A 55,859-nucleotide genomic window follows, 5' to 3' on the forward strand; every position below is an offset into this window, starting at 1 on the left:
TACGACGGCCGCGGAACGTGGTCGGTGTCGGCCGAGCGGGGCTACGCACGCGAGACCGGAAACCTCGTCTTCCACGCGTCGCTCGTCGGCGTGCTGCTCGCGGTCGGGATCGGCGGCGGGTTCACGTACACGGGCCAGACCGTGATCCAAGAGGGCAAGAGCTTCGTGAACTCGCTGGGGCTCGGCTACACGTCGTTCAACCCCGGTCGCTTCGTCGACACCGACGCCCTCACCCCCTACACGGTGACCCTCGACCGTTTCGACGTCACCTACACGCCGTTCGGCGAGTCCGGTGCGGGTCAGGCGGGCGACTTCGCAGCGCACGTGACCGTGCAAGAGGCAGGGCAGGAGGCGCGCGACGAGGTCGTGCGGGTCAACCATCCCGTCGACATCGCGGGCGACCGCGTATACCTGATGGGCAACGGGTACGCGCCGAAGATCACGGTGCGGGGCGCTGACGGCGAGATCGTCTTCAGCGAGGCGGTCGAGTTCTTGCCGCAGGGTGGCAACACGATGACGTCGCTCGGTGTGGTCAAGATCGCAGACGGGCTCGACGAGCAGCTCGGCATGGTCGGCTTCTTCTACCCGACCGCGGCGACCCTCGAGACCGGCGCGATCGCGTCGGCTTATCCCGACCTGCTCAACCCGCTGCTCACACTCGAGGTGTACGTCGGCGACCTCGGCATCGACGACGGCACGCCCCGCTCGGTCTACACCCTCGACACGAGCGACATGACGCAGATCGCCGGGCGGCAGAGCGAGGCCGAGACCCTCGAACTCGCGCCCGGCCAGACCGCTGACCTGCCCGATGGCCGCGGATCAGTCACCTTCGAAGACGCGACGGCGTCGGGCGCTCCCGAGTCGGTGGCCCGATACGTGTCCTTGTCGATCCACCGCGACGTCGGGGCGCCGTGGGTGCTCGCGTTCGCAGTGCTCGCCACGCTGGGCCTCATGATCGCGCTGTTCGTGCCGCGCCGGCGCCTGTGGGTCAAGGCGACGGTCGGTCCGGACGACGACCTGCACCTGGAGTACGCGGGCCTCGCCCGCGGCGAAGACCCCGCGATCGCTGCGGCGGTCGACGACCTCCGCACCCGTCACCTCGCGTCGCTGGCGACCATCGTGAGCCCCGCGACCGCCGCGACCCCCGGAAAGTAGAATCAAAGCCATGCCTGAAGAGGGTCTCTCGCTGGATGCCATCTCCGTCCTGACGGTGTGGACCGCCGTCGCGATCTACACGCTCGCATTCGTCGCGTACGCGATCGACCTGGCGCGGCGCTCCGACCAGTCGATCAAGGCGAAGGATGCCGCGCTCGAGCGTGAACTCGTCGCCGTGGGCGGTTCGCCGATCGACGCCGTGCGGGCCGAGGAGGCCCTCGCTGCCGACGCGATCTCCGCCTCCCCGAAGGAACGCCCCCGCTTCGTGTGGGCCCGTATCGGCACGTCCCTGACCGTGCTCGGCTTCCTGTTCCACCTCGCCGGCACCGTGCTGCGCGGCATCGCCGCCGAGCGCGTGCCGTGGTCGAACATGTACGAGTTCGCGCTCACCGGCATGCTGCTGGTCGTCGCCGTCTACCTCGTGACGCTGTTCCGCTACGACCTGCGCTTCTTGGGCGCGTTCATCACGGGGCTCACCGTCGTGCTGCTCGGTGGCGCGACGCTCGCGTTCTACGTCGAGGTCGTGCCGCTGGCCGACCCGCTGAAGAGCATCTGGCTCGTCATCCACGTCTTCGTCGCGACGCTGTCCTCGGCGCTGTTCGCCCTCGCGTTCGGCCTGTCGGTGATGCAGCTGCTGCAGGCGCGTCGCGAGCGGCTCGCGGTCGCGGCATCCGCCACCGCATCCGATGGCGGTGTCGTGAAGACCGGTCCCGGCTTCTTGCGGACGCTGCCGAGCGCCGACGCGCTGGAGTCCCTCGCCTATCGCTTCGCAATCATCGGCTTCATCTTCTGGACGTTCACCCTCATCGCCGGCTCCATCTGGGCCAACGACGCGTGGGGCCGCTACTGGGGCTTCGACACGAAAGAAGTGTGGACCTTCGTCATCTGGGTGCTCTACGCCGGCTACATCCACGCCCGCGCGACCCGCGGCTGGCGCGGCGCGCGCTCGGCCTGGCTGTCGATCATCGGCTTCAGTGCAGTGCTGTTCAACTTCATCATCGTCAACCAATTCTTCAAGGGCCTGCACGTCTACAGCGGCCTGAGCTGACGCGGTCCTCTCGCCGTGGCGACCGGCGTAGGGCTCAGGCGGATGCCGGTGTCAGGACGGCGCGGGCGGTCGTGGAGCGACGGCGGGCGACGGCGAGCATCGTGACTGCCAGGGCGAGGACGCTCCAGATGATGATGCCGGCGATCGCCGAGCCCAGGCCCCCGGCCGAGGTGAGCACCGCGAGCAGCGCCTGGTAGACGGGCGTCGTCGGCATGAGCACCGCGATCGACGACAGCACACCGGGCACCGTCGAGACGATGCCGGTCGCGACGGCCAGCGCGCCGACGAGCGCGCCGATCCAGCGACCCGCGCCGCCGAAGACGGCCACGAGCGCCTGGTTGACTGCGGCGAATGCGATCCCCGCGAGTGCGGCGAGCGACGCGAAGCCGAGCCATGTGCTCGCGTCATAGCCTGCGGCGAACTGCACGACGGCAGCCACCAGCACGCCCTGCAGTGCACCGATCCCCGCCGCCGGCGCCAGCGAGCGCAATGCGAGCAGCGCCGACGGGCGGCGTGAGCTGAGCGCGTTGCGCGGCACGGCCTGCAGGGCGACGAAGGTTGCGAGCGATCCGAACCACAGGGCGACCGCCGCGAGCAGCGGCACGGCCGAGGCGCCGAACAGATCGGTGCCGATGCCGTCGGCCCCGACCGGGTCGGAGACGACCGATGCGAGGCTGCTCGCTTCGGCATCCGTGTACGAGGGGAGCTCGTCGGCGGCCTGCGCGAGCCCGTCGGCGAGGGTCGTGGTGCCGTCGGCGAGTTCGTCGACACCGTCGGCGAGCGATCCGGCGCCGTCGGCGAGCTGCCCGACACCCGACGCGAGTTCGTCGGCCCCGGTCGCGGCCGAGGCGGCGCCCGAGGCGAGCGCGTCGCCGCCGTCGGCGAGTTGCCCGGCACCGTCGGCGAGCTGCCCGGCGCCCGACGCGAGGCCGTTCATGCCGGATGCCAGCTGGCGTGAGCCGCCGGCGAGGTCAGTCGCCCCGGCAGCGAGCCCCGACATGCCGCCGGCGAGCGAGGCCGCACCGTCGGCCGACTGCTGCAGGCCCGCGGTCAGCTGCGGGCCGAACTGTGCGAGCTGCTCGACCTGGCCCGCGACGGCGCCGGACTGGTCGATGACGCCCGTGATCGTCGGGAGGGCGGAGTTCGCCTCTGCGGATGCCTGCGCGAGCGCCTCGCACAGCTCGGCTGACCCGCCCTCGTCGACACAGGTGGCCGAGAGGCGTTCGAGTTCGGAGACGGCACCGGTGACGGTCGACTTGATCTGTTCGCTGTTCGCGGCGATCTCGTTGGCGCCGTCGACGATCTCCTGCGGCACCTCCGGCAGCTGCGAGACCTGATCGGCCATCTGCTGCAGTCCGCCGGCGAGTTCACTCGTGCCCGCCGAGAGGTCGTTCGCGCCCGCGGCCCAGCTGTCGAGGCCGTCGGCCGTGGCGCTCGTGCCGTCGGCGAGCTTGGTGGCGCCCGAGGCGATGCCGTCGGCGCCGGTCGCGATGCCGTCGGTGCCGTCTGCCAGTTCGGAGGCGCCAGACGAGAGCTTGCGGATGCCGTCGGCCAGCGACACGGCACCTGAAGCCGCAGCATCCGCGCCGTCGGCCCACTCGCGAGCACCGTCGGCGGCTTGCGCGGCGCCGTCGGCGAGCTGTGCGCCGCCGTCTGCCGCTTGGCCGAGCTGGTCGCCGAGGGTCGTGAATCCGAGGAAGACGTTCTCGAGGTAGACACTCGACAGTTCGTCACCCATGAGGGCGGCGGCGGTCTGGGTGACCTGGGAGGTGATGGCGTCGTCGACGATGAGGCTGTCGGGCGAGGTGGTGACCTCGATCGTGGCCTGTTCCGGGTCGCCGCCGGGGGCGGTCGAGGTGGCGGCGGCCGAGAAGTTCTCGGGGATCGTGATGACGGCGTCGTACGTGCCGTCGACGAGGCCCGCAGCCGCGTCGTCCGCGTTCGAGATGGTCCAGTCGAGGTTGCTCTCGAGGTCGTCGGAGCCTTCGACCAGGCCCGCGGTCAACTGCCGACCGAGTGGCACCATCTGGCCGTCGATCGTGACCGGCTCGTCGTTGTTGACGATGGCGGTGCTCATGCCGTCGAGTCGCTCGGTGGGGTTGTAGAGCGCCGCGACGAGGATGCCGCCGATCACGACGGGCAGCAGCAGGACGCCGACGAGCGTGAGCCACGTGACGGGGCGGCGGGAGCGCGCGCGTTCGATGGGGAGGGTCATGAGATCACCTGCGTGGGAAGGTCGGAGTCGGAGGGTCGGGTCGTGAGGGCCAGCGCGGTCACGCTCGGCCGGTGCGCGTCGGCGAGCACGTCGAGTGCGGGGCCGTCGCGTCTGGCGGTGGCGACGAGCGTGAGCGGACTCGCCTCAACGTCGGCCGAGGAGGCGGATGCCGCGGCGTCGCGCAGCAGGGCGCTCGCCTGGTCGCGTTGCGGCCCCGAGAGGGTGTCGATGCCGTCGATGACGACGAGGCGGGTGCCGCCGGCAAGCGCGCCGCGCAACGCGGCGATCGGATCGGTCGAGCTGTCGAGCAGCGCCACGCCGACGTGGGCGCGCACCCATGCGGAGCGGCCGGGCAGCAGGTGTCCGGCGACGCGGAGCAGTCCCTCGTCGGCGGGGATGCGGCCCGCGACCATGAGCGCGAACGCCCGACCTGCACGTGCATCGGGGCTCGTGACGAGCAGGGTGCCGCCCTGCTCAAGGCGGAAGTCGGCGCCCGAGAACAGGGTCACTTCGCCGACGCCTCGACCGCCGTCGGCGCGCACCGTGACGCCCTGACCGGCCAGGGGCGCGGTCGACCCGGGCTCGGGCCAATCGGCGTGCTGCAGTTCGTGTTCGACCGCTTCACCCTCGATGTCGAAGTGGGGGAGGATGCGGTCGAGCCAGCGTGGCATCCACCACGCCTTCTCGCCGAGCAGCGCCATGACCGCCGGCACGAGCGTCATCCGCACGACGAACGCGTCGACGGCGATGCCCACGGCCAGGCCCAGCGCGATCGGCTTGATCGACGCGTCGCCTTCGGGGACGAAAGCCGCGAAGACGGCGAACATGATGACGGCGGCGGCGGTGACGACGCGCGCCGACGCCGTGAAGCCGCTGCGCACGGCGCCGACCGCGGTCTGCCGGTCGGCGCGGCCACCGCGGGCGCGGCGGGCGTGCACGTAGTCCTCGCGCATGCGAGAGACGAGAAACACCTGGTAGTCCATGGCGAGCCCGAACAGCACGCCCATGAGGATGATCGGCATGAAGCTGATGACGGGCCCGGTGCGCGTCACGTGCAGCAGGTCGGCGAGCCAGCCCCATTCGAAGACGGCGGCGACGACGCCGAAGGCGGCGAGCACCGACAGCAGGTAGCCGGCGGCGGCCTTCAGCGGCACCCAGATCGAGCGGAACACGATCGTGAGAAGGATCAGCGAGAGCCCGACGACGAAGATGCCGAACGGTACGAGTGCTGCGCCGAGGCGATCGGAGATGTCGATGCCGACCGCGGTGAAACCGGTGACGACGAGGTCGACGCCGTACTCGTCGAGCAGTCGGTCGTGCTGGGCGCGCAGTTCACGGACGAGGTCGGCGGTGGCGGGGTCGTCGGGGGCGGTCTCGGGCACGATCTGGATGAGTCCGGTGTCGGCGGTCTCGTTCGGCGTCGCGAGGGCGACCTCCTTCACGCCGGGGATCTGCTCGATCTCGGCCTTCAGGTCCTCCATGAGCCCCAGGGGGTCGTTCGAGGTGACGATCGTGCCGGCCATGATGAGCGGGCCGTTCGCGCCTGCGCCGAAGTGCGTCGCGGTGAGGTCGTAGGCCTGGCGTGCCTCGCTCTCGGGGGATTGCACGCCGGCGTTCGGCAGCGCGAGGGTGAGGCTCGCTGCCGGGATGGCGAGGATGCCGAGGCCGACGACGACCGCGACCGTGGCGACGATGGGATGCCGGGTGACGCCGGTCACCCAGCGGTCGGCGAATCCGCGCCGGGCTGCGCGAGCGGGCTTCGGGGTCTTCGCGGCGCGCCGAGCGCGACGCTTCCAACCGATGACACGCCCCTTCGCGAATCCGAGGAGCGCGGGGGTCAGCGTGACGGCGACGACGACGGCGATCGCGACGGCCACCGCGGCCGCGATACCCATCGTCGTGAGGAAGGGGATGTTCGCGAAGCTCAGGCCGACGAGGGCGATGAGCACGGTGACGCCCGCGAAGACGACGGCCGAACCCGCGGTGCCGGTCGCACGCGCGGCCGACTCCTCCGGGTCGACGCCGTCGCGCACTTGATCTTGATGTCGAGCGACGATGAACAGGGCGTAGTCCATCCCGACCGCCAGCCCGAGCATGACGGCGAGCATCGGTGTCGTCGACGAGACCGATGCGAAGGCGGTGGAGACGAAGATCAGTGCGATCGCGAGGGCGACGCCGATGAGCGCGCTCACGAGCGGGAACCACGCGACGGCGAACGACCGGAACGTGATGATCAGCACGAACAGTGCGATCAGCACGCCGACGACCTCGGTGATCGTCAGCGCCGGCACAGAGGTGGAGAACAGGTCGCCGCCCATTGCGACCTGCGACCCGTCGGGCATGTCGGTGCGCAGGTCGGCGGCGACCTCGGTGAGGGCTTCGAGGGTGGCGTCCGAGACGTCGGTCGCCTGGCCGTCGAACTGCAGGCGGACGATGGCCGCTTCGCCGTCTTCCGAGACCATGCCCGAGACCATGTCGTCGAACGGATCGGTCACGGCGAGGACGCCGTCGAGGTCACTGAGGTCTTCGACGGTCTCGGTGATGAGCCCGTCGATGGGGGAGGTGTCGACCCGCTCGCCCTCGGGGGCAACGATCACGAGCTGCGCACTGGTGCCGCTGGCCTGGGGAAAGGTGCGGTCGAGCATCTCGATACCCTCCTGCGCCTCGGTGCCCGGAATCGTGAAGGAGTTGTCGGTGCCCTTCATGAAGACGGCGGTCGCGCCGCCGACGACGGCGAGCAGCAGCAGCCACGACACGAGCACGCGCCACGGGTGACGGAACGACCAGCGGCCGAGGGAGTAGAGCAGAGTGGACACGAGCTCTCCGGGATCGAATGGTCAGGAGGATTCGATACAACGCTGTATCCAATACATAGATGTATCCTAAGTCTGGTCCTCGACGCAATCCTGGGGACTCGGTGTGAAGATCGGCCCGCAGTGATCGACGGGCAGAGAGGAGCCGCGCGCATGACCGACGTGACCGCCAAACCGGCCCCCCGGCGTCGCGAGCAGACGCGCGCGAGGCTGCTCGACGCGGCACATGAGGTGTTCGCCGAAGTCGGTATGGATGCCGCGTCGGTCGAGATGGTGTGCGAGCGTGCCGGGTTCACGCGCGGTGCATTCTACTCGAACTTCGAATCGAAGGATGAGCTGTTCCTCGCGCTCATCATGCAGCTGGCCGAACAGAAGATGGCCGAAGTCGCCGACCGTGTGCGCGAGATACCCGACGAGGCTGCGGGTGACCCGGTGCGCATGGTGCGGCACATCGTCGGTGCCTCGTTCGGTGAGCAGCTCAAGTCCGATCTCGTCAGCGAGATCCAGGCGCAGGCCATGCGCGACGGCCGCATGGCCGAGGCGTTCCTGACGTGGCAGCGTGCCGTGTGCGGACGGATCGAGCAGATCATCGCCCAAGTGGTCGAAACGCACGGCATCCGCCTGCGCATCTCGGTCGCCGAGGCCGCAGAGCTCCTCCACGACGTGACGACCGCGACCTGCACGAACGCGACCCTCGAAGGGTGCACACAGGCCGAGATCGGCGAGCGGCTCAACACGCGCCTCGAGATGCTCGTCGGCGCGCTCGTCGAACCGCGCTGACTCAGCCCGCCAGCAGCGCGTGGCAGCGCCGCAGGCGCTGCGTCCACCATTCGCGTCGCTCGTCGGAGGCGGCATGGCGCTCGAGCAGGGTGGCATCCACCTCCACGCGAGCGACCGGCAACCCCCCGCCGCGCGGGGTGAGGGGCGAAGCGGTGACGTCGGCCGCCAGGAGCGACGCGGTGCCCAGGCCGCAGTCGAATTCGAGGTCGGGAAGCGATGCGGCCAGCGCGACGCCCATCGACAGGCCGACGCTCGTGTCGAGCGCGCTCGAGACCACAGCGGGCAGGCCCGCATCCGCGACGATCTCGAGCGCGCGCGCGATGCCGCCGAGCGGCTGCGCCTTGACGACGATGAGGTCGGCGGCCCCTGCCCGAGCAACTGCGAGCGGGTCGTCGGCCTTGCGGACCGACTCGTCGGCGGCGACCGGAATGCCCATGTAGCGGATGCGGGTGCGCAGTTGGGCGAGTTCATCGACGCTCGCGCACGGCTGTTCGACGTATTCCAGGTCGAACTCGGCGAGTGCGTGCACCGCGTGCTCGGCTTCGTCGAGGTTCCAGCCGCCGTTCGCGTCGACGCGGATACGCCCCTCGGGCCCCATCGCCTCGCGCACGGCCCGCACCCGCGCGACATCGTCGGCCAGGCGCTGGCCGCGCTCGGCCACCTTGACCTTCGCAGTGCGGCATCCGTCGAACCGGGCCAGCACGCCGGGCACCGCGTCTGCTGTCACCGCCGGCACCGTCGCATTGACCGGGATGCGGTCGCGCACCGGCGCGGGCTGCTCACGCCAGCCGAAGTCGATCGCCGCAGCGAGCCACGTCGCCGCCTCGGTGTCGTCGTACTCGACGAAGGGGGAGAACTCGCTCCACCCCTCAGGTCCCCGGAGCAGGAGCGCCTCGCGAGTCTCGACGCCGCGGAATCGCGTCACGAGCGGCAGTGCGACGACGTGGAACTCGGTCGTCAGGTCAGACAGGGCTGGAATGCTCACGGCATCCATCCTGGCTTGATCAGAACATGAAGGTCTGGTTCTGGACCGACGATCCGCGCTCAGCGCTGCTGCCCTGTGCGGCGCGACGGTAGTTCTCGTTCTGCACCTGCGCCTGCTCACGGGTGAGCGGCTTGCCGAAGATCGCCTGCTTGATGCGAGTGAAGGTCGAACGGATGCCCATGATGGAACCCCCTTTTCTCGATTCTTCCAGACCCCGACGTCCGCGTCAGACTGTGTCATTGACGATAGTGTGTGTCACACAGTATCGTGTGAGGCGTGAGCGAGACGGAAGCACTTGAGACGCACCTGCAAGAGCTGCGGCGGGGCACGGTGGTGCTCGCCGTGCTCCGACTGCTCGCCGAGCCCGGCTACGGCTACGGGCTGCTCGAGCAGTTGAACGCGCGCGGGTTCGACACCGACGCCAACACGCTCTATCCGCTGCTTCGGCGCCTCGAGAAGCAGGGGCACCTCACGAGCGAGTGGAACACCGAGGAGGCGCGACCCCGCAAGTTCTACCGCACCAGCGCGCAGGGTGCTCGCCTTGCGGGCGTCCTCGCCACCGATTTCCGCACGGTCGCCGCCGCGATCGCCGACCTTCCTGAAGCCTGAACCGGAGGACCACCATGGATGCCACCCTCACCGACCGCTATCTCCTCGCCGTCACCCGGGCCGTCCCCGAAGCGCAGCGCGACGACGTCGAGCGCGAACTGTCGGCCCTGCTCGCCGATCAGATCGACGACCGCGTCGCCGCCGGCGAAACACCCGCCGCCGCAGAGCGCGCCGTCATCGAGGCGCTCGGCGACCCCGATGTGCTGGCCGCCGGCTACGCCGACCGGCCGTTGCAGCTGATCGGCCCCCGGTACTTCTTGGAGTGGAAGCGGCTGCTGATCCTGCTGCTGTGGATCGTGCCGACCTGCGCCGCCTTCGGGGTCGCGCTGGGCAAGATGCTCTCGGGTGCCGAGGTCGGCGATGTCATCGGCACGACCGTCGTCACCGTCATCACGGTGATCATGCACGTGTGCTTCTGGGTGACGCTCGTGTTCGCGATCATCGAGCGCACCGGTGCCCGCTCCGGAGCGCCGGTGCTCGAGTGGACGCCCGACCGGTTGCCGCTGCCGCGCGAGACGGGCGCCCGCCTGTCGGACCTCGTCGCATCGGTCATCTTCATGGTGTTCCTGGCGGGACTCATCCTGTGGGACCTCGGCGTCGGCTTCGTCCCCACAGACGACGGACTCGTCTCGGTGCTCAACAGCTCGCTGTGGCCGGTCGAGATCGTGCTGCTGTTCGTCGTGATGGCCCTCGAGATCGCGCTCGCCGCCTGGGTGTACCGGATGGGTCGCTGGACGGTCGCGGCCGCGGTCGTGAACACCGTGCTCGCGCTCGCGGCCGCCGGCATCCTGTTCTACAACCTCGGTGTGCTGTTCAACCCGGCTGCCGTCCAAGCCGGCCTCGACGCAGGGGCGGGCGAAGACCTCCTGTTCATCCTCCGCACGATCACCGGGTTCACGATCGCCGGCGTCGCCGTCTGGGACATCATCGACGGGTTCCTCAAGGCGCGTCGCGCGCCGCGGCGGTGAGCACAACGTCGCCAATTCGCCACGTGCAGGCTGAGAATGGCCGGCTCAAGGCCGTTCGGGATCGGAATTGCGACGTTGTGCACGCGACGATGCGGCGACCGCGGCGGTGAGTGGCCCGACGATCCACGCGTCGACCTGCCGCTGGGATCGCAGTCGGACGACGGGCAGTGCGGGATGGGTCTCCGCGAGCGCCGGGATGCGCGCGCGGTAATTGTTGCGGGTGGAGATCGACCAGCGGACGATGTGCTCGCGGTCGGTGAAGAACGTACGCAGCGACGGCTCGACGTTGCCGTTCCACAGCTCCTCACGACGGATGCGGCGGCGAAGGGTCCGCGAGACCACCCGCGGCAGCGTCACGGTGGCGAAGGGCAGGTCGAGCCAGACGAGCAGGTCGGCCCGATCGCTCAGCACCGGCCGGGCGGTGCGGTACTGCCACTCGGTGACCCACGCCGGCTCCGCCGTGAACGCATCGACGTCGTCGAGAAACGTCGGTCTCGGCGTCCAGTCGGCGCCGTGGAACAGGCCATCGATCTCGACGTGCGGCACCGCGGCGACGGCGGCGATGCGACCCGCGAGGGTCGTCTTGCCTGAACCTGAGACGCCCGCGACGACGATCTTCTGCGGCCGCACGGGCAGCGGATCGTCGAATCGCAGCATCCGCCGATGCTACTTGCTGCCGCGCCCGGTTCAACATTCAGGCTCTGCGTGGCCCAAGTGCTGCGATGCCCGCGGAACTCTGCGGCTCACGTCGCCGGAGACCTCGCGAAGCCTGAATGTTGAACGCGCGATCCTCGGCAGCGGCTGGGACGCTGCGGCGCTGCTCAGATGCGCTGGCCGCACATGCCGCATTCGCCGGTGGCGGAGACCTCGACGAAGCAGTCGGGGCACATGGCCCGCACGATATCGGTCGGCGCTTGACGCTTCGGGATCGTCTCGCGGCGGGCCGGTTCGCGGCGGGGCGCACGCGATGCGCGCGCGGGCGCTGCGGCCGCCACGGGGCGGGCGGGGGCCTTCGGGGTGTGTGCGGCGCAATAGAAGCGCACGAAGCCGGCCGGGTTCGTGGGATGCCGATGCTTCACCGCCCACAGGTCGGTGCGCGGCAGCGCATCGGCGTCGCCGGGACACGCAGCGCAACGAGCAGGTTCGCCGGGGGCGACATCTGCGGCGCGGAACGGCATGTCGAACGACAGGGCGTCCCGCCAGTCGGAGCTTCGGGTGATTCGCATGGCGCGACCTCCGGGGGAGAGGGTGGTCCCTACCAGGATCGCATGCTCGCCCGGCTCCTGCGACCGGGTCACCGGACGCTCACCGGAGGTTCATTCCGTGCGCTGAGCCTCGGGTGCGCCGAGCGGAATCTCGGTGAAGTGCTCGACGACCGGGAACGGGTCGTAGAAGTCGTGCAGCAGGTGCCGCCACTGCTCGTATTCGGCCGACCGTCGGAAGCCCTCGGTGTGCGCTTCGACGCTTTCCCACGAGACCAGCAGCAGGTATTCGTTCGGGGTCTCGGCCGACCGGTGCAGGGCGAGGTCGATGAAGCCGGGCTGGCACGCGATCAGCGGGCGGGCACGCGCGAACGCGGCTTCGAAGTCCGCTTCGCGACCGGCGCGTACGGGCAGGACGGCGTGTTCGAGGATCACGGGCTCATTCTGGCGGAGACCACCGCACGTCGGTGCCGCAGAAGACCGTGTCCGCCGCGTCCGTGTGCAGACACGGCCAGGATCGCGACGACGAGCAATGCCGGCAGCGCGAGCGCTGCGCGACTCACGGCGTCAGCATCCAGACGGACCTCAGGCGTTCGCCCTCGCGGCTGTTCCACGCGGTGCCACCGAAGGCGAGGAGTCGGTCACCCATCCAGGCGGTCGTCCGCACAACGTCGGGGATGTCGTCGACCGGTGGCAGCGGCTCCCACGTGCGCGCATCGTCGTCGTAGAGGTACCCGGAGGCGACCGAGAGGTGAGTGCCGACCGCATCGGCGAGCCCCGGCTGATGGTTGCCGGTAGGCAGGTTCGGCAACGGCTCCCACGCACCGTCGGGCAGGGTAATGACCCCGCCGTTCGGATACACGCGTCCCCAGTTGCCTATCTCCCCGCCGTCCGCGCCGCCGAGCGACGGTGCGATCAGGCGGTCGCCGTTGACGGCCCACGGCCAATCGGCGATCTGCTCGGTATCGGGCAGCCGCGTCCAGGTCTGGGTCTCGCGGTCGAACAGTGCCGCGAGTGTAAGCGAGGGGCCGTCGGCGCCGGGATTGTCGACGAGATCGTGGGCCGTCAGCACGAGGCCGTGCGTCGTGGGCGTCAGCATCCGGTTGAACGCATCGCCGATCGGGTCGGCGGGGAGCTCTGTCCATTCGCCGGTCGCACCGTCGAGCACGAGGTCAGGCACGCCGCCGTATTCGTCGGAGGCCGAGACCAGGAGCAGATCGTCGCCGTCGGCGACGAGGAGGTGTCCAACCTCGAGTGGGGCATCCACGGTCGCCCACGTGTCTGCAGCGGGATCGTAGGAGAGCAGCGTTTGTTCGTCGGCGATGAGCGTGCTCGTCACGTACACGAGGTCACCGACCGTGACAGCCGTCGGGGACGGCAGCCCCATCGGGGCGTCGGCGATCGCCCGCCAGGTGCCAGTCTCGGGGTCGAGCGCTGCGCCGTCGGCAACCGGGTCGCCTGCGATGCAGTACGCATTCGGTGGGCACGGTGGTCCGGTCGAACCGCCGAGCACGAGGAGCTCGCTGCCGGTCCACGCAGCGGCGGGCTGGTCCCGCGGCTCGAGAGGGAAGTCGTCGAACTGCACCCACGCTCGGGCATCGGGTGACGCGGTCTCCGAGGGGGGAGCTGTCGTGCCGGGCGTCGTCGCGCACGCGCTCAGTGAGAGCGCTGCTGCGATGACCAGTGCCCCGGCGTGCAGTCCGCGTCGACGGTCCATGCTCCGACAGTGTCGCGACATCGGCATCCGTCTCACCGCGCGGGCGACGAAGGTGTCCATGTCGCCACTGTAGGCGCCGCGGCATCGGTGGGTGTGGTGGCCCGCGGCCGTAGGCTGGACGTGTGACCGTCTCCGAGCTGTTCGACCCTGCGGAGTGGGTGCTCGCGCCCGGCGCTGAGGCCTACACCGACATCACCGCCCACGTGTCCGTCGACGGGCGCATCGCGCGCATCGCGTTCGACCGCCCCGAGGTGCGAAACGCGTTCCGTCCGCACACGGTCGACGAGCTGTACCGTGCGCTCGACATCGCCCGGCAGGACCCGAGGGTCGGCGTCGTGCTGCTCACCGGCAACGGTCCGAGCGCCAAGGACGGCGGCTGGGCGTTCTGCTCGGGCGGCGACCAGCGCATCCGCGGCCGCGACGGCTACACGTACGCCGCAGACGATGCCACCGCGCCCGACCCCGCCCGCGCCGGGCGGTTGCACATCCTGGAGGTGCAGCGGCTCATCCGCTTCATGCCGAAGGTCGTCATCGCCGTCATCCCCGGGTGGGCGGCGGGCGGCGGCCACTCGCTGCACATCGTGTGCGACCTGTCGATCGCGTCGGCTGAGCACGCCCGGTTCAAGCAGACGGATGCCGATGTCGGCTCGTTCGACGCCGGTTACGGCTCCGCCTATATGGCGCGGCAGGTGGGGCAGAAGCTCGCGCGCGAGGTGTTCTTCCTCGCCGAGGAGTATTCGGCCAAGCGTGCGTACGAGATGGGCGCCGTGAACCGGGTCGTGCCGCACGCCGACCTCGAGCGCGAGGCGATCGCGATGGCGCGCACGATCCTCGGCAAGTCGCCGACCGCGATCCGCATGCTGAAGTTCGCCTTCAACGCGATCGACGACGGCATGGTGGGTCAGCAGGTGTTCGCCGGTGAGGCGACCCGCCTCGCCTACGGCACCGACGAGGCCGTCGAAGGCCGCGACGCGTTCCTGCAGAAGCGCGACCCGGACTGGTCGCCCTACCCGTACCACTACTGATGCTGCTGAGCCCACTGGTCTCCGCCAACCCGCGCGACGTGCTGCGCGCGTTGCGGGCGGCGGTGCTGGGTGCGGGGCCGGCGGTCGCGCTCGGCGGCGACCCCGCGTGCTTGCCTGCTGAGGTGCCCGCCGGCACCGCCGTCGTCCTCACGACGTCGGGGTCGACCGGCATCCCCAAGTCCGTCGTCCTCGGCCGTCACGCCCTCACCGCGAGCGCGCTGGCCACGAGCGCGCGGATCGGCGACGGTGCGTGGCTGCTGGCGTTGCCGGCCACCTACATCGCCGGTGTCCAGGTGCTCGTGCGCGCCCTCATCGCCGGGCACGAGCCAGCCCTGCTGAGCGGCTCGTTCACGGCGCAGACGTTCGCCGCGGCGACGCACGGGCTTGCATCGAGCCGCGGGGGTACCCCGGTGCCGCGGTACACGTCGCTCGTGCCGGCGCAGCTGGCGACCCTGCTCGACGTCGACGACCCGCAGGTGGATGCCGCCCTCGCCGCCTACGAGGCGATCCTCGTCGGCGGTCAGGCCATCTCGCCGGCGCTGCTGGAGCGTGCGGCCGAGCGCGGTGCGCGCATCGTGCGCACGTATGGGTCGACCGAGACAAGCGGCGGGTGCGTCTACGACGGCGTGCCGCTCGATGGTGTCGGCCTGCGCGTCGTCGACGGCGAGGTGCAGGTATCGGGCCCGACCCTCGCCGAAGGGTACCTCGACGAGGCGCTCACGGCATCCGCGTTCACCGTCGACGATGGCATCCGCTGGTATCGCACCGGTGATGCCGGCGCGGTCGAAGGCGACGTTTTGCGGATCACCGGCCGACTCGACAACGTCATCGTCTCGGGCGGGGTCAACGTCTCGCTCGACCGGGTCGAACGTGTCGTGCACACCGTGCCGGGGCTCGAGCAGGCCGTCGTCGTGCCGATCGCCGACGAGCGGTGGGGGCAGGCCTCCGCCATCGTCGCCGCCGGCGTCACCGACCCGGACGCCGCGCTCACCGCCGCGCGCACCGCAGTCGCCGCCGAACTCGGCGCCCCGGCCCGACCCGCCCGCATCATTCCCGTCGCCGAGATCCCGCGCCTGCCGTCAGGCAAACCCGACCGCCGCGCCGCCCGCGCCCTCGCCTGACGTCAGGACAGCGGCTCAGGATGCCGGGAACGGGCCCGTTTTAGTGCTGCGGGTACCCGGTGACCGACAACGCGATGCTCGCCTGCTCCGGTGAGCGTGCACGCAGAAGGGCGCTGACTAGAATCTCCCCTCGTGGCAGCATCCTCGCGCGGCAAGCGCGCCTCCAAGAAGCAACATACGAAGAAGCAGCAGCCCTCGCGCGGCAATCCCCAGAAGGTGCGCACCGCCGGCCCACGCCGCGTGACGCCGGCGACCGCCAAGGACTGGATCGGCGCGGCACGGCTGCGCACGCTCCCGCTGGCGATCACGCCCGTCGCGATCGGCACCGGCGCGGCGCTGCTCGTCGACAACCGCTTCCATTGGGTGCTCGCGCTCGCGTGTCTGACCGTCGCCGTCGCACTCCAGATCGGCGTGAACTACGCGAACGACTACAGCGACGGCATCCGCGGCACCGACGCCCACCGCGTCGGGCCGGCGCGGCTGACCGCATCCGGCAAGGCGAAGCCTCGCGCCGTGCTCACCGTTGCACTCGTCTTCTTCGCGATCGCTGCGATCGCCGGTGTCGCGATCGTCGTGCGCACGCAGCACTGGTGGATGCTGGCGATCGGCGCCGCCTGCATCCTGGCCGCCTGGTTCTACACCGGCGGCAAGCGCCCCTACGGCTACGCCGGGCTCGGCGAACTGTTCGTCTTCGTCTTCTTCGGGCTGGTCGCCACCGTCGGCACTGCATTCGTGCAGTCGGGTGGCGTGCCGCAGGAAGCGTGGCTCGGCGGTATCGCCGCCGGTGCGCTCGCGTGCGCCGTGCTGCTGGCGAACAACCTGCGCGACATCGATCAGGACCGGCTCGCCGGCAAACGCACCCTCAGCGTGCTGATCGGGCGGCGTGCGACGCAGGGGCTGTTCACGGTGCTCATGGTCGTGCCGTTCGCCATCGCGATCCTGTTCACGCAGGTCTACCCGATCGCCTGGCTCACGCTCCTGGCACTCATGCCCGCCGCAGCCGCGACGCTCATCGTCTGGACCTACCGCGCACCGCGCGAACTGGTCGTCGCACTCGGTGTGACGTCGCTGACGAGCGTCCTGTACGGCGCGCTGCTCACCTGGGCCCTCGTCGGCTGAGAACCGGTCGGCTGTGCGGCAGCACCGTCACTCGAGGCGGTCTTCGACCTCTTCGTCGGTCGGCTGCGCGGGGCGCTTGGCGTCGACATCGCGGGCGGCTCTGGCATCGGCCATACCGGCCGTCATGTCGTTGAGGGGCTTTCGCAGGAACAGCATCGACAGGCTCAGCCCGATGAGCGCGGCGAAGATCGCGGCCAGCCAGTAGTACTCCCGCAGCACCGGGATGAGCATCATCAGTCCGAAGGGGACGAGGAACGCCAACAGGCGCAGCACGCTGTAGATGATCACGGAGCGGGCACGCATACCTCGATCCTACGTCGCATGACCGCGGGCGTCAGGCCGCCGCCGGAGCACGCACTGCCCGCCTAGGATGGTGATGTGGCGCGTGTTCTCATCCCGTTGGGCCTGCTGCTGGTCGCGTTCTGGATCTACAGCATCGTCGACTGCGCCCTGCAGGCACCCACGCGGCACCGCGGCGTGAGCAAGCCGGTCTGGATCCTCATCATCATCCTGCTGCCGGTGTTCGGCGGCATCCTGTGGTTCGTCGTCGGACGTGCCCGAAAGCGCACCATGCCGGTGTTCCGGGCTCCCGACGACAACCCCGAGTTCCTCGGCTCGATCGGCTCGATCGCCGACCAGGACGAGCGCATCCGCCGGCTCGAAGAAGAGCTCGCCGCATTGGATGCAGAAGACGACGACCCGCGCTGGCACGCCGCCGACGGTGCCGTCGAGCCGGGTGAAGATCCTGCAACCGATTCCCCGACACCGTCCGATAGCGGCACGTCCGACGACGACGGCGACGGCCGCGACACCCGCGCCTGAGATGACCGACCGACTCGACCGGGCGCCGGCGACGGACGCGGCCGCTGCCCTCCTCGGCCGGTTGGTCGATGCGGGCGTGGCGCACGTGGTCGTCAGCCCCGGGTCCCGCTCGCAGGCGCTCGCGCTCGCCGCGGCAGAACTCGAAGCCCGCGGGCGCGTGCAGGTGCATGTGCGCATCGATGAGCGCGTTGCGGGGTTCACGGCGCTCGGCATCGGCCGCGAGACCGGTGTGCCGGCCGCGGTCATCTGCACGTCCGGCACTGCCGTCGCGAATCTGCTGCCCGCCGCACTCGAGGCCCATCACGCCGGTGTGCCGCTGCTGCTGCTGACAGCTGACCGGCCGCCCGAACTGCGCGGTGTTGGCGCGAACCAGACCACCCGCCAACCCGGCATCTTCTCGCCGAACATGCGGTTCGAGGCCGATGTGCCAGTCCCCGAAGCGATCGACGATGACGGCACGGCGGAGCAGACCGTCATGCTCCGCACGCTCGCCGATGACGCGTTCGCTGCGGCACTCGGCGTCGGAGCCCGCGCCGCCGGGCCCGTGCACCTGAACCTTCCCGTGCGGGAACCGCTCGCCGGTGCCCTGCCGACGTGGTTCGGCGTCGAGGTGCCACCCACGGAGGCGTCCGCAGAGGACGCGATCGTCGATGTCGCCGACGAGCCGCAGCCGTGGGGTGCGCTGTATCAGGGCGGCGGGGGCGTGGGCGAGTCCGACCTGCCCGCCGATGCCGATGACGCGCCGACGATGCTCGATCGCGGACCGCGCACCGTGGTCGTCGCCGGCGCCGACGCCGGTCCGTCCGCCGAGTCGCTCGCGCACGCCGGCGCGTGGCCGCTGATCGCCGAGATCGTCAGCGGCTCGCGGTTCGGGCGCCACGTCGTGCACGGGTATCGCGCACTGCTGACGGACGGCGATCTCGGCGGGCGCATCGAGCGCGTCGTCGTCTTCGGGCACCCGACCCTCAGCCGCGAGGTCACCGCCGTGCTCTCGCGAGACGACGTCGAGGTGATCGCCGTGCGCGGGCCCGGTGAACCACTCAATCTCAACGGTGCGACGGTGGCTGCGGATGCCGTCGCCGTGGCGCCGGGAGACCCCGACAAGGAGTGGCTCGGTGCGTGGATGCGGGCATCACGTGACGCCGCCGTCGACCTGAGCCCTGCGGCCCCGGACGCAGACGCGCTTGCGTCGGCTGAACCCGAGACGCGACTCGGTGCGATCTCTGCCGAACTCAGCATCATCCGGGCCCGGATCGACCGCGCGGCGCTCGTCGATGCGGTGTGGCGCGCGACGTGGCCGCACGACCGGCTGCTGTTCGCCTCGTCGCGTCTCGTGCGGGTCGCCGACCAGCTGCTGGGTGGCAAGAAGGTGCCGGTGCACGCCAATCGCGGACTCGCCGGCATCGACGGCACGGTCGCGACGGGCCTCGGCATCGCACTGGCCAGTCAGTCCGGCGGCGCCTCCGGGGTCACGCGGGTGCTCTCGGGCGATCTCGCCCTCCTGCACGACGTCGGGGCGCTGCTGCTGCCTCCAGGGGAGGTCGAGCCCCGCATTCAGGTCATCGTCGGCAACGACGGCGGCGGCACGATCTTCGACGGGCTCGAAGTGGCGACGGTGGCCGGCGCGGATGCCATGGATCGCGTGCTGTACACCCCGCACACGGTCCGGCTGGAGCAACTCGCAACCGCGTACGGCTGGGAGTATCAACGGGTCGCGACCCGGTCGGCGCTGGATCAGGCGCTCACCTCGCCGGTCGGTGGCCGGCAGCTCATCGAGGTCGCTCTGGAACGTTGAGGTGGGCTTCCGCCATGATGGCGGAATGAGCGCGAACGTGTGGAGTACCGAACCGACCGAACTGCTGCGGGTCGGTGACGGGTTCCGACTGGCCGATGTCGACCCGGCATCCACGCCCGGCTACACCGGTGGCAAGAAGCAGGGCGAGAGGGATCTCGCGGCCGCCGAGGGGCGCTTCGACGAACTGCAGGAACGCCTGTTCGCCCAGAGCCGGGCGAACCCGCGCTCGCCGTCGCTGCTGCTGGTGCTGCAGGCGATGGACTCTGCCGGCAAGGGCGGTATCGTGCGGCACGTGATCGGCGCCACCGACCCGCAAGGCGTGCATCTGAAGGCCTTCAAGAAGCCGACCGAGGAAGAGCTCGCACACGACTTCCTGTGGCGCATCGAGAAGGAGGTGCCGGCGGCCGGGTACATCGGTGTGTTCGACCGATCGCACTACGAAGACGTGCTCATCGGCAAGGTGCGCGAACTGGCGTCGCCAGATGAGATCGAACGCCGGTACGACGCGATCAACGCGTTCGAGACGCATCTCGACATCAGCGGCGTGCACGTCGTCAAGGTCATGCTGCACATCTCGCCCGACGAGCAGAAGTCCCGATTGATGGAGCGGCTCGACCGACCGGACAAGCACTGGAAGTACAACCCGGGCGATGTCGATGAGCGCAAGCTGTGGCCCGACTACATGGCCGCGTATCAGACGGTTTTCGAGCGAACCTCGAGCGAAGTGGCGCCCTGGCACGTCGTCCCAGCCGACCGCAAGTGGTACGCCCGGCTCGCCGTGCAACAGCTCGTCATCGATGCGCTGGAGCGCATCGATCCGCAGTGGCCCGCGGCGTCGTTCGACGTTGCGGCCGAGCGCGCGAGACTCGCCGCCACCTGAGCGGTGGCGGGCGTTTCGTCTCGCTGAACGGTCTGAGCCAATCGTCGGCTCGGACCCGCGGGTGCGGGTCTTGACCGTTGCACGTAAGAGGACTACTACTCATTGTGAGTGGCGCCGACCCGGGCGCCGATGGGGACTGGGGAGTTCACGATGCCGTTAGTCGGTGCAAAAGACGCGATCAGTGTGTTCGAGGACGCGATCGAGGTGCTCGACTCGCACGTCGTCCTCCCCGACGAGTCGACGAAGGGACCGAAGCCCTCACCAATCCGGCCGGGTCGACCGCTCAGCATCCGAATCGTCAGCGTGTTTCCAGGTGACGACGCGCACAAACGCGGACGGGATGCGATCTTGACGTCGGCGGTTCGCAGCCCATTGCTGCAGAACGCCAAGCCACTCGCGATGCACTACATGTACCAACGTCTCGAGTACGGGCGGCTCCTCAGTTCTCGGGCGGATGAACCCGGATCCGACGTCGTCTACTATTCGCCCGCGGAACTCAGCCAAGAGCTCGACGTGACAATTCGCTTCGCGTTCGACCGATTCAACAAGAAGACGTTCGAGTCCTGGGTGGACGCCGCGGCGACAGCCGCCGCGCTACCGGTGTTTGCGGTGTCCGGGCCCGCAGGCGCGGCTTGGGTCACGGTTGCGAAGACAGCCACGAAACTCATCGGACGCACTGTCGACAAGCTCATCGACGGCGACAACGACCGGGTGATGACGTGGCGTGTGAATCTCAGCTCGCCGGGCAAGCCGCTCACGAAGGCCGGCTACGTGCTCCTCTACCCGGACGGGAACACCCTCATCCCTGCGCACATCGATGCGGACAGCGGCGAGATCGTCTCCGAGGATGGCACGTTCGAGCGCAACGGTGAGCAGTTCGTGGTCGTCGACGGCAAGCTCTGCTGGAGCGAGACGAAAGCGCCGGTGGTGGAAGGCGATTCGTATGTGCTGGTGTACATCAACGGTGCCAAGATCAGCGAGTTGGACGGTTGGGGACCAGCCGCCGTGGCAGCGGGGCTGTCCGAGCGGTTCTTGAACGCAGACCGAGTCGGCGCGGAGGATGCGTTGGAAGCGTTCCGGTTGTTCAATGACATCTGGTGGCTACGCCAGCTCGACGAGATCGAGGGAGAACTGGCGGAGGCGCAGGATCTGCCGGACGGTGCCGACAAGACGAAGGCGATCAAGGCGTTGATCGCACGTCGGACGGCTGCACACAAGAACATCCAGGACACTGCACTGCGTCAGCTATCGAAGAAGTGAGCCTGACCCTCACGCCAGGGCGTCGACGATCGGGCGGAACTTCACCCTCGTCTCGAGCATCTCGGTCTCGGGGTCGCTGCCGGCGACGATGCCCGCACCGGCATGAGCAGTGAACGGGATGTCGTCGCGACCGCCCGGCGGGATCGCCGACAGGTCGAACTGCGCGCAGCGCAGCGCGATTGCCCACTCGCCATCACCGGCGGCGTCGATCCAGCCGACCGGTCCCGCGTACAGCCCCCGATCGAACGGCTCGAGCCGGCGGATGACGTCCATGGCGACCTGGGTCGGAGTGCCGGCGACGGCGGCGGTGGGATGCAGTGCCCCGAGCAGGTCGAGCGCCGACGCCGCGTCGCTCAGCGTCCCCTCCACGTCGGTGGCGAGGTGCCAGACATTCGGCAGCTTGAGGGTGAACGGCTCCTCCGCGGCGACGAGCGCCGACGTGTGCGGGCGCAGCGAACGCAGCACCGACTGCACCGCGTACTCGTGCTCGTCGAGGTCCTTCACGCTGGTCGCGAGGGCGAGGGATGCCGCCGTGTCGGCGTCGGCATCCGCACCGCGCGCGGTGGTGCCCGCCAGGACCCGGGCCGTGACCGTGCCGCCCGCGACGGTCACGAGCGTCTCGGGGCTCGCGCCGATGAGTCCGTCGACGGCGTACGTCCACGTGTCGGGGTAAGCGGTCGAAAGCGCGCGCACCAGCCGGCGCAGGTCTGCGCCGGGCGGCACGGTGCCCGCGATGTCTCGGGCAAGCACCACCTTCTCGACCTCCCCGGCGGCGATCGCGTCGAGGCCTGCGCGCACGGCTGCCTGGTAGCCCTCCGGGGTGAGGGTGCCGGGGCCGAGCGTCGGCGCCCAATGCGCGCCGAACGGCGTGGGCCGCGGTGCATCGGCCGTCGGGGCGGACCCGAGCCCGACGTGCGTGATCCAGGCGTGACCGCCGCGACGGCCGATGAGCACCTCGGGCACGCGCAGCGTGCCGCTGCGGCCCGACCGGGCGTCGAACGGGAGCGCGCCGAAGGCGACGAGTCCGGTGCCGGGCAGTCCGACGGGGTCGTCGACCTCGGCGTTGTCACAGACCCCGCGCCACCAGCGTGCCGCCTCGGCCGCGGTCGAGGCCGTCATCTCCGCCACAGCGGAACCGCCGACCATGACATCGCCCCGTCGCGACCACACGAGCGGATCACGCGGCGATGTCAGCTCAAGCAGTTCCTCGACCGTGCCCGGATCGACCTCGCGGGTCACGACGCACAGCTTGACGGGCGGCAGAGCGGAACTCACCTGTCCAGCCTACGACCGGTGGCCGCGGCGACCGCGCCGCGCCGCGTGCCACACTCGGGGGATGGACGAGCGACCCGCACCCGGAACGCGTCTGCGGTTCGTCTGGCGCAAGTGGGACGGGTCGCCGCACTGGGTGCACGACTGCCGGTATCTCGGTGCCGACGCGCATGGTGACTGGTTCGGGCAGCATCCGGGGTGGGGGAGTGCTCGCCCCGGCCGGGAGTTCGTCGCGGAGTTCGGCAACGTCACCCTGCTCCCACCCGGTGGCACCTGGGCGCTCACGATGAACGCGCCGCCGCATCCCACCCGCGTCTACATCGACCTCGCCTGGGATGCCGGATGGCGCGACGGCGTACCCGGCGGCATCGACATGGACCTGGATGTCGTCGACCACGCCGGCCGCGGCATTTGGATCGACGACGTCGACGAATGGGAGGAGCACAGTGTCGCGTACGGATACCCGCCATCGGTGATGGCGCGGCTCGAAGCGACCGCCGATGAACTGCTTCGCGCGGTCACCGCGCACGAGCCGCCCTTCGATGCGCGCACCGCCCGCCATTGGCTCTCGGTGCTCGACCGACCCGCCGAGTACCCGGGTCCCTCGGTGACCTAGGCTCGAACCGTGACTGCAGAGCCGAACCGCGCCGATCTCGGCAAGGACCCCTCCCGCGTGAGCGGCATGTTCGATGAGGTCGCCGCAGGCTACGACCGCACCAACACGGTGCTCAGTCTCGGCAACGACAAGCTGTGGCGCATCGCGACCACGAGGGCGATCGACCCGAGGCCGGGGCAGCGCATCCTCGATCTCGCGGCAGGCACGGGCGCCAGTTCGGTCTCGCTCGCCCGCGGCGGCGCCGACGTCGTCGCGGCCGACTTCTCGCGGGGCATGATCGCCGAGGGGCGTCGTCGGCACGGCGGCATCCCGAATCTCTCGTTCGAGCAGGCCGACGCGACGGCCCTTCCGTTCGACGACGACGAGTTCGACGCGGTGACCATCTCGTTCGGGTTGCGGAATGTCATCGAGCCCAAGGTCGCGCTGGCAGAGATGCTGCGGGTGACCGCGCCCGGTGGGCGGGTCGTCATCTGCGAGTTCTCACACCCGCCGTCGCGTGCGTTCGCCGCGCTCTACGGCTTCTACAACAACCGCGTCCTGCCCGTCGTGGCGCGCGCCTTCAGCTCGAACGCCGTGGCGTACGACTACCTGAACGAGTCGATCCGGGACTGGCCCGACCAGCGCACGTTGGCAGGGTGGATGCGCGAGGCAGGATGGTCGGATGTCGCACACCGCAACCTGTCGGGCGGCATCGTCGCACTGCACCGGGGAACCAAGCCCGGCGCAGTGACCGGCCGCTGACCGTCGTCGGCGCGGCCCGGTAGGCTGGAAGGGTGACTCCGAGCCCTTCCGCGCCCGGCTCGCAGCTTGCGGGCCGCATCGGCATGACCGAGCGCATCCTCGCGGGCCCGAAGCAGCGCAAGCTCCTGCGAACCGTCGAAGACGGACTCGAACGCGTCGAAGCGGCGCTCGCGGTGGAGCTCAGGGTGACCGATGCCCTCGCCGACGCAACCACCCGCTACCTGTACGAGGCCGGCGGCAAGCGACTGCGACCCATGCTCGCGATCCTCACGGCACAACTCGGCAACGGCACCACCGATCACGTCATCTCGGGCGCCGCGGCCTTGGAGATCACTCATCTCGGCTCGCTGTACCACGACGACGTCATGGACGGTGCCGACACCCGCCGCGGCGTGCCCAGCGCACACGCCGTCTGGGGCAACAACGTCGCGATCCTCACGGGCGACCTGCTCTTCTCCCGCGCCAGCCAGCTCATGGCCCAGATCGGGGAGCGCGCGATCCGTCTGCAGGCCGACACCTTCGAGCGGCTCGTGCTCGGCCAGATGCACGAGACGCTCGGCGCGCAGGCCGGCGATGACCCGGTCGACTTCTACATCCAGGTGCTCGCCGATAAGACCGGCTCGCTGATCGCGGCCGCAGCGCAGGTCGGCGTCCTCTTCTCGGACGCGCCGGCTGCGTACGAGCAGGCGGTGCTGGACTTCGGCGAGAAGGTGGGTGTCGCCTTCCAACTGCTCGATGACGTCATCGACCTGTCAGCCGACGCCGAAGAGACCGGCAAAGTGCCCGGCACCGATCTGCGTGCCGGTGTGCCGACCATGCCGTACCTGCTGCTCGGCCGCGCCGATGACCCCGCGTCACGCTCGCTGAAGGCGACGATCGACGACGGTGTCGCCCGCATCGCCGACGGTGCGGATCCGGCGATCCTCGACGAGCCGCTCGGGCGCCTGCGAGAGCACGGTGCCACGGAGGCGACACGGCGACTGGCCGTCGAGTGGTCGGAAGCGGCCGTTGCCGCGCTCGAGGCACTGCCCGACGGGCCGGTCCGCGAGGCGCTCACCCGGTTCGCCCAGGTCGTCGTCGACCGTTCCCACTGACCCGCGCGACGCTCGTCCCGCGCCCTTCGGAAGGACTCCAATGACCAAGCTCAGGCTGGCCATCGTCGGCGCGGGACCCGCCGGCATCTACGCGGCCGACATCCTGTTGAAGGCGGAGCGCAAGTTCGATGTGTCGATCGACCTGTTCGACCACCTTCCGGCGCCCTACGGGCTGGTACGGTACGGTGTCGCCCCAGACCACCCGCGCATCAAGGGCATCATCAACGCGCTGCGCGAAGTGCTGGACCGGGGTGATATCCGCATCTTCGGCAACGTGCACTTCGGAACCGACATCACGCTCGACGACCTCAAGCGGCACTACAACGCCGTCATCTTCGCCACCGGGGCGGTCCGCGACGCCGACCTCGACATTCCGGGCATCGAGGCGAACGGTTCGTACGGTGCGGCCGACTTCGTGAGTTGGTACGACGGGCACCCCGACTACCCTCGCGAATGGCCGCTCGATGCCGAGTCGGTCGCCGTCATCGGCAACGGCAATGTCGCGCTCGATGTGGCGCGCGTGCTCGCCAAGCACGCCGATGACCTGCTGCCCACCGAGATCCCCGCGAACGTGTACGAAGGTCTGAAGGCGTCGCCGGTCACCGATGTGCACGTGTTCGGCCGCCGCGGCCCCGCCCAGGTTAAGTTCACCCCCCTCGAGCTGCGAGAACTCGGCGAACTGCGCGACGTCGACATGGTCGTCTACGACGAGGACTTCGACTACGACGAGGCCTCGAAGGCGGCGATCGCCTCGAACAAGCAGGTCATGGTGATCGACCGCGTGCTGCAGTCCTGGCGGCAGCGCCCCAGCGTGAACAACGCGGGTGGTGAGGCCTCACGCCGACTCCACCTGCACTTCTACGCCAAGCCTGTCGAAGTGCAGAAGGATGCCGAGGGCAACGTCTCGTCGTTCGTCTATGAGCGCACGCGACCCGACGGCGAGGGTGGTGTGGAGGGCACCGGTGAGCTGCGGACGGTCCAGATCGGTCAGCTCTACCGGGCCGTGGGGTACTTCGGCTCACCGTTGGAAGGTGTGCCATTCGACAAGAAGCACGGCGTCATCCCGAACCACGAGGGTCAGGTGCTGCGCAAGAGTTCGAACGAGCGTGTGCCCGGCGTGTACGCGACCGGGTGGATCAAGCGCGGTCCCGTGGGGCTGATCGGCCACACGAAGTCTGATGCGATGGAGACGGTCCGGCACCTGATCAACGATCAGGGGTCGTGGTGGAGCCCGGAGGATCCCTCCGAGGCGGCAGTCGTCGAACTGCTCGCCAGCCGGGGTGTCGCGTGGACTGACCTCGAAGGCTGGCACCGACTCGACGAGCACGAGATCGCGCTCGGTGCACCGCACGATCGTGCCCGAGTCAAGGTCGTCGAACGCGACGAGATGGTCTCGATCTCGCGCGGCGAGTAGCTCCGGAGCGCCGCGTCCGCCCCACCGCGTACGCTGACGGCATGGTCTGGTCGCCCGACATCCTGGGAGCCGGGTTCGAGCAGGTGACGCTCGAACTCGACGGCGCCAAGCCCGCGGGGGCGGTCGCGACCCTCGTGCGCCGGATGCCGTCGTTCACCGCCGCGCTCACCGGAGCGTTGCGTGATGTCGACGTGCTGTACGTGCACGGCTGGTCGGACTACTTCTTCCAAACCGAACTGGCCCGCTTCTGGACCCGTCTTGGTGCGCGCTTCCATGCGGTCGATCTGCGCGGGTACGGTCGGAGCCTGCGCGACGGGCAGACACCGGGGTACGTCGCCGACCTCGACGAGTACGACCTCGACATCGGTGCAGCACTCGTCGCGATGGGTCACGATCCTGCGGTGCGCGGCGGTCGTCGGCGCAAGCTCGTGCTGATGGGTCATTCGACCGGCGGTCTGACGCTCACGCTCTGGACGTCACGGCATCCGGGCGTCGCCGACGCGCTGGTGCTCAACAGTCCGTGGCTCGAACTGCAGGTGGGTGGCCTCGCGCGCCAAGCGCTCGCGCCGCTCGTCCAATGGCGGGCCGCGGTTGATCCGTTGGGGACGCACCCCGAGGTCGACCTCGGGTTCTACACCCGGGCGCAGACCGAGATCGGCGCACTGCCAGTGCCCGAGTACCGTGCGGCGTGGCGGCCCGAGCGTGGCTTTCCGACGCATCCCGGCTGGCTGGCGGCGATCGTGCGCGGCCACGCCCGGATCGCTGCGGGTGTGGATGTCGGGTGCCCGACGCTCGTCATGCTGTCGACCCGCACCACGACGCCCGTGCAGTGGAACGAGGCCATGACGCGTTCTGACTCCGTGCTCGTCGTCGACGACATCGCGAAGGCGGCGACCCGCATCGGACGGGCCGTGACGATCGTGCGGATCACCGACGGCATCCACGACCTGTTCCTGTCGCGCCCGGAGCCGCGTGCGGACGCGTACGCGCAGCTCGAGCGCTGGCTGCGCCGCGGCGCGCTGCGCTGACCCGTCGGGTCCGCTGCTTGTTCGCGGGGAGGGTTGCGTCACCGGGCTGCGCGATCAGGGGTTCATGGACATCAGCGAAGGACGCCGACATGGCAGCCAGATGGATCGAGCTGTTGACCGGACCGCTCGAACAGCAGAAGCAGAAGCAGCCGGCGCTCGAAGAGGTCTTCCTGGCGCGCGTCGAGCGGGGGTGCCGCGGGCTCCCCGCGCTGAGGAGCCCGCGTCGTTCGTCAACCGGACGCGCCCTTGCGCGGCTTGATGAACGCTCGGGATTGCGCGCTCGCGCGCTTCTCGGCGCGCTTCTGCTTCGGCGACGACTGCGCCACTTTTTTGGCGTCGCGCGCACGCGGTGACCTGCCTGACATGATGCCTCACTTCCCCTGATTGGCTGGCGGGTGAACCCCCGACCATAGCCGCCTTCCAGAGAATGTCAACTCGCGACCCCCTTGCACAAAAAAATCCGCTGACTTGCCTTTTTTTGCAACCGGGCTATGGTGATGACCATGACCACGAACACCTGTCGCCACCGTACGGAGCGTCTCATCGACGCCTCCGTCGTGACGGCAGTGGCCGACGTCGCTGGCGCACGCCACGAGGTGCTCCCGCCCCGGCAGAGCGTCGCGGGTGGCTTGTCCACGCCGCTCGCCTGGGGCGCCGCGCCTCCGTGAGACTGGTTCCGTCGAACCGGTCGAACCGGACACCCCATCGCGTCGCACCTGCGGCGCGATTTTGTTTATCCAGGAGGATTCATGACCATCGAAACGCCCGACACCGTCCCGATCGCTGCACTGCAGCGCGAGCTCGAGCGGCAGCTCGACGAGCGGCTGTTGGCGATACAGGAACTCCAGCCGTTCGCTGCGCCAAGCGTCGACCCGGTCGCCTACCAGGCCACGGCATCCCACCGCCTCGCCGTCGACCAGATCACCGCGGCGCTCAACCGTATCTCTGCCGGCACGTACGGACGCTGCGTCCGGTGTGGGAACCAGATCGCGCCCGCGCGACTCGAGGTGCTGCCGTCCGCGGCCGCCTGCATCGAATGTCAGAGCCATGCTGAAGCCGCATAGTCGCAAGCCGGTCGCCATCCCGTCTTTCAAGCCGATCACCGCCCGGCTGTTGTCAGGTGCCGGCGAGATCATGCGCCTGCGAGGTACCCGCCGTGACACCCACCGCCGACTCGCGCACGACGGCTCGGAGTCGCCGCCCGGCCCCCCAAGCGGCTCCGCCCTGCCCGGCCAGACCCCGAGCACGTTCCGCGGCACGACCGCGCGCTTCATCGCGTACGGCTGACGATGCCGTCTCAGCGAGCGCGAGCGAAGATGCGGCACGCGAACAGATGGTTGACGCGTGGTTCCGCTGGATGGGACAACGCAAGCGCGTCGCGCTCGTCACGGCCTCGAACGACGAAGCGGATGCGGTCAACCAAAGCATCCAGCAACGTCGCATCGACATCGGGCAGCTCTCGACTCGCAAGATCGCACTCGGTCGCGCGTGCCCCTGGCGTTCCCCGTCGCAGTGGAGTCGCGACTGCGTGCGCGTCATTCGCCGTTCGTACTCTTAGAGGCGGCAATGATCGCTCGGAGGGCGTGGTTGTCGTCTTCGAGCTGGATGATCTGGCGTGCTCCGGCGAGGTTGACGCCTTCCGCGAGGAGGCGAACGACGCGCCGAAGCACGTCGACGTCGGCGTCGCTGTATCGCCGTGTCCCGCCCGCGCTGCGGGCTGGGTCGACGAGTCCGCGGGACTCATACAAGCGGAGGGTTTGAATGCCCACGCCCACCAGCTCCGCGGCGATCGCGATGCTATACACCCCCCGCGTCCGGCCCGGGTCTCGATCCGGTTCCGACATCACCGCTCACCTCCGACGTTCACTGAGAACAGTACTTGCATTGCTGTCCAAGTTGAGGTACAAAATCTACTGCATTCGATATAGATCGTCGAATGTCGACCAGTACATGTGAACAGGAGGAGATCCGAAATGCTGCTGCAACACGACCCGTTCCGCGACCTCGACCGCCTCACACAGCAGGTCTTCGGAACCGTCAGCCGCCCGTCGAGCATGCCGCTTGACGCGTGGCGCGAGGGCGACCAGTTCGTCGTCGAACTCGACCTGCCCGGCATCGAGCCGGACAAGCTCGACATCGATGTGGAACGCAACGTCCTCACCATCCGAGCCGAACGCCTGAGCCGGATGCCGGATGCCGCGAACTCCGTCGCCGCCGAACGCACCTGGGGTGTTTTCAGCCGACAGCTCGTTCTCGGGGACTCGCTCGATACTGAGCACGTCGATGCCGACTACACCGCCGGGGTGCTGCGCCTGCGCATCCCGATCGCTGAGCGCGCCAAGCCGCGCAAGATCGGCATCACCAGCGGCGACAAGATCGTCCAGCAGGAGAACCGCAGCATCGACGCGTGACCGCGTCCGCGATCGCAGGCGACCTCGCCGCGATCATGGCCGCCTCCGCAGCAAGGACCACGCGTGAGGGGTCTCGTCCGCACGACGGGAGAGACCCCTCACCGCGCGGCACACGCGACCTCAGAAACCCACAAGAGAAGGAGGATCCGACATGGACGCGCCGGAACGCCTCGCCGCACGACTCCTTCACGCGATTGTCGCCGACGACGTCGACGCCGTCAGCGACCTCGTCGTAGAAATCGAAGACAGCGCCTACGCCGGGCTCGTCGCGACAGGCCTGGCGCAGTCATACATCAACGAGCTGCTCAAGACCACCCGACGCGAACCACTTCTGCGCGCGCTCGAGGCACGAATCCTCGCACTGACCGACATCGCCGAGCAGGCGAACAGCAGCCCGGAATGATGACCAGCCTCGCACCCGCAATGGGCGTCTCGAATGCGCCGAGGATTCCTGGTAGCACGTCAGAAAACCTCGCTACGCCTGATCAGCGAAGGCGTCGGTGATGAACGTCTCAACGCCCGACTAGGCCTACCGGTAGTTGACGAACTGCAGATCGACGTCGAGGTCGGCGGCCTTGAGCAGACGCTGCACCTCTTGCAGGTCGTCGCGCGACTTCGACTGCACGCGCAGCTCGTCGCCCTGGATCTGCGACTTGACCGACTTCGGGCCCTCGTCGCGGATGATCTTGCCGATCTTCTTGGCGTTCTCCTGCGAGATGCCTTCCTTCAGCGTCGAGACGATGCGGTATTCCTTGCCGCTGGCGTGCGGGTCGCCCGAGTCGAGCGACTTCAGCGAGATGCCGCGCTTGATGAGCTTCGACTGGAACACGTCGAGCACGGCCTTCGCGCGCTCTTCGCTGTTCGCCTTGATGAGGATCGCCTCGCCGCTCCACTCGACCGACGCATCGGTGCCCTTGAAGTCGTAGCGCTGCTCGACCTCCTTGCGCGCCTGGTTGAGCGCGTTGTCCGCCTCCTGGCGGTCGATCTTGGAGACGATGTCGAACGAAGAGTCAGCCATGCCGAGGAGTCTACCGAGCCGCGTCCCGGCCGGGTCGTAGGGTGTGGGCATGACAACGCCCCCCGTGTCCGTGACTGCGCAGCGCGCCTGGGGCGTCGTCGCCGTCATCGTCGCGTGCCTCAGCATCGTGCCGGGCATCGCCGTGCTCGCGCTGACCGCGACGGTCGACGAGAACTTCGTGTGGTTCCTGTTCGCCGCGCTGCCGATCGCGATCCTCGGCGGGGCACTGGCCGCTGTGCTCGGCATCGTCGGGCTCGTCATCGCGTTCACGCGCAAGGCCGGCTACGTATGGCCGATCGTCGGCACCGTGCTGGGGCTCATCGTCGCCATTGCGCTGTTCATCTGGGCGAGCGGCTGACCGCGCCCGGTTTCGTAGACTGACCGCATGCAGGCCCTCACCGAACACGAGGTGCGGGCGGTGCTCGTCAACGCATCGGACGACGAGCGGGACCGACTCGCGCTGCCATTGGACTTTCCTCTCGTCGAGTGGGACCACCTCGACTTCTTCGCGTGGCGCGATCCTCGCACGCGTGGTCGCGGCTACCTCGTCGCCGAACTCGACGGCGCCGCGACCGGCATCGTGCTGCGCGCCGGTGGCGGTTCGTCGCATGCGCACCCGGCGATGTGCAACCTCTGCCACACGATGCAGCCGGGCGATCAGGTTGCGCTGTTCACGGCGCGCAGAGCCGGGGATGCCGGAGACCGAGGCGACAGCGTCGGCACGTACATCTGCGCAGACCTGTCGTGCCACGAGAACGTGCGGCTCGCGGCGCCGCTCGCGCCGGGCGAGATCCGGGCGAGCGTGGACCGTCGCATCGACGGCACGAAACACCGGATCGAGGCGTTCGTGGAGCGCATCGCCGAGCCGTGACGGGCATGGTTTTCGCACTGCTGAACGTGCGGCTAAGATAGGTACTCGCGCCTCCGGTCGACTGCACAAGCCGGGCGGGTGCGCCTGGCGAGTTACCCAAGTGGCCAAAGGGATCTGACTGTAAATCAGCCGTCTTCGACTTCGGGGGTTCGAATCCCTCACTCGCCACCGATTGTGAAGGGCTCCGCGAATGCGGGGCCCTTCGTCGTTCCGCGCTGTCTCCGTGCCAGGATGGTCGCAGCGGCGACGCCGCGGGGGAGGAACAGGCAATGAGTGAACCGATCACCAGTCCGTCATCGTCGAAGCTGCTGCGCGCGGCCATCTGGGTCGCGATCGGCGCGCTGATCGCGGCGGCGGTCGTCTGCGTCGTGTGGGTGCTGATCGGGGATGCCGACGGCATGATCGGCAAGGCGTTCCTCACGATCCTCTTGCTCGCCGCGTTCGCGGGGATCTCGATCCTCGAGGCCAGCCTGGCATCGCGCCGACCTGCATGGCTGGCGCTTGCGAGCATGACGTCGTGGGTCGTGATCCTGCTGCTCGGCGCGTTCCTCATCTGGATGCCGTACGACGGTTTCATGGGCGGCTTCGACCGGTTCTCGAAGTTCTTCTTCATGGTCGTGATCGTCCAACTTGCCCTGTTGCACGTGTGGCTGTTCACGAAGGCGTACCTGCGCCACCAGACGACCTTCACGAGCATCGTCACGTATGTGACCATCGCCCTCGTCGTGATCCTCGTCGTGCTGCTCGTCCTGCCGCTCATGCTCGACGAGTACACCGACTTCGGCGACCTGTACTGGCGCATCGTGGTCGCCCTCGCGATCCTCGCCGCCGTCGGCACGGCACTCGTGCCGCTCGTCAATGCGCTCTTCGCGCCGCGCACGCCCAAGCCCGTCGCCCAGGCCGTGCCGCAGCCCGGGCCGGTCGCCTGGCCCACCTACGCCGACGGACGTACCCCGCTGCCGGTCATGCCCGACGGCGCGCCCGACTGGAACGCCTACTACACCGGCCAGCCGACCTTCCCGCAGGGCGCTCCGCAGGCGGCGCCCGCACCGGCCGCGATCGAACAGCCGTCGGTGCCTGCCGCTCCGCCGCTGCCCGATCCCGTCCAGCCGCCCGCCGCACCCGACGCGCAGCCCGGATACCAGAGCTATCCGCCGCCGCCCGCGCCGCCGCGCTGAGCGGCGAGCCCACACAGCTGATGCGAGCCCACACGATTCTGCGTCCGGAATCGTGTGGGCTCGCGAATAGTGCGAGGGCTCGCGAACCTGGGGCTGAGGGGTCGCGAGTGACGGTCAGCGCGCGAGGATTTCGCGCGCGGCCATCGCCGCGTTGTGGCCCCCGATGCCGCTGACGGCACCGCCGCGGCGCGCGCCCGACCCGCACACCAGGATGCGAGGGTGCGCGGTGGCGACGCCCCAGCGTTGCGCGGGCGTCTCGAGCGCCTCATCGTCACCGGCCCACGGCCACGACAGCGACCCGTGGAAGATGTCGCCGCCGCGCATGGCCAGCGACTCCTCGAGGTCTGCCGTGGTCCTCGCTTCGATGCACGGGCTGCCGTCGGGCGCTTCATAGAGCACATCGGAGATCGGCTCCGCGAGCACGGCGTCGAGTGAGCGCTGCGCCGCGGTGAGGAGGTCGTCGCGAACGCGGTCGCGGTCCACGCCCGTTGTGAGCCGGTGCGGCACCTGCAGACCGAACAGGGTCAGTGTGTGGGCGCCTTCTTCTCGCAGCCGAGGCGAGAGGATGCTCGGGTCGGTGAGGGAGTGGCAGTAGATCTCGGCGGGGAGCGGATCGGGGATGCCACCGCCTGCGGCCGTGGCATGCGCGGCGTCGAGCTGCGTGAGCGTCTCGTTGATGTGGAACGTGCCGGCGAACGCCGCTTCGGGCGCGACCGACTCATCACGCAGCCGGGGGAGTCGCCGCAACAGCATGTTCACCTTCACCTGCGCGCCCTCGGGGCGTTCGGCGCCGAGGGCATCGCCGCCGCCCGCGGCAAGCAGGTCGTCGAGCACGGCGGGGCCGACGCCGGCGAGCACGAGGCGGGCAGGGATCACCTCCCCGCTGTCGAGTGTCACCTCGCCGTCGGGGGTGATGGCGGAGACGGTGACGCCGGTGCGAAGGTCGGCGCCGGCATCCCGAGCGGCCCGCTCGAGCGCGCCGCTCACCTGCCCCATGCCGCCGACGGGCACGTCCCAGTCGCCGGTGCCGCCGCCGATCACGTGATAGAGGAAGCAGCGGTTCTGCCGCAGCGACACGTCGTCGGCCGTTGCGAAGGTGCCGATCAGTCCGTCGGTGAGGGCGATGCCGCGGGCGATGTCCGTCTCGAGCGAGTCGCGCAGCAACGTGCCGAGCGGGGTTTCGACGACACTTCGCCACAGGTCGTCGTCCGCAGTCAGGGCACGGACGTCGCCTGCACGACGCAGCGGTTCGGTGACGGTGGGGAACAACGTGCGCGACAGCGGCAGCATCCGCTGCGAGAACGCGGCGAATCGGGCCGCCTCGTCTGCATCCCCGGTCGTGCGCAGGAACGATGCGGCGGTCGCCGACGCGTCGCCGTTGTCGACCAGGATGCCGCGTGCCGGGTCGTGCGGGTCGGGCGTGTACGACGAATAGCGTCGGCGGCGAAGCTCCAGTGAGATGCCGAGGTCATCGAGGATGCGGCGGGGGAGCAGGCTCACCAGGTAGGAATAGCGCGACAGTCGCGCATCGACGCCTGCCCAGGGGCGCTCCGACACGGCCGCCCCGCCGACGTGGTCCAATCGCTCCAGCACGACGGTGCTGAGCCCCGAGCGGGCGAGGTAGGCGGCGGCGACGAGGGCGTTGTGGCCTCCGCCGACGATGACGACGTCGTGGATGGGTGGGGCGGCGCTCATGGCACCACGGTAGTGCGCGTAGCGTGGAGGCATGGTGGATGCCCCCGACCTGTTGCCGCTCGCTCTCGAGATCGCTCGTGAGGCAGGTGCGCTCGCCCGCCGCAGGCGATCGGAGGGGGTGTCGATCGCCGCGACGAAGTCGACGATCGCCGACATCGTCACCGAGGCTGATCGCGAGGTCGAGCAGCTCGTGCGCGACCGTCTGGCCGCAGCGCGCCCGGGTGACGGTTTCCTCGGCGAGGAGTCCGACGCCGCGCGCAGTGAGACCGGCGTGACGTGGGTCGTCGACCCGATCGACGGCACCGTGAACTACGCCTACGGCATCCCCCATTACGCAGTGAGCATCGCCGCCGTCACCGGTGAGCCCGACGCCCGCTCGTGGCGCGCCGAAGTCGGCGTCGTGCACAATCCGGCGACCGGCGAGCTGTTTCACGCGACGCGCGGCGGCGGCGCGTGGCTCGGCGAGCAGCGCCTCGCGGTGAGCGAACCGGGCCCCGCCGGCGCGCTCGTGGCGACCGGATTCGGCTACGACCCTGCGACCCGCGCGGGCGATCTCGACCGTGTGACCCGCGCGTTCGAGTTGGCGCGCGACATCCGTCGTGCAGGGGCCGCCTCACTCGATCTCGCGTTCGTCGCGGCCGGCCGGCTCGACGCGTACTTCGAGCGGGGGCTGTACCCGTGGGATCACGCCGCCGGCGGCCTGCTCGTCCTCGAAGCGGGCGGGCGCATGGGTGGTCAGCCCGACGGGGCGCCCGGGCGGACGATGACGCTCGCGGCCGCGCCTGAACTGTTCGAGCGACTCGCCGCGGTCATATATCGGTGAGTCGTCCATGGCATTCCCAGGCGGATGCCGATAGTGTTTACCCGATCGTTACCTTTGCCGGCCCGACGGTGAAGTGATCGAAGCCCCCGATGAAGCCCATCCGAGACCCCCGCTCGGCTGAACGACGAGAGCCTGCCCTTTGACCCTCGCCCCCCGACCGGCTGACGCCGCGCCCACGCGCCGCTCCAGCCGTCTCGCTGCCACTGCGCCCGTCGCGCAGGCTGCGATGACGCGCGCGGAATGGCGTCGGCAGCAGGCGGGTGCGCAGGTCGAGACGACGGCATCCGTTGTCGATGCCCCCGTCGTCGAGGCCCAGAACGAGGCATCGCCCGCGGTCGAAACGCCGATCGTCGACGCGACCGCACAGGCCGCCGTCATCGCGACCGTCATCGCCTCAGCCGGCACTCACGGTGACGTGACCGCACAGGTCCCCGCACGTCCCCTCCGACGCCGGGCTCGCACCATCGCGACGCCCGGCGATTCTGTGCCCGCTCCCGCCGCGCAGGAACTGGCGCACGACGAGCCCGTCCTCGAACCCGTCGTCGTGCCGGCGACGTTCGCCGGACAGTCCGAATGCAGCGTCGACGAGTTCGAGCGCGCCGCACGGCTCTTCTCCTTCACGGGTGAGGTTCCGGTCCGCACGGCCGCGAGCGCACCGACCGAGTTCGTTCCCGCCGTGCACCTGGCGCCGCGCCGTCGCATCTCGGGGCGCGCGATCGCCGGCCGCATCACCGCGGCATCCTTCTCGATCGGCGTCATGGGTGTGGTCGGGCTGCTCGCCTTCGGCACCGCAGGACCCGCCGCGCTCGCTGCGTCGTCGGCATCCACCGACATCCGCGCCGTCGGCACCGCCGCGACCGAAGAAGAAGCCGACATCCAGGCGTACGTCACCGCGTCGGACACCGAGGCGCTCGCGCTCAACCGCACCGACACCTACAACGTCGCCTCGCTCGCCGACCTCGCCGCAGAAGCCGGCGTGACGCAGTTCGCGAACACCTGGGTGAACAACCCGAACGCCGACGTGCAGTGGCCCTTCGAGGTCGGCGTGCCGATCTCGGCCGCCTACGGCTCGTCGAGCTACCTCGCGACGTTCGCGTCGGCACACAACGGCGTCGACCTCACGCCCGGCGCCGGCGCCGAGATCCATGCGATCGCCGACGGCACCGTCCGCATCGCGACGGAGGCCGGCGGCGACTACGGCGTCAACGTCATGATCGACCACGTCATCGACGGCGAGATCGTCTCGACCCGGTACGCGCACATGCAGTACGGCTCGCTGAACGTCGCGCCCGGCGACACCGTGAGCGTCGGCGACGTGCTCGGAACGGTCGGCGCGACCGGCAAGGTGACCGGTGCGCACCTGCACTTCGAGGTGCTGCTCGGTGGCACCACCCGGGTCGACCCGATGGCGTGGATGTTCGAGCACGCGGGGAGCTGACCTCGATTCGTCGGGACGCCGCGTGGGTGGTATTCTCGATGAGTTGTCCGCACGCGGGCAGCACGCCCCGATAGCTCAGTGGCAGAGCACTTCCATGGTAAGGAAGGGGTCGTCAGTTCAATCCTGACTCGGGGCTCGCACACCACCTTCGGGTGCGTCGCGGCAGGGTAGCTCAGTTGGTGAGAGCGCACGACTCATAATCGTGAGGTCGCGGGTTCAAGCCCCGCTCCTGCTACAGATGAGAACCCCCGATTTATCGGGGGTTTTGTCGTTCGCCGCCCGCGACGGGCGATGGTTCGCATCGACGCGCAACCCTGGCGCCCGGCGCCGTCAGCGGGCATGCTCGGGCTATGAGCACACCGGTGTGGATCACGAACGAAGCACTCATCGCCTGGGTGGAGGAGATGGCCGAGCTGTGTACGCCGGCCGACATCCACTGGTGCGACGGGTCGGATGAAGAGTACGAGGCGATGTGCGAGGAGCTCGTCCAGGCCGGCACGTTCATCCGCCTCAATCCCGACAAGCGCCCGAACAGCTTCCTCGCACGCAGTGATGCGAGCGACGTCGCCCGCGTCGAGGAGCGCACCTTCATCTGCTCGCGCAGCGAGGAGGATGCCGGACCCACCAACAACTGGATGGACCCGCGCGAGATGCGCGGCATCCTCCGCGACCTGTTCGCCGGCTGCATGACCGGCCGCACGATGTACGTCGTCCCGTTCAGCATGGGGCCGCTCGGATCGCCGATCGCGCGCCTCGGCGTGCAGTTGACCGATTCGCCGTACGCCGTCGTGAGCATGAAGATCATGACGCGCATGGGCAAGGGCGCAGCCGAGGTCCTCGGCGCCGATGGCGACTTCGTGCCGTGCATGCATACGGTGGGAGCCCCGCTCGCGCTCGGCCAGCAGGATGTCGCGTGGCCGTGCAACCCCGACGAGAAGTACATCGTCCACTTTCCCGAGACCCGGGAGATCTGGTCGTACGGCTCCGGCTATGGCGGCAACGCGCTGCTGGGCAAGAAGTGCCTCGCGCTGCGGATCGCGTCGTCGATGGCGCGGGATGAGGGCTGGCTCGCCGAGCACATGCTCATCCTCGGGGTGACCGACCCGGAGGGGGAGAAGACCTACGTCGCCGCCGCGTTCCCGAGCGCCTGCGGCAAGACGAACTTCGCGATGCTGGTGCCGCCGCCGGCGTTCTCCGACAAGGGCTGGAAGGTCACCACGGTCGGCGACGACATCGCCTGGATCAAACCGGGCGATGACGGCAAGCTGTACGCCATCAACCCCGAATCCGGGTACTTCGGGGTCGCCCCCGGCACCTCCAACGCCACCAATCCGGCGGCCATGGCATCCGTGCGCAGCGACACGATCTTCACCAATGTCGCCCTCACCGACGACGGCGACGTGTGGTGGGAGGGGATGGACGGTGAGACACCGGCGCACCTGATCGACTGGCAGGGCAATGACTGGACGCCGGAATCCGGCACGAAGGCGGCCCACCCGAACTCCCGGTTCACCTCGCCGGCGACCCTCAACCCCGCCCTCGACGAGTCGTGGGACGACCCGGCCGGCGTCCCCATTCGCGCGTTCGTGTTCGGCGGGCGCCGAGCCGGCACCATTCCCTTGATCACGCAGAGCTTCAACTGGGCCTACGGCGTGTACATGGCGGCGACGATGGGCTCCGAGACGACCGCCGCGGCATTCGGTACGCAGGGTGTCGTACGCCGCGACCCGTTCGCGATGCTGCCGTTCGCGGGCTACAACATGGGCGACTACATCAACCACTGGCTCTCGTTCGGTCGGAAGGTGCCCAACCCGCCGCGCATCTTCCAGGTGAACTGGTTCCGCCGCGACGAGGACGGCACGTTCCTCTGGCCCGGCTTCGGCGAGAACATGCGAGTGCTGCAGTGGATCGTGGGCCGCGCCCGCGGCAAGGCGCACGCCGTCGAGAGCCCGCTGGGCTGGATGCCCCGCTACGAAGACTTGAACTGGGAAGGGCTGGACTTCTCGGATGCCGACTTCTTCACCTGCATGGCCATCAACCGCCGCGACTGGACGGCGGAGCTGCTGGAGGCCGAAGAGCTGTTCATGAAGCTCTACAACCGGCTGCCCAAGGAGATGGAGATGATCCGGTCGCTGACCACCAGCGCGCTGTGGCGTTCGCCGAAGATGTGGGAGATGGCCTCCGATCCGACCTGATGCGGCGAACCCGATGTCGGAGGTCCGGGGCTAGGATGAAACGTTCCTCCGTCGCCGTCTGGGAAGCTCGCGCATGCTCGGAAAACTCCTCGTCCGCTATCTGCGGCAGTACAAGCTGTTGCTCGCGGGCGTGCTGATCTTCCAGTTCGCCTCGGCGATGGCCTCGCTGTACCTGCCCCGACTGAACGCGGACATCATCGACAAGGGCGTCACCAACGGTGACACCGCCTACATCTGGTCGAACGGTGTGCTCATGCTCGGCATCGCCCTCGGCCAGATCGTCGCCTCGATCATCGCGACCTACTTCGCGGCGCGTGCGGCCATGAGCGTCGGTCGCGACATCCGCCGCGACGTCTTCCAGAAGGTGAGCGGCTTCAGCGAACGTGAGGTGTCGCGCTTCGGCCCCGGCACCCTCATCACGCGCAACACCAACGACGTGCAGCAGGTGCAGATGCTCGCGATGATGGGCGCCACGATGCTCGTCACCGCGCCCCTGCTGGCGATCGGCGGCATCATCATGGCGGTCCAGCAGGACGTCGGCTTGAGCTGGCTCATCGCCGTCTCGGTGCCGGTGCTGCTCGTGATCGCCGTGCTCATCATCAGCCGCATGGTGCCGCTGTTCCGCGCGTATCAGACCAAGCTCGACAACGTGAACCGCATCATGCGGGAACAGCTCACCGGCGTGCGCGTCGTGCGCGCGTTCGTACGTGAGCGCATCGAAGAAGACCGCTTCCGCGTCGCCAACACCGACATCATGGTCGTCGGCCGCAAGGTCGGTTCGCTGTTCGTGATCATGTTCCCGCTCGCGATGCTCGTGCTCAACGTGACCGTCGTCGGCGTGATCTGGTTCGGCGGCATCCAGGTCGATGCCGGCAACGTCGAGATCGGCACCCTGTTCGCCTTCATGCAGTACGTCGGTCAGATCCTCATGGGTGTGCTCATGGCGACGTTCATGACGATCATGATCCCGCGTGCCGCCGTGTCGGCCGACCGCATCGGCGAAGTGCTCGACAGTGATGACCGACTCGAGCGCCCGGCGCAGCCGATCACCGAGTTCACCGCTCCAGGCACCGTCGAGTTCGATGACGTCACCTTCACCTATCCCGGGGCCGACGTGCCGGTGCTGCAGGGCATCAGCTTCCGCGCCGCGCCCGGCGAGACCGTCGCGATCGTCGGCTCGACCGGGTCGGGCAAGTCAACGCTCGTCTCGCTGATCCCGCGCCTGTTCGACGCGACGGCGGGCGCTGTGCGCGTCGCCGGCGTCGACGTGCGTGAAGCCGATCTCGACCGGCTCTGGCAGGGCATCGGCTACGTGCCGCAGAAGGCGTTCCTGTTCACCGGCACCGTCGCCAGCAACCTTCGCTTCGGCAAGGAGGATGCGAGCGACGAAGAGCTCTGGCACGCCCTCGAGATCGCGCAGGGCAGGGAGTTCGTCGCCGAAATGGCCGGTGGCCTGGACGCGCGCATCGCGCAGGGCGGCACGAACGTCTCGGGCGGTCAGCGGCAGCGACTCTCGATCGCGCGGGCCGTCGTGCGACGCCCCGACGTGCTCGTGTTCGACGACTCGTTCTCTGCCCTCGACCTGACGACGGATGCCAGGCTGCGACAGGCGCTGTGGCGTGAGATGCCCGACATCACGAAGATCGTCGTCGCGCAGCGCATCTCGACGGTGACCGATGCGGACCGCATCGTCGTGCTCGAAGACGGCCGCATGGTCGGCCTCGGCACCCACGAAGAGCTGCTCGAGACCAGCGAGACCTACCGCGAGATCGTCGAATCGCAGCTCGGAGTTGACGCATGAGCGCCGGGGAGAACGTGAACACGACCGAGACCCTCAGCGAAGACGAGAAGCTCGAGCTCGAACTCGCCGAGCAGGCGCGCCTGAACTCGGGCGATTGGGACAGTGTGGCACCGGGCAAGGCGTCGCAGTTCGGCCCCAGCTTCAAGCGCATGATCGGACTGCTGCGTCCGTCGGCGGCCGCGTTCGTCTTCGTGTCGATCCTCGGCGCCATCGGCGTCGTGCTCGCCGTCATCGCGCCGAAGGTGCTCGGTGCCGCCACCGACGTGATCTTCCAGGGGGTCTTCTCGACTGCGCTCGCCGACCAGTTCCCGGCGGGCACCTCGCAGGCCGATGTCGTCGCGGCGCTCGAGGCGGCCGGGCAGGGCGAGATGGCCAACATGGTCGGCGCCATGCAGAACTTCGAGGTCGGCGCCGGCGTCGACTTCGAACAGCTCAAGTGGATCGTCGTGGGCGTGCTGGCGATCTACGTCGGCTCCGCCATCCTCACCTGGCTGCAGGGCTTCGTCATCAACATCATCATGGTGCGCACGATGTGGCGTCTGCGTGAGGACGTCGAGGCGAAGATCAACCGTCTGCCGCTGTCGTACTTCGACAAGGTGCAACGCGGTGAGCTCATTTCGCGCGTCACGAACGACATCGACAACATCACCCAGACGATGCAGCAGTCGCTGTCGACGGCGATCACCAACGTGCTCACCGTCGTCGGCGTGCTCACGATGATGTTCTCCATCTCGTGGCAGCTCGCGCTCGTCTCGCTCGTCGCCCTGCCGCTCATGGGCGTCATCTTCGGCATCATCGGACCTCGCTCGCAGAAGGCCTTCGCGACGCAGTGGCGCAAGGTCGGGCGCCTCAACGCGCGTGTCGAGGAGTCCTTCTCCGGCCACGCGCTCGTGCGCGTGTACGGTCGCGAGGCCGACAGCCGCGAGAAGTTCCAAGAAGAGAACGAAGAGCTCTACCAGGCCGCGTTCAAGGCGCAGTTCCTCTCCGGCATGATCATGCCGGGCATGATGTTCATCGGCAGCCTCACCTACGTCGGCATCGCCGTCCTCGGTGGGCTCATGGTCGCAGCGGGGCAGCTGAGCCTCGGCAGCGTGCAGGCGTTCATCCAGTACTCGCAGCAGTTCACCCAGCCCCTGTCCGAGCTGGGCGGCATGGCCGCGGTCGTGCAGTCCGGCACCGCCTCGGCAGAGCGCGTGTTCGAACTGCTCGACGAGGACGAGCAAGACGCCGACGACGCAGACGGCCCCGAACTCGTCCCCGGCCCCGGTGTCATCGAGTTCGAGCACGTCTCGTTCGCCTACAGCCCCGACAAGCCGCTCATCCGCGACCTGTCGTTCCGCGTCGAGCCGGGTCAGACGGTCGCGATCGTCGGTCCGACCGGTGCCGGAAAGACCACGCTCGTCAACCTGCTGATGCGCTTCTACGAGCTCGACGGCGGGCGCATCCTGCTCGACGGGCAGGACATCGCCCAGCTCACGCGTGACGACGTGCGCTCACGCACCGGCATGGTGCTGCAGGACCCGTGGCTGTTCGCGGGCAGCATCCGCGAGAACATCCGCTACGGTCGCCAGTCCGCAACAGACGAAGAGGTCGCAGAGGCTGCTGTCGCCACCCGCGTCGACAAGTTCGTGCACTCGCTTCCTGAGGGCTATGACACGGTCCTCGACGAGGATGCGGCGAACGTGTCTGCGGGTGAGAAGCAGCTCATCACGATCGCGCGCGCGTTCGTTGCGCAGCCCGCGGTGCTCATCCTCGACGAGGCGACGAGCTCGGTCGACACCCGCACCGAGCTGCTGCTGCAGCACGCCATGTCGGCGCTGCGCGAAGGGCGAACCTCCTTCGTGATCGCGCACCGGCTGTCGACCATCCGCGACGCCGACCTCATCCTCGTGATGGAGCACGGTGACATCGTCGAGCAGGGCAACCACGACGAGCTCATCGCGCAACAGGGCGCCTACTGGCGGCTGTACCAGTCCCAGTTCGAGCATGCGATCGACGCGCAAGACGAGCCTGTCCTCGACCACGCTGACGAGTCCGCCGAGTCGGTGACTGACGAACTGTCAGGCGAGCAGACCGCCGCATCGGCAGCACCGGCGCCGAAGGTGCCGGAAGCGTGAGTCCGCTCGCGGGTGAGGGGTCCGATGTGCGCGAGCGCACGCCCCGGTTCATCATCACGTGCCTGGCCGTGGGCCTGGCGGCGGGACTGTTGTCGGGCCTGTTCGGCGTCGGCGGCGGCACGGTCATCGTTCCACTGCTCGTGCTCATCCTCGGCTTCGACCAGCGACTGGCCTCAGGCACGTCGCTGGCCGCGATCGTGCCGACTGCGAGCGTCGGCGTCGTCTCGTACGCGCTCAGCGACTCGGTCGCGTGGATTCCGGCGCTCGTCCTCGCCGCGGGGGCTGTCGTGGGAGCCCAGATCGGCACGTGGCTGCTCGCACGCCTCCCGCAGAACGCCCTGCGCTGGGGCTTCATCGGCTTCCTCGCCGTCGTCGTCATCATGCTCTTCATCGTCATCCCGTCGCGAGACGCGGGACTCGACATCGACGTGTGGTCGGGCGTCGGGCTGGTCGTGCTCGGTGTGATCACCGGCATCCTGTCGGGTCTGCTCGGCGTGGGTGGCGGCATCATCGTCGTTCCGGCGCTGATCCTGCTGTTCGGCACGAGCGACGTGATCGCGAAGGGCACCTCGCTGCTCATGATGATCCCGACGGCCATCTCGGGCACGATCGGCAACATCCGACGCAAGAACGTGGATCTGCCGGCCGCTGCGCTCATCGGCGTCGCGGCATGCACGACGACTGCGCTCGGCGCATGGATCGCACTGCACCTCGACCCGTTCGCCGCGAACCTGCTGTTCGCCGGCTTCCTCGTTTTCATCGCGACGCAGATGGCCGTCAAGGCGTGGAAGGGTCGGGGCGGCCGGTCGGCTCGGTAGGATCGGGGGGTGTCTGTGAACCCTGAGCTGGTGGGACGCGAGTTCCCGCCCACCGCCCCGTATCTCGTCGGACGAGAGAAGGTGCGCGAGTTCGCCCGCGCCGTCTTCGCGACCGACCCCCAGCACGAAGACACGACGGCAGCGCAGGCGCTCGGCTACGCCGACGTCGTCGCGCCGCCGACCTTCGCGATTGTCGTGCAAGATCTGACGCTGCAGCAGCTGCTGAACCTTCCGGACTCCGGCATCGTCCTCGAGCGCACCGTGCACGCCGAGCAGCGATTCCGGTACACGCGCCCCATCGTCGCCGGTGACGCACTCACCGCGAAGTTGTCGGTGACCGGGGTGCGACCTTTCGGAAAGGGCGCCATGGTCACGAGCGAATCCGAGATCACCGACGACACCGGTGCCCACGTCGTCACCGCCATCTCGGTGCTGCTGGTCGGAGGTGAAGACGCATGAGCGACCTCGAAGTCGGTGCAGTCGTCGCCGAGCGCACCATCCATCTCACGCGAGAGTCCCTCGTGCGCTACGCGGGTGCCTCCGGCGATTTCAACCCGATCCACTACCGCGACGACGTCGCAGCACGAGTCGGCCTTCCGGGTGTCCTCGCGCACGGCATGCTCACGATGGGACTCGCCGTCGAGACGATCGTCGAATGGCTCGGTGACTCGGGTCGCATCCTCGAGTACGGCGTGCGCTTCACCCGCCCCGTCGTCGTCGATGCAGAGGGCGGCGCCGACGTCACCGTGGCCGCGAAGATCGGGGCGCTCGACGACGAAACGGTGCGCGTCGACCTGACGGTCAGTCACGGTGAGACGGTCGTGCTCGGCAAAGCCCAGGTGCGCGTGCGCCGGGCCGCCTGAACGCATGCCCGAGATCACGCCGCTTCCGCTCGCGCAGCTGACCACGCTGCAGGTCGGTGGCGCTCCGACGCGCATGATCGAGGCCCGCACGCGCGACGAACTCGTCGATTCGCTGCGAGCACTGTGGGCGGACGGTGAACCGTGGCTCGTCGTCGGCGGCGGCTCCAACCTGTTGCCCTCCGACGAACCGTTCGACGGCACGATCGTCCTCGTGCGCACGGAGGGGATCACCGAGGTCGCCTCGCCGGTCGAGGGAACCGTGCGGCTGAAGATCGAGGCCGGCCACGACTGGGACGCGGTCGTCGCATACTCGGTCGACCGCGGCCTCGCCGGCATCGAAGCGATGTCGGGAATCCCGGGATCGGCGGGCGCCGCACCGATCCAGAACGTCGGCGCCTACGGGCAGGAGATCGTGCAGACCCTCGTCGAGGTCGAACTGCTCGACGAGTCCACCGGCGACCTGTCTGTGGTGCCGGCATCCGATCTGGGCCTCGGGCTTCGCACCTCGGTGCTGAAGAACCACTACGGCAGCGTCGCTGAACGTGTGGCGGTCATCGTGTCGCTCACGCTCGAGCTCACCGTCGTGGGCCACGACCCGATCCCGGTGCGGGGGGAGCAGCTGCGGCAGGCGCTGCGTCTCGACGACGACGCGCTCGTCACACCCGCGTGGATCCGTGAGACGGTCCTCGCGATCCGTGCCGGGAAGGGGATGGTGCTCGATGCCGGGGACCCCGACACCCGCAGCGCCGGGTCGTTCTTCCAGAACCCCGTGATCTCGGCCTCGTTCGCGCGCACGCTTCCCGACGCGTGCCCGCGCTGGCCGATGGCCGTCGAAACCCGCGAAGATGCCGTCATCCCGCTCCACACCTGGGATGGGCAGCTGCCATCGACGGCAGGCTCCGAGCCCGACGTCAAGGTCAGTGCGGCGTGGCTCATCGAGCACGCGGGATTGCGCAAGGGGTTCAAACTCCCGCGCTCGCGCGCCGGCTTGTCGACCAAGCACGCCCTCGCGCTCACCAACCGCGGCGGAGCGACCGCCGGCGAGGTTGCCGAACTCGCGCGGTTCGTGCAGCAGCGCGTGCAGGCCGAGTTCGGCCTCATCCTGCAGCCAGAGCCGGTGCTGGTCGGCATCGAACTCTGAGCCGACCGCTCCCAGGTCAGGCGAACAGGCGCTGCAGGCGCTGCACGCCTTCGAGCAGAGCGTCGTCGCCGAGGGCGTACGACAGGCGCAGGTAGCCGGAGGGCCCGAACGCCTCGCCGGGCACCACGGCGACTTCTGCCTGCTCGAGGATGAGATCGGCCAGCTCGAGCGTCGTGGTCGGGGTGACGCCCGCCCATTCGCGGCCGAGGAGCCCCCGCACGTCGGGGTACACGTAGAACGCGCCGAGCGGGTTCGGCACCGTCACGCCATCGATCTTCGCAAGCTCCGACACGATCACGCGGCGGCGCCGATCGAACGCCTCGCGCATCTGCTCGGCCTCGGTCTGCGGCCCGGTGAGCGCCGCGAGCGCTGCACGCTGCGCCACGTTGTTCACGTTCGAGCTGAGGTGCGACTGCAGGTTGGCGGCGACCTTGATCGCATCGGCGGGACCGACCATCCAGCCCACACGCCAGCCGGTCATCGCGTACGTCTTCGCGACGCCGTTCACCAGGATCGTCTGGCCTGCGAGCTCCGGCACGGCCTCGACGATCGAGACGGCGCGGGCGCCCTCGTAGATGAGGTTCTGGTAGATCTCGTCGCTGATGACCCAGATGCCGTGCTCCAGGGCCCACTGGCCGATTGCCGCAACCTCGTCGGGCGTGTAGACCGATCCGGTCGGGTTCGACGGCGAGACGAACACGAGCACGGTCGTCTTTTCGGTGCGGGCGGCTTCGAGCTGCTCGACGGTGACCTTGTAGTCCTGGTCGGCACCGGCGAACACCTCGACGGGCGTGCCGTCGGCCAGCGCGATCGCCTCGGGGTAGGTGGTCCAGTACGGCGCGGGAAGCAGCACCTCGTCGCCCGGGTTCACGACGGCCTGGAACGCCTGGTACACGGCCTGCTTGCCGCCGTTGGTGACGATGACCTGGCTCGGCGCGACCTCGAGCCCCGAGTCGCGCAGCGTCTTCGCGGCGATCGCCTCGCGCAGCACGGGCAGCCCGCCGGCGGGTGTGTAGCGGAAGTTCGCCGGGTCGCGCAGCGCCTCGGCGGCGGCGTCGACGATGAACTGCGGTGTCGCGAAGTCGGGCTCGCCCGCCGCGTACGAGATGACGGGGCGGCCGGCGGCCTGCAGTGACTTCGCCTTGGCGTCGACCTTGAGGGTCGCCGACTCGGCGATGTTCGAGAGCTTGCGGGACAGGGGAGCGCGTTCGGTCACGATCTAGAGCGTAGTCGGCGCGCCGGTCGCGGTGTGGCCCCGCAGGGTGCGCGTCGGGCGGATGCCGGGTGTTTCCGGCATCCGCCCGAAAGTGTCGTCACTGCGTCAGGGCAGCCAGCGCAGCGAACTGCAGTTGCCGCTCGTGCGGTCGCCCTCGAGTCGGTCGACGAGCCACTGCTGACTGAGCGCGGCGCGCGTGATCATCGGCGCGAGGTGGTTCAGCCCCGTGCCGCCGCTGCCGACGGGCTGGATGACGGGCACGTATGTCACCGCGACTCCCTGTGCGCACCAGTCCGACGCGAGCTGTTTGGCCTGCGGGTGGGCGACGATGTCGTCCTTCGTGCCGGTGAGGATCTGCACGGGCGCGTTGGGGAGCATGGTGCCGATCCGCTGCTCGGCGAGGCTGTCGCGCACGGCCGGCAGTCGCGCGGCGAGCTGCGACAGGCTCTCGCCCGATGTGGTCCACGACGACGTCTTGTTGAACGCAGTCCCGCTCGTGATGATCGCGTCGCCGATGCAGGCCGCTTTCAGCGCTTCGAGTGTCGAGACGCCCTTCTCGTTCAGTTCGGGCGTCACGGCGGCGGCGAACTCGGCGTCGTACTGGGCCAGACCGTTCAGGGCCCACCCGATGACGCCGGTCAGCGAGGTGCCGTCGGCCGAGCGCAACACCGCGGCGAGATCGGCGGGCGGGGCGCCTGCGAACGTACCCTTGATCGGCAGTTCGGGCGCGTAGGTCGCTGCGAGTTCGGCAGCCGAGGCGACTGCACCGCCTCCTTGCGAGTAGCCGAACAGGCCGATCGGCGAGGACGCGGTTACCGATGCGCCGGGCACGTCGTCGGCGGCGCGGGCGGCGTCGAGGACGGCGTGCCCAGAGTCGAGCCGCACGACGTAGGAGTGGTCGCGATCGGTCGTGCCGAGGCCGATGTAGTCGGTCACGACGACCGCGATGCCGCGCGCGAGGAGGCCGTAGATGCTGGGGATCTCATACCCGACGGCGACGGCGCCCGATTCGACTACGAGCCCCGATTCGAGGGTCTTCGACGGTGCGCACGCGTCGCCCTGGCCCTGGGTGCCCGCGGCGAAGGCGACGAGGGGGCGCTCGCCGTCACCGCGCCAGCGCACGGTGGGCTCGATGTACACGCCCGATGCGGCGGCTGGGGCGCCGTTCATGTCGGTCGTCCGATACATGATGCGGGTGGCAGCGCCCGGCAGCGGTGCGATGCTGCCTCCGAACGAGACGGACGCGGCCAGCTGCATCGGCTCGGCGCGGACGAGCTCGCCGTTGGCGGCTGGCAGGTCGGCGGGTGGGTCGTAGAACGATCCGGTCGTGGCGGTAGCGGGGGAGGTGGCGAGCAGGCTCAGGGTCAATACCCCAGCTGCCGCCCACGCCATCGTGCGTCGCATACGAATCTCCTTTGATGTCGGCGAACAGGCAGGAAGCTAGCGGGCGCGGCGGAGCGGGGATGGGAGTTCTCGGGTTTCCACACAACCGGACAGGCATGTCCGTCAATTCTTTGTCGAGTACTGGGTGTCAGCGCGCATGAAACTCGATCTCACGATGGTGTGTCGGCGGATCGAGATGAATGCTCGAGGTGTCCACCGAATGGTGGACACCGGTTCCGACTGATGGCGGCTGTCGAAGTCTGCGAGCAGACAGGAGGATCGAAGGGTGATCACCACTCGACACCTCGGTGCGATCGACGTCCGCGTCGGTCGCGGCGTCTGTGCGGTGGGGGCCGCACGAACTGGGGGATGCCGCGAATGCTGAGGTACTCCGGGCAGGCATGCCCGTAGTCAGGTGGTCGGCGGGGGAAGGGTGCCGCGTGAGCGAATCATTTCGGCCGATCGCTCACGCGGCGCTCTCGCATGCGCGCACAGCAGACCTTGGCCCGGGCGATGTCGATCCAGGCGGCTCGGTCGTGCTTGACGAGGTGAGTCCCCGGCGCCGCGTAGCCTCTGTGAACATGACGCACACGCGCTGGTGGGACGTTGCCGCCGTCGGCGTGCTCGCGGTGATCGCCGTGATCGCCATCCCCGACGCCGCTGCTTTCGCGGCATTCGCGCCGGCCCTCGTCGCGGTCGCGATCGCGATCGTCGGGCTCGGCTACATCTTCCTGACATACCCCGCAGCCAGAGCAGGGCGCTCCACGCATTTCGTCGCATTCGCGAGTGCGTGCGCGGTCGCGATGCTCATCGGCAATGCGGGCAGCCCGTTCGTCGCGCTGGCGACCGCGCTCGTCAACCCGATCTGCTGGCTGTTGGCGCCGACGCGGCGAGGAGCCGTGTTCGCGACGATCGCGATGGCGGTGGGCATCACCGTGGGGACGTTGATCTCGTCGGGGCTGAATACGCGCGGGCTCTTCCTCGCGAGCATGACCGGTGGCCTCGTCGGCGCGTTCTCGATCGGTATCGGTCTGTGGCTGCGCAGCGTCATGGAGTACGGCGTCGAGCGTGACCGCCTCATCAGCGAGCTCACCGCGGCGCAGGCGGAGGTCGAAGTGCTCAGTCGTGAACGGGGCGCCGCCGAAGCGCGTGAGCGCATCGCGCGTGACCTCCACGACACGGTCACACAGACACTGGCGGGCCTCGTCATCCTCGCCGAGCGGGGCTCGCGACAAGCCGCGGACGGCAGGATCGATGCAGCCACAGAGACGATGTCGACCGTTGAGAACCTCGCCCGCGACGCCCTGCGGGAGGCGCGCGAACTGGTCGTGCACACCGCGGCTGTCTCGTCCGAGACCGCGCTCGCCGATGCACTGGGTCGCCTGACCGAGCGGTTCCGGGTCGAGGTGGGCTTCGCGGTCGACCTGCGGCTCGACGTCGACGCGCCCGTCGACCGTGAGACGCAGATCGTGCTGCTGCGGTGCCTGCAGGAGGCGCTCGCGAACGTGCGCAAGCACGCGGATGCCGGCCGCGTCGAGGTCGAGGTGCGAACGAGCGTCGACGGGTCGGCGTCGCTGACGGTTGCCGACGATGGTCGCGGCTTCGACCCCGCGACGGCGCGCGCCGGGTTCGGCTTGGACGGCATGCGCGAACGGGTGGCGCTCGCGGGTGGCGACTTCGACGTCGTGACACGAGACGGCGGCGGCACGGCGCTCACCGTCAGCCTTCCCGGGCCTCGTCAGGCGGGGACGGCATGATCCGGCTCGTGATCGCCGATGACCACCCCATCGTGCGGGCGGGACTCGTCGGACTGCTCGACGACGAGCCCGGTTTCGAGGTCGTCGGTCAGGCGGCAGACGGGGCCGCCGCCGTCGAGGTGGTCGAAGAGACCAAGCCGGACGTCGTCCTGATGGACCTCCGCATGCCCGTCCTCGACGGCGTGGGTGCGACGACGAGGCTCGTGCAGTCGGGCAGTAGTGCCCGCATCCTCATCCTCACGACGTACGAGTCCGACGATCAGATCCTCGCGGCGATCGAAGCCGGAGCCAGCGGCTACCTGCTGAAGGCGGCGCCGCAGGACGAAATCGTCGCGGGCATCCGCTCGGTCGCCGAGGGGCAGACCGCGCTGTCACCGCAGGTCGCCGTGCGCCTCGTCGAGCGCATGCGGCAGCCCGCCGCGCAGGCGCTCAGCGAACGTGAACTCGATGTGCTGCGCCTGGTGCGCGACGGTCGCAGCAACAAGCAGATCGCCGTCGCCCTCGGGATCGGCGAATCGACGGTGAAGACGCACCTGCTGCGGATGTTCGAGAAACTCGGCGTGAGTGACCGCACGCGTGCCGTCACGCTCGCGATGGAGCGCGGCCTCATCACCTGACGGGGCAGCCGAAAGACGGGCGGACGAAAGGGGCGGATGCCGCAACGCATCCGCCCCTTCGCTGCCCCCCAGCCGGCCGGTGCGGGTCAGTCGGTCTCGGTCAGGTACCGGTTGTAGGCCCCGAGCGTCAAGAACGTCGGGAAGTCGGTGCCCAGTGCCACGTCGCGGAACACCTCGGCCGCCTCGTCGAACCGGTCGCCGTCGGTGCGGTCGACCTCGCCCAACACCTGCTGGATCGACTGCTCGACGTAGGACGGCGTGATCGTGGTGCCGTCTTCGGTCTGGCGGTCCTGGTGGATCCACTGCCACACCTGCGAGCGGCTGATCTCGGCGGTCGCGGCATCCTCCATGAGGTTGTCGATCGCCACAGCGCCCTGCCCGCGCAGCCACGCCTCGATGTAGCGCACTGCGACCGATACGTTGGCATGCACGCCCTCTGCGGTGATCGGCAGTCCGATGTGGCAGTCGATGAGCTGACGCGCGGTCACGTGCACCTCGTCGCGCTGACGCTTCACCTGGTTCGGGCTGTCGCCCAGCACCGCGTCGAACTCGGCCATCGCCACCGGGATCAGGTCGGGGTGGGCGACCCAGGTGCCGTCGAAGCCGTCGCCGGCCTCTCGCTTCTTGTCGGCAGCGACCCGCTCGAACGCCTGGGCGGTCACCTCGGGGTCGCGGCGGTTGGGGATGAATGCGCTCATGCCGCCGATCGCGAAAGCTCCCCGCTTGTGGCAGGTCTGCACCAGCAGCTCGGTGTAGGCGCGCATGAACGGCACCGTCATCGTGACCTTGTTGCGGTCGGGCAGCACGAAGCGTGCGCCGCGCCCGCGGTAGTTCTTGATCATCGAGAAGATATAGTCCCAGCGCCCCGCGTTCAGGCCCGCGCAGTGGTCGCGCAGCTCGAACAGGATCTCCTCCATCTCGAACGCCGCCGGCAGCGTCTCGATCAGCACGGTCGCACGGACGGTGCCGTGCGGGATGCCGATGTATTGCTCGCTGAAGGTGAAGATGTCGTCCCACAGCTTCGCCTCTTCGGCGCTCTCGATCTTCGCGATGTAGAAGTACGGGCCGCGGCCGTTCGCGATGAGCTGCTTCGCATTGTGGAAGAAGTACAGCCCGAAGTCGACCAGCGAACCCGACGCGGAGAGCGTGCGGCCGGTGCGATCGGTGAACTGGATGTGGTTCTCGACCATGTGCCAACCGCGGGGGCGCATCACGATCGTGGGCGTGCGCTGCGCCGTGACGGCGTACTCCTTCCCCTCGGGGGAGGTGTACGAGAGCTGGCCGCGGATCGCGTCGAACAGCGACAGCTGCCCCTCGATGACGTTCCGCCACGTGGGGCTCGTCGCGTCCTCCTGGTCGGCCAGCCAGACCTTCGCGCCGGAGTTCAGCGCGTTGATGGTCATCTTCGGGTCGGTGGGTCCGGTGATCTCGACGCGGCGGTCCTCCAGCCCGGGCCCTGCGCCGGCGACGCGCCAGTCGGCGTCCTCACGGATGTGCGCCGTGTCGTCGCGGAACTGCGGGTCGTGCCCGTTGCCGATCTCGAAGCGACGACGCATGCGGTCGGCGAGACGGTCGTGGCGGCGACCGGCGAACCGGTGGTGCAGCGCGGTGAGGAATTCGACGGCCTCGGGCGTGAGGATCTCGTCGTAGCGGGGTCGCAGTGCGCCGACGATCTCGATCGCGGGCGTCATGCCGGTGTGGAGGGTGGTGGTGATGGGCGCGATGCCCGTTGCGGTGGGAGCCATGGCCCTGTCCTTCTGTGCGTTGTCGGATGCCGGTGACCCGGCGGCTTGCATCCACTTTGGGTGAAGAATGACGCCATGCTTCACCAAATCACGTGTGAAGTTTTGCTGTTCTTCTACGTTCGTGACAGAATTCCGGTCATGACGACCCTGGAGACCCCGGCATCCGTCGACGAGCCGCTCGACGAGGCGGACGCCCTCACGATCGGCCGCCGCATCCGGCAGCTGCGCACGACGCGGGGGATGACGCTCGACGAGCTCGCCACCGCGGTCGAGCGCGCTCCGAGCCAGCTCTCGATGATCGAGACCGGCAAGCGCGAACCCAAACTCACCCTGCTGCGCACGATCGCCAAAGCGCTCGACACGACGATCGACGCGCTGCTGGAGGCGCAGCCGCTCGACGAACGCTCCACGATGGAGATCTCCCTCGAGCGCGCCATGAAGGGACAGACGTTCCAGGCGCTCGGCATCGCGCCGTTCCGCATCGGCAAGGCGATCCCCGACGACGTCCTCAAGGCGCTGCTCTCGCTGCAGGGTGAGATCGAGCGCCTCAACGACGAGCGTTCGGCGACGCCCGAGGAGGCTCGCCGTGCGAACGTCGAACTGCGACACCTCATGCGCACGCAGGACAACTACTTCGCCGAACTCGAAGCGCACGCCCAGTCGATCCTGCAGGCCGTCGACCATCCGGGTGGTCCGCTCACGCAGCGCACCACCTCCGACATCGCGGCGCACCTCGGCTTCACGCTGCACTACGTGTCAGACCTGCCGCAGTCCACCCGCAGCGTCGCCGACATGAAGAATGGGCGCCTGTACCTGTCGAGCACGGTGCCGGCGAAAGCCGACTCGCGCACCGCCGTGCTGCAGGCGCTGTCGAGCCGGATCCTCGGCCACAGCGAGCCGCGCTCGTACGCCGAGTTCCTGCGCCAGCGCGTCGAGACGAACTACCTCACCGGTGCGCTCCTGATCCCCGAATCGCACGCCGCAGGGTTCCTGCAGGACGCGAAGTCACGCCGAGCCATCTCGATCGAAGACCTGCGCGACGCGTACGCCGTGTCGTACGAGACCGCCGCCCACCGCTTCACGAACCTCGCGACACGGCACCTCGACATCCCCGTGCACTTCTTGAAGGTGCACGAATCGGGCACGATCACCAAGGCATACGAGAACGACGACGTGAACTTCCCCGCCGACCGGCTCGGGTCCATCGAAGGTCAGATGTGCTGCCGCAAATGGACGAGCCGCGTCGTCTTCGACATCCCCGACAAGTTCAACCCGTACTACCAGTACACCGACACCGGCAACGGCACGTACTGGTGCACGGCGCGCGTCGAGGCCTCCAGCGAGGGGGCGCACTCGGTGAGTGTGGGCGTGCGCTTCGACGACACGAAATGGTTCATCGGGCGTGATTCGACCAACCGCGGCGTCTCGCGGCACGCCGTCGAGGTGTGCTGCCGTCGTGCGCCGGCCGAGCTCGAGACGCAGTGGCGCGACAAGGCGTGGCCGAACGTCCGCACGCCGCGCACCCTGCTCGCGACCCTTCCCACCGGGTCGTTCCCCGGCGTCGACACCACGGACCTCTACGACTTCCTCGAGACGCACGCCCCGCAGGCCTGACGCCGCGAGACTTCACGAATGTCACGATTCCCGCGCGAAAACGTGACATCTGTGAAGTCTCGCGATCGCCGGGCTCAGCCGAGGGCAGAGAAGGCGGCCCACAGCTGGGCGCGTGCGGGGAAGGACGCGAGGTCGAGTCCGAGGAGCTCCTGCGCCTGCTGCACGCGGGCGCGCACGGTGTGACGGTGCACCCCGAGCGTTCGTGCGGCAGCATCCAGTTGCGCGTCGTGGGCGAGCCATGCCCGCAGCGTCTGCTCCAGTGCGGTGCCCTGCGCACGGTCGTGTTCGCGCACGGGCTGCAGCAGACGCTGGGCGAGTGCCTGCGCGTCGTCGGTGTGCAACGCCGCGAGCATCCCCTGATCGGCAAGATCCGCGAAGCGCGCGGCCTCGCCGGAGCGGGCGCGGGCGTGCGCCGTGCGTGCCTGCCGGTACGCGGTGCGCGCAGCAGACAGCGGATGCCGCGGGGCGATGCCCACGGTCGCGTCGAACTCGTTGGCGATGCGATCGGGCAGCTCGGCGTCGGTGGACACCACAAGCATGCCGTCGTCGATGCGCCCGAAGAACACTGCGTCGTCTGCGGCGCGCACCGCGAGCCAGTCGGATAGCGCGGCGGTGCGTTCGGGCTGCACCGTCGCCCACGCGATGACGACCTCACCCGCCGGCAGTGGTCCCCAGGCCTGCGCCGCGACCCGCGCCACGACGTCGGTGTGTCCGGCGAGCAGCATCGACACCAGTGCCTCTCGCAGCGCGTCGCGTGCGCCGCCGAGCACGACGTTGTGGGCGAGGGCGAGTTCGGCGAGTGCCGTCACGGCCGTGACGAGATCGCGCGCCTCGGTCGCCGGGGTCTCGCCGGCGATCGCGATCACCCCGCTGAGCCGTCCGCCCGATCCGAGCGTCTGCAGCGAGAACGGCACGCCGCCGACGGCGACGCGAGAACCCGACCCGTGTCCCCTCTGCAGCAGGCGCTGCACGTCGACCTGCAGCTCGTCGAGCGCCCCTGCGGGCAGTGAGGCGGCCGGATGCTGTTGCACGAGCGCGCCGGCACCGTCGAACAGGCCGACCCACTGGTCGAGCTGTCGTGCGAGCTCCGTCACGGTCGCCCGCAGCCCGTCGGGGCGCAGCGCCGCGCGTGAGATGGCGCGCTGCGCGTCGAGTGCCCAGCTGCGACGCGAGTACGCCTGAGCGGCGATCGCTTCCGCGTTGGCGCGGGCGACCGCGATGAACGGCGTGCGGTACGGCACTTCGAACAGCGGCATGCCGACGGCTTCGCACGTGCGCAGCAGCGCGGGTGGGATGCCGGCGCGTACGACTTCGGTGCCGAAACCCAGCCCGCGCACCCCGTGCGCCTGCAGGCGCTCGACGTATTCTGCGGCGGCAGCGTCGTCTTCGGCATCGGCGAACTGGGTGCCGGTGGTCAGCAGCACGAGCCCGTCGACGAGGAAGGCGGTGGGATCGGGCAGATCGGAGCTGTGCACCCAG

Annotated in this window: 55 protein-coding genes and 3 tRNA genes (2 of these 58 running past the window's edge); 41 read left to right on the forward strand and 17 right to left on the reverse strand. The window is 69.1% G+C overall.

Translation table 11 applies throughout. The annotated features are described in order from the left end of the window. On the forward strand, positions 1 to 1,155 hold the 3' portion of the coding sequence (resB, locus tag ACSF8R_RS00295; protein ID WP_434809834.1) for a cytochrome c biogenesis protein ResB. The gene continues 528 nt to the left of window position 1, outside the view; the window shows 1,155 of its 1,683 coding nt (coding positions 529–1,683); its start codon lies off the left edge, out of view; the stop codon is at positions 1,153 to 1,155. A 10-nt stretch (positions 1,156 to 1,165) separates the two neighbouring features. Beyond that, positions 1,166 to 2,203: a c-type cytochrome biogenesis protein CcsB gene (ccsB, locus tag ACSF8R_RS00300; protein WP_434809835.1), complete on the forward strand. Its 1,038-nt coding sequence runs from the start codon at positions 1,166 to 1,168 to the stop codon at positions 2,201 to 2,203. Between the two features lie 34 nt (positions 2,204 to 2,237). On the opposite strand, the gene ACSF8R_RS00305 is transcribed toward ccsB, so the two are convergent. Further along, positions 2,238 to 4,418 carry a YhgE/Pip family protein gene (locus ACSF8R_RS00305; RefSeq protein ID WP_434809836.1) on the reverse strand — a complete coding sequence of 727 codons (2,181 nt, stop codon included), beginning with the start codon at positions 4,416 to 4,418 and terminating at the stop codon, positions 2,238 to 2,240. Then, positions 4,415 to 7,234 (reverse strand): MMPL family transporter, encoded by a 2,820-nt coding sequence (locus ACSF8R_RS00310; protein ID WP_434809837.1) that lies wholly within the window; start codon positions 7,232 to 7,234, stop codon positions 4,415 to 4,417. The genes ACSF8R_RS00305 and ACSF8R_RS00310 overlap by 4 nt, the downstream gene beginning before the upstream one ends. 150 nt (positions 7,235 to 7,384) lie before the next feature. On the opposite strand from ACSF8R_RS00310, the gene ACSF8R_RS00315 reads away from it, so the two are divergent. After that, complete coding sequence (locus tag ACSF8R_RS00315) at positions 7,385 to 8,011, forward strand: TetR/AcrR family transcriptional regulator (RefSeq protein WP_434809838.1); 627 nt, start codon at positions 7,385 to 7,387, stop codon at positions 8,009 to 8,011. A 1-nt stretch (position 8,012) separates the two neighbouring features. Here ACSF8R_RS00315 and ACSF8R_RS00320 read toward each other — a convergent pair whose 3' ends face one another. Together ACSF8R_RS00320 and ACSF8R_RS00325 are read right to left on the reverse strand one after the other, a co-directional pair. Continuing rightward, positions 8,013 to 9,005, reverse strand: a complete 993-nt coding sequence (locus ACSF8R_RS00320; RefSeq protein ID WP_434809839.1) for an o-succinylbenzoate synthase — start codon at positions 9,003 to 9,005, stop codon at positions 8,013 to 8,015. Positions 9,006 to 9,015: 10 nt separating this feature from the next. Continuing rightward, positions 9,016 to 9,177: a hypothetical protein gene (locus ACSF8R_RS00325; protein WP_434809840.1), complete on the reverse strand. Its 162-nt coding sequence runs from the start codon at positions 9,175 to 9,177 to the stop codon at positions 9,016 to 9,018. A gap of 95 nt (positions 9,178 to 9,272) precedes the next feature. On the opposite strand from ACSF8R_RS00325, the gene ACSF8R_RS00330 reads away from it, so the two are divergent. Further along, positions 9,273 to 9,605, forward strand: a complete 333-nt coding sequence (locus ACSF8R_RS00330; protein ID WP_434809841.1) for a PadR family transcriptional regulator — start codon at positions 9,273 to 9,275, stop codon at positions 9,603 to 9,605. A gap of 14 nt (positions 9,606 to 9,619) precedes the next feature. After that, on the forward strand, positions 9,620 to 10,573 hold the full coding sequence (locus ACSF8R_RS00335) for a permease prefix domain 1-containing protein (protein ID WP_434809842.1): 954 nt from the start codon (positions 9,620 to 9,622) through the stop codon (positions 10,571 to 10,573). 45 nt (positions 10,574 to 10,618) lie between these two features. On the opposite strand, the gene ACSF8R_RS00340 is transcribed toward ACSF8R_RS00335, so the two are convergent. From ACSF8R_RS00340 to ACSF8R_RS00355, 4 genes are all read right to left on the reverse strand, one after another. After that, complete coding sequence (locus tag ACSF8R_RS00340; RefSeq protein ID WP_434809843.1) at positions 10,619 to 11,230, reverse strand: AAA family ATPase; 612 nt, start codon at positions 11,228 to 11,230, stop codon at positions 10,619 to 10,621. 164 nt (positions 11,231 to 11,394) lie between these two features. After that, positions 11,395 to 11,799: a glucose-6-phosphate dehydrogenase gene (locus ACSF8R_RS00345; RefSeq protein ID WP_434809844.1), complete on the reverse strand. Its 405-nt coding sequence runs from the start codon at positions 11,797 to 11,799 to the stop codon at positions 11,395 to 11,397. Between the two features lie 90 nt (positions 11,800 to 11,889). After that, a complete protein-coding gene (locus ACSF8R_RS00350; protein ID WP_434809845.1) occupies positions 11,890 to 12,210 on the reverse strand; it encodes an antibiotic biosynthesis monooxygenase family protein in 321 nt (106 codons plus the stop codon). Positions 12,211 to 12,334: 124 nt separating this feature from the next. Next, complete coding sequence (locus ACSF8R_RS00355) at positions 12,335 to 13,492, reverse strand: hypothetical protein (RefSeq protein WP_434809846.1); 1,158 nt, start codon at positions 13,490 to 13,492, stop codon at positions 12,335 to 12,337. Positions 13,493 to 13,614: 122 nt separating this feature from the next. On the opposite strand from ACSF8R_RS00355, the gene ACSF8R_RS00360 reads away from it, so the two are divergent. The 3 genes from ACSF8R_RS00360 (at position 13,615) to ACSF8R_RS00370 (ending at position 16,757) form a co-directional block, all read left to right on the forward strand. After that, positions 13,615 to 14,517 (forward strand): 1,4-dihydroxy-2-naphthoyl-CoA synthase, encoded by a 903-nt coding sequence (locus ACSF8R_RS00360; protein WP_434809847.1) that lies wholly within the window; start codon positions 13,615 to 13,617, stop codon positions 14,515 to 14,517. Beyond that, positions 14,517 to 15,638, forward strand: a complete 1,122-nt coding sequence (locus ACSF8R_RS00365; protein ID WP_434809848.1) for an AMP-binding protein — start codon at positions 14,517 to 14,519, stop codon at positions 15,636 to 15,638. The genes ACSF8R_RS00360 and ACSF8R_RS00365 overlap by 1 nt, the downstream gene beginning before the upstream one ends. Positions 15,639 to 15,770: 132 nt before the next feature. Further along, the gene (locus ACSF8R_RS00370) at positions 15,771 to 16,757 is read left to right on the forward strand and encodes a 1,4-dihydroxy-2-naphthoate polyprenyltransferase (protein WP_434809849.1); all 987 of its coding nucleotides are present in this window, start codon (positions 15,771 to 15,773) and stop codon (positions 16,755 to 16,757) included. A 27-nt stretch (positions 16,758 to 16,784) separates the two neighbouring features. On the opposite strand, the gene ACSF8R_RS00375 is transcribed toward ACSF8R_RS00370, so the two are convergent. Next, positions 16,785 to 17,060: a DUF4229 domain-containing protein gene (locus ACSF8R_RS00375; RefSeq protein WP_434809850.1), complete on the reverse strand. Its 276-nt coding sequence runs from the start codon at positions 17,058 to 17,060 to the stop codon at positions 16,785 to 16,787. Positions 17,061 to 17,135: 75 nt separating this feature from the next. Here ACSF8R_RS00375 and ACSF8R_RS00380 point away from each other — a divergent pair, with 75 nt between their 5' ends. The 4 genes from ACSF8R_RS00380 (at position 17,136) to ACSF8R_RS00395 (ending at position 21,514) form a co-directional block, all read left to right on the forward strand. Next, positions 17,136 to 17,579 (forward strand): PLD nuclease N-terminal domain-containing protein, encoded by a 444-nt coding sequence (locus tag ACSF8R_RS00380; RefSeq protein WP_434809851.1) that lies wholly within the window; start codon positions 17,136 to 17,138, stop codon positions 17,577 to 17,579. Between the two features lies 1 nt (position 17,580). Continuing rightward, a complete protein-coding gene (menD, locus tag ACSF8R_RS00385; RefSeq protein WP_434809852.1) occupies positions 17,581 to 19,374 on the forward strand; it encodes a 2-succinyl-5-enolpyruvyl-6-hydroxy-3-cyclohexene-1-carboxylic-acid synthase in 1,794 nt (597 codons plus the stop codon). 25 nt (positions 19,375 to 19,399) lie between these two features. Then, positions 19,400 to 20,254, forward strand: coding sequence for a polyphosphate kinase 2 family protein (locus ACSF8R_RS00390; RefSeq protein ID WP_434809853.1), 855 nt, complete (start codon positions 19,400 to 19,402; stop codon positions 20,252 to 20,254). A gap of 150 nt (positions 20,255 to 20,404) precedes the next feature. Next, positions 20,405 to 21,514 (forward strand): hypothetical protein, encoded by a 1,110-nt coding sequence (locus tag ACSF8R_RS00395; RefSeq protein WP_434809854.1) that lies wholly within the window; start codon positions 20,405 to 20,407, stop codon positions 21,512 to 21,514. 9 nt (positions 21,515 to 21,523) lie between these two features. Here ACSF8R_RS00395 and ACSF8R_RS00400 read toward each other — a convergent pair whose 3' ends face one another. Further along, complete coding sequence (locus tag ACSF8R_RS00400) at positions 21,524 to 22,789, reverse strand: isochorismate synthase (RefSeq protein ID WP_434809855.1); 1,266 nt, start codon at positions 22,787 to 22,789, stop codon at positions 21,524 to 21,526. 61 nt (positions 22,790 to 22,850) lie between these two features. On the opposite strand from ACSF8R_RS00400, the gene ACSF8R_RS00405 reads away from it, so the two are divergent. The 9 genes from ACSF8R_RS00405 (at position 22,851) to ACSF8R_RS00445 (ending at position 28,966) form a co-directional block, all read left to right on the forward strand. Next, on the forward strand, positions 22,851 to 23,402 hold the full coding sequence (locus ACSF8R_RS00405) for a DUF402 domain-containing protein (protein ID WP_434809857.1): 552 nt from the start codon (positions 22,851 to 22,853) through the stop codon (positions 23,400 to 23,402). 66 nt (positions 23,403 to 23,468) lie between these two features. Beyond that, entirely contained in the window at positions 23,469 to 24,143 is a 675-nt protein-coding gene (locus tag ACSF8R_RS00410) for a class I SAM-dependent methyltransferase (RefSeq protein ID WP_434810365.1), read from the forward strand. A gap of 32 nt (positions 24,144 to 24,175) precedes the next feature. Further along, the gene (locus tag ACSF8R_RS00415; protein WP_434809859.1) at positions 24,176 to 25,237 is read left to right on the forward strand and encodes a polyprenyl synthetase family protein; all 1,062 of its coding nucleotides are present in this window, start codon (positions 24,176 to 24,178) and stop codon (positions 25,235 to 25,237) included. 40 nt (positions 25,238 to 25,277) lie between these two features. Further along, positions 25,278 to 26,651: an FAD-dependent oxidoreductase gene (locus ACSF8R_RS00420; RefSeq protein WP_434809861.1), complete on the forward strand. Its 1,374-nt coding sequence runs from the start codon at positions 25,278 to 25,280 to the stop codon at positions 26,649 to 26,651. 41 nt (positions 26,652 to 26,692) lie between these two features. Then, positions 26,693 to 27,679 (forward strand): alpha/beta hydrolase, encoded by a 987-nt coding sequence (locus ACSF8R_RS00425; protein ID WP_434809863.1) that lies wholly within the window; start codon positions 26,693 to 26,695, stop codon positions 27,677 to 27,679. Between the two features lie 89 nt (positions 27,680 to 27,768). Next, positions 27,769 to 28,032, forward strand: a complete 264-nt coding sequence (locus ACSF8R_RS00430; protein WP_434809864.1) for a hypothetical protein — start codon at positions 27,769 to 27,771, stop codon at positions 28,030 to 28,032. Positions 28,033 to 28,182: 150 nt separating this feature from the next. After that, positions 28,183 to 28,347 (forward strand): hypothetical protein, encoded by a 165-nt coding sequence (locus tag ACSF8R_RS00435; RefSeq protein ID WP_434809865.1) that lies wholly within the window; start codon positions 28,183 to 28,185, stop codon positions 28,345 to 28,347. A gap of 81 nt (positions 28,348 to 28,428) precedes the next feature. After that, on the forward strand, positions 28,429 to 28,743 hold the full coding sequence (locus tag ACSF8R_RS00440; protein ID WP_434809867.1) for a TraR/DksA family transcriptional regulator: 315 nt from the start codon (positions 28,429 to 28,431) through the stop codon (positions 28,741 to 28,743). After that, positions 28,727 to 28,966, forward strand: a complete 240-nt coding sequence (locus ACSF8R_RS00445) for a hypothetical protein (protein ID WP_434809868.1) — start codon at positions 28,727 to 28,729, stop codon at positions 28,964 to 28,966. The genes ACSF8R_RS00440 and ACSF8R_RS00445 overlap by 17 nt, the downstream gene beginning before the upstream one ends. A 248-nt stretch (positions 28,967 to 29,214) precedes the next feature. Here ACSF8R_RS00445 and ACSF8R_RS00450 read toward each other — a convergent pair whose 3' ends face one another. Further along, positions 29,215 to 29,523, reverse strand: coding sequence for a MerR family transcriptional regulator (locus tag ACSF8R_RS00450; RefSeq protein ID WP_434809869.1), 309 nt, complete (start codon positions 29,521 to 29,523; stop codon positions 29,215 to 29,217). Positions 29,524 to 29,652: 129 nt separating this feature from the next. Between ACSF8R_RS00450 and ACSF8R_RS00455 the strand changes: the two genes are divergently transcribed. Then, complete coding sequence (locus ACSF8R_RS00455; RefSeq protein WP_434809871.1) at positions 29,653 to 30,090, forward strand: Hsp20/alpha crystallin family protein; 438 nt, start codon at positions 29,653 to 29,655, stop codon at positions 30,088 to 30,090. 151 nt (positions 30,091 to 30,241) lie between these two features. Then, positions 30,242 to 30,493 (forward strand): hypothetical protein, encoded by a 252-nt coding sequence (locus ACSF8R_RS00460; RefSeq protein WP_434809872.1) that lies wholly within the window; start codon positions 30,242 to 30,244, stop codon positions 30,491 to 30,493. Positions 30,494 to 30,619: 126 nt separating this feature from the next. Here the strand turns inward: ACSF8R_RS00460 and ACSF8R_RS00465 are convergent, their stop codons facing one another. Then, entirely contained in the window at positions 30,620 to 31,108 is a 489-nt protein-coding gene (locus tag ACSF8R_RS00465; RefSeq protein ID WP_434809873.1) for a YajQ family cyclic di-GMP-binding protein, read from the reverse strand. 49 nt (positions 31,109 to 31,157) lie between these two features. Between ACSF8R_RS00465 and ACSF8R_RS00470 the strand changes: the two genes are divergently transcribed. The 4 genes from ACSF8R_RS00470 (at position 31,158) to ACSF8R_RS00485 (ending at position 33,157) form a co-directional block, all read left to right on the forward strand. Beyond that, complete coding sequence (locus ACSF8R_RS00470) at positions 31,158 to 31,466, forward strand: hypothetical protein (protein WP_434809874.1); 309 nt, start codon at positions 31,158 to 31,160, stop codon at positions 31,464 to 31,466. Between the two features lie 27 nt (positions 31,467 to 31,493). Beyond that, positions 31,494 to 31,979: an FBP domain-containing protein gene (locus tag ACSF8R_RS00475; protein WP_434809875.1), complete on the forward strand. Its 486-nt coding sequence runs from the start codon at positions 31,494 to 31,496 to the stop codon at positions 31,977 to 31,979. An 86-nt stretch (positions 31,980 to 32,065) separates the two neighbouring features. Then, a tRNA-Tyr gene (locus ACSF8R_RS00480) sits at positions 32,066 to 32,147 on the forward strand. A gap of 101 nt (positions 32,148 to 32,248) precedes the next feature. Further along, entirely contained in the window at positions 32,249 to 33,157 is a 909-nt protein-coding gene (locus tag ACSF8R_RS00485; RefSeq protein ID WP_434809876.1) for a hypothetical protein, read from the forward strand. A gap of 114 nt (positions 33,158 to 33,271) precedes the next feature. Here ACSF8R_RS00485 and ACSF8R_RS00490 read toward each other — a convergent pair whose 3' ends face one another. Next, positions 33,272 to 34,852 (reverse strand): phytoene desaturase family protein, encoded by a 1,581-nt coding sequence (locus ACSF8R_RS00490; protein WP_434809877.1) that lies wholly within the window; start codon positions 34,850 to 34,852, stop codon positions 33,272 to 33,274. A gap of 31 nt (positions 34,853 to 34,883) precedes the next feature. Here ACSF8R_RS00490 and ACSF8R_RS00495 point away from each other — a divergent pair, with 31 nt between their 5' ends. The 11 genes from ACSF8R_RS00495 (at position 34,884) to ACSF8R_RS00545 (ending at position 46,048) form a co-directional block, all read left to right on the forward strand. Further along, positions 34,884 to 35,675: an inositol monophosphatase family protein gene (locus tag ACSF8R_RS00495; protein ID WP_434809878.1), complete on the forward strand. Its 792-nt coding sequence runs from the start codon at positions 34,884 to 34,886 to the stop codon at positions 35,673 to 35,675. 226 nt (positions 35,676 to 35,901) lie between these two features. After that, positions 35,902 to 37,113: a peptidoglycan DD-metalloendopeptidase family protein gene (locus tag ACSF8R_RS00500; protein ID WP_434809879.1), complete on the forward strand. Its 1,212-nt coding sequence runs from the start codon at positions 35,902 to 35,904 to the stop codon at positions 37,111 to 37,113. Between the two features lie 64 nt (positions 37,114 to 37,177). Continuing rightward, positions 37,178 to 37,249, forward strand: a tRNA-Thr gene (locus ACSF8R_RS00505). A 25-nt stretch (positions 37,250 to 37,274) separates the two neighbouring features. Continuing rightward, positions 37,275 to 37,348: transfer RNA gene (locus ACSF8R_RS00510), tRNA-Met, on the forward strand. A gap of 115 nt (positions 37,349 to 37,463) precedes the next feature. Next, positions 37,464 to 39,308 (forward strand): phosphoenolpyruvate carboxykinase (GTP), encoded by a 1,845-nt coding sequence (locus ACSF8R_RS00515; protein WP_434809881.1) that lies wholly within the window; start codon positions 37,464 to 37,466, stop codon positions 39,306 to 39,308. A gap of 73 nt (positions 39,309 to 39,381) precedes the next feature. Then, a complete protein-coding gene (locus ACSF8R_RS00520; protein ID WP_434809882.1) occupies positions 39,382 to 41,109 on the forward strand; it encodes an ABC transporter ATP-binding protein in 1,728 nt (575 codons plus the stop codon). Then, the gene (locus ACSF8R_RS00525; RefSeq protein ID WP_434809883.1) at positions 41,106 to 43,226 is read left to right on the forward strand and encodes an ABC transporter ATP-binding protein; all 2,121 of its coding nucleotides are present in this window, start codon (positions 41,106 to 41,108) and stop codon (positions 43,224 to 43,226) included. Before ACSF8R_RS00520 ends, ACSF8R_RS00525 begins: the two co-directional genes overlap by 4 nt. Beyond that, a complete protein-coding gene (locus tag ACSF8R_RS00530; protein ID WP_434809885.1) occupies positions 43,223 to 44,044 on the forward strand; it encodes a sulfite exporter TauE/SafE family protein in 822 nt (273 codons plus the stop codon). The genes ACSF8R_RS00525 and ACSF8R_RS00530 overlap by 4 nt, the downstream gene beginning before the upstream one ends. A 9-nt stretch (positions 44,045 to 44,053) precedes the next feature. Then, entirely contained in the window at positions 44,054 to 44,503 is a 450-nt protein-coding gene (locus ACSF8R_RS00535; RefSeq protein WP_434809887.1) for an FAS1-like dehydratase domain-containing protein, read from the forward strand. Continuing rightward, positions 44,500 to 44,907, forward strand: coding sequence for a MaoC family dehydratase (locus ACSF8R_RS00540; protein WP_434809888.1), 408 nt, complete (start codon positions 44,500 to 44,502; stop codon positions 44,905 to 44,907). The genes ACSF8R_RS00535 and ACSF8R_RS00540 overlap by 4 nt, the downstream gene beginning before the upstream one ends. Before the next feature lie 4 nt (positions 44,908 to 44,911). Next, the gene (locus ACSF8R_RS00545; protein WP_434809889.1) at positions 44,912 to 46,048 is read left to right on the forward strand and encodes a UDP-N-acetylmuramate dehydrogenase; all 1,137 of its coding nucleotides are present in this window, start codon (positions 44,912 to 44,914) and stop codon (positions 46,046 to 46,048) included. A 16-nt stretch (positions 46,049 to 46,064) separates the two neighbouring features. Here the strand turns inward: ACSF8R_RS00545 and ACSF8R_RS00550 are convergent, their stop codons facing one another. Further along, the gene (locus ACSF8R_RS00550; protein WP_434809890.1) at positions 46,065 to 47,264 is read right to left on the reverse strand and encodes a pyridoxal phosphate-dependent aminotransferase; all 1,200 of its coding nucleotides are present in this window, start codon (positions 47,262 to 47,264) and stop codon (positions 46,065 to 46,067) included. Positions 47,265 to 47,369: 105 nt separating this feature from the next. Then, entirely contained in the window at positions 47,370 to 48,668 is a 1,299-nt protein-coding gene (locus ACSF8R_RS00555; RefSeq protein WP_434809891.1) for a lipase family protein, read from the reverse strand. Between the two features lie 560 nt (positions 48,669 to 49,228). Between ACSF8R_RS00555 and ACSF8R_RS00560 the strand changes: the two genes are divergently transcribed. Continuing rightward, complete coding sequence (locus ACSF8R_RS00560; RefSeq protein ID WP_434809892.1) at positions 49,229 to 50,404, forward strand: sensor histidine kinase; 1,176 nt, start codon at positions 49,229 to 49,231, stop codon at positions 50,402 to 50,404. Next, entirely contained in the window at positions 50,401 to 51,021 is a 621-nt protein-coding gene (locus tag ACSF8R_RS00565) for a response regulator (RefSeq protein WP_434809894.1), read from the forward strand. Before ACSF8R_RS00560 ends, ACSF8R_RS00565 begins: the two co-directional genes overlap by 4 nt. Before the next feature lie 86 nt (positions 51,022 to 51,107). On the opposite strand, the gene aceB is transcribed toward ACSF8R_RS00565, so the two are convergent. After that, positions 51,108 to 52,766 carry a malate synthase A gene (gene aceB / locus ACSF8R_RS00570; RefSeq protein WP_434809895.1) on the reverse strand — a complete coding sequence of 553 codons (1,659 nt, stop codon included), beginning with the start codon at positions 52,764 to 52,766 and terminating at the stop codon, positions 51,108 to 51,110. 138 nt (positions 52,767 to 52,904) lie between these two features. Here aceB and ACSF8R_RS00575 point away from each other — a divergent pair, with 138 nt between their 5' ends. Next, positions 52,905 to 54,380: a helix-turn-helix domain-containing protein gene (locus ACSF8R_RS00575; protein ID WP_434809897.1), complete on the forward strand. Its 1,476-nt coding sequence runs from the start codon at positions 52,905 to 52,907 to the stop codon at positions 54,378 to 54,380. A 74-nt stretch (positions 54,381 to 54,454) separates the two neighbouring features. On the opposite strand, the gene ACSF8R_RS00580 is transcribed toward ACSF8R_RS00575, so the two are convergent. After that, positions 54,455 to 55,859 carry the 3' portion of a PucR family transcriptional regulator gene (locus ACSF8R_RS00580; RefSeq protein ID WP_434809898.1) on the reverse strand. 116 nt of this gene lie beyond the right edge of the window, so the window shows 1,405 of its 1,521 coding nt (coding positions 117–1,521); the start codon falls outside the window, past its right edge — the gene reads right to left on this strand; its stop codon occupies positions 54,455 to 54,457.

Origin of the sequence: Microbacterium sp. bgisy189 (genome assembly GCF_965345345.1) — a bacterium.
Lineage (GTDB): Bacteria > Actinomycetota > Actinomycetes > Actinomycetales > Microbacteriaceae > Microbacterium.

Coding starts and splice junctions, on each gene's coding strand:
- ccsB (WP_434809835.1), top strand. CDS start 1,166: ATGCCTGAAGAGGGTCTCTCGCTGGATGCCATCTCCGTCCTGACGGTG.
- ACSF8R_RS00305 (WP_434809836.1), bottom strand. CDS start 4,418: ATGACCCTCCCCATCGAACGCGCGCGCTCCCGCCGCCCCGTCACGTGG.
- ACSF8R_RS00315 (WP_434809838.1), top strand. CDS start 7,385: ATGACCGACGTGACCGCCAAACCGGCCCCCCGGCGTCGCGAGCAGACG.
- ACSF8R_RS00320 (WP_434809839.1), bottom strand. CDS start 9,005: ATGGATGCCGTGAGCATTCCAGCCCTGTCTGACCTGACGACCGAGTTC.
- ACSF8R_RS00325 (WP_434809840.1), bottom strand. CDS start 9,177: ATGGGCATCCGTTCGACCTTCACTCGCATCAAGCAGGCGATCTTCGGC.
- ACSF8R_RS00335 (WP_434809842.1), top strand. CDS start 9,620: ATGGATGCCACCCTCACCGACCGCTATCTCCTCGCCGTCACCCGGGCC.
- ACSF8R_RS00340 (WP_434809843.1), bottom strand. CDS start 11,230: ATGCTGCGATTCGACGATCCGCTGCCCGTGCGGCCGCAGAAGATCGTC.
- ACSF8R_RS00345 (WP_434809844.1), bottom strand. CDS start 11,799: ATGCGAATCACCCGAAGCTCCGACTGGCGGGACGCCCTGTCGTTCGAC.
- ACSF8R_RS00355 (WP_434809846.1), bottom strand. CDS start 13,492: ATGGACCGTCGACGCGGACTGCACGCCGGGGCACTGGTCATCGCAGCA.
- ACSF8R_RS00365 (WP_434809848.1), top strand. CDS start 14,517: ATGCTGCTGAGCCCACTGGTCTCCGCCAACCCGCGCGACGTGCTGCGC.
- ACSF8R_RS00375 (WP_434809850.1), bottom strand. CDS start 17,060: ATGCGTGCCCGCTCCGTGATCATCTACAGCGTGCTGCGCCTGTTGGCG.
- menD (WP_434809852.1), top strand. CDS start 17,581: ATGACCGACCGACTCGACCGGGCGCCGGCGACGGACGCGGCCGCTGCC.
- ACSF8R_RS00390 (WP_434809853.1), top strand. CDS start 19,400: ATGAGCGCGAACGTGTGGAGTACCGAACCGACCGAACTGCTGCGGGTC.
- ACSF8R_RS00395 (WP_434809854.1), top strand. CDS start 20,405: ATGCCGTTAGTCGGTGCAAAAGACGCGATCAGTGTGTTCGAGGACGCG.
- ACSF8R_RS00405 (WP_434809857.1), top strand. CDS start 22,851: ATGGACGAGCGACCCGCACCCGGAACGCGTCTGCGGTTCGTCTGGCGC.
- ACSF8R_RS00410 (WP_434810365.1), top strand. CDS start 23,469: ATGTTCGATGAGGTCGCCGCAGGCTACGACCGCACCAACACGGTGCTC.
- ACSF8R_RS00420 (WP_434809861.1), top strand. CDS start 25,278: ATGACCAAGCTCAGGCTGGCCATCGTCGGCGCGGGACCCGCCGGCATC.
- ACSF8R_RS00425 (WP_434809863.1), top strand. CDS start 26,693: ATGGTCTGGTCGCCCGACATCCTGGGAGCCGGGTTCGAGCAGGTGACG.
- ACSF8R_RS00430 (WP_434809864.1), top strand. CDS start 27,769: ATGGCAGCCAGATGGATCGAGCTGTTGACCGGACCGCTCGAACAGCAG.
- ACSF8R_RS00435 (WP_434809865.1), top strand. CDS start 28,183: ATGACCACGAACACCTGTCGCCACCGTACGGAGCGTCTCATCGACGCC.
- ACSF8R_RS00440 (WP_434809867.1), top strand. CDS start 28,429: ATGACCATCGAAACGCCCGACACCGTCCCGATCGCTGCACTGCAGCGC.
- ACSF8R_RS00445 (WP_434809868.1), top strand. CDS start 28,727: ATGCTGAAGCCGCATAGTCGCAAGCCGGTCGCCATCCCGTCTTTCAAG.
- ACSF8R_RS00450 (WP_434809869.1), bottom strand. CDS start 29,523: ATGTCGGAACCGGATCGAGACCCGGGCCGGACGCGGGGGGTGTATAGC.
- ACSF8R_RS00455 (WP_434809871.1), top strand. CDS start 29,653: ATGCTGCTGCAACACGACCCGTTCCGCGACCTCGACCGCCTCACACAG.
- ACSF8R_RS00460 (WP_434809872.1), top strand. CDS start 30,242: ATGGACGCGCCGGAACGCCTCGCCGCACGACTCCTTCACGCGATTGTC.
- ACSF8R_RS00465 (WP_434809873.1), bottom strand. CDS start 31,108: ATGGCTGACTCTTCGTTCGACATCGTCTCCAAGATCGACCGCCAGGAG.
- ACSF8R_RS00470 (WP_434809874.1), top strand. CDS start 31,158: ATGACAACGCCCCCCGTGTCCGTGACTGCGCAGCGCGCCTGGGGCGTC.
- ACSF8R_RS00475 (WP_434809875.1), top strand. CDS start 31,494: ATGCAGGCCCTCACCGAACACGAGGTGCGGGCGGTGCTCGTCAACGCA.
- ACSF8R_RS00485 (WP_434809876.1), top strand. CDS start 32,249: ATGAGTGAACCGATCACCAGTCCGTCATCGTCGAAGCTGCTGCGCGCG.
- ACSF8R_RS00490 (WP_434809877.1), bottom strand. CDS start 34,852: ATGAGCGCCGCCCCACCCATCCACGACGTCGTCATCGTCGGCGGAGGC.
- ACSF8R_RS00495 (WP_434809878.1), top strand. CDS start 34,884: ATGGTGGATGCCCCCGACCTGTTGCCGCTCGCTCTCGAGATCGCTCGT.
- ACSF8R_RS00500 (WP_434809879.1), top strand. CDS start 35,902: ATGACGCGCGCGGAATGGCGTCGGCAGCAGGCGGGTGCGCAGGTCGAG.
- ACSF8R_RS00515 (WP_434809881.1), top strand. CDS start 37,464: ATGAGCACACCGGTGTGGATCACGAACGAAGCACTCATCGCCTGGGTG.
- ACSF8R_RS00520 (WP_434809882.1), top strand. CDS start 39,382: ATGCTCGGAAAACTCCTCGTCCGCTATCTGCGGCAGTACAAGCTGTTG.
- ACSF8R_RS00525 (WP_434809883.1), top strand. CDS start 41,106: ATGAGCGCCGGGGAGAACGTGAACACGACCGAGACCCTCAGCGAAGAC.
- ACSF8R_RS00540 (WP_434809888.1), top strand. CDS start 44,500: ATGAGCGACCTCGAAGTCGGTGCAGTCGTCGCCGAGCGCACCATCCAT.
- ACSF8R_RS00545 (WP_434809889.1), top strand. CDS start 44,912: ATGCCCGAGATCACGCCGCTTCCGCTCGCGCAGCTGACCACGCTGCAG.
- ACSF8R_RS00555 (WP_434809891.1), bottom strand. CDS start 48,668: ATGCGACGCACGATGGCGTGGGCGGCAGCTGGGGTATTGACCCTGAGC.
- ACSF8R_RS00560 (WP_434809892.1), top strand. CDS start 49,229: ATGACGCACACGCGCTGGTGGGACGTTGCCGCCGTCGGCGTGCTCGCG.
- ACSF8R_RS00565 (WP_434809894.1), top strand. CDS start 50,401: ATGATCCGGCTCGTGATCGCCGATGACCACCCCATCGTGCGGGCGGGA.
- aceB (WP_434809895.1), bottom strand. CDS start 52,766: ATGGCTCCCACCGCAACGGGCATCGCGCCCATCACCACCACCCTCCAC.
- ACSF8R_RS00575 (WP_434809897.1), top strand. CDS start 52,905: ATGACGACCCTGGAGACCCCGGCATCCGTCGACGAGCCGCTCGACGAG.